Genomic DNA, 57,671 nt, shown 5'->3' on the forward strand with positions numbered 1-57,671 from the left:
TCGAAACGGGCCATTCAAAGCTCCTCCTCGAGGATCTTTGAATCACGATCCAGCCTCAAACGGAATCCCGTTTATGAGTACAGATCCTAGGGCCGGTTTTCCATCCGGCTCGTCCATCCCTTATCCGGGCGGTACGCGGCACGGCGAGACGCAAGGCCGGAAATCCCGTTCGGAGGCGCGCATGGACGAGAGGATCGATGCACAGGAAGCCGAGGCTGAAGCTTTACCGCTGCAGCATCTCAAGGAGGTGCCCGCCTGGCTTTATCTGCTCGGGGAGTTCGAAACGCTGTACCGATACGGGTCTGCAGGCGGCAGCGGCCTGATCCGCAGCCATCGCAAGCGCGTGCGCGACACGCTTTCGGCGATCGTGGCCGAAAACCCGCCGATCGTCGCACGCGAGGAGATGCGCAAGCCGGTCACGGCCTATCTTTCCCGCGCGCTCGACACCGGTGAGCGCGGCGCGATGCAGGGCATGTCGCAGGCGCTGCGCGAGGTACGCAACGATCTCACCTGGGAATACGGCTACGACCGCATGCCGAAGGCCTTGGCGCGCAAATACGCCTATTGCGAGGTGCTCGGTCCTTCCGGGCCCGTGCAGAGCGGCAAGCTGATCCTCGGCTTCGTGCTGTTCGCACCTGCCACGACCTATCCCCAGCACAGCCACCGCGGTATCGAGGAGAGCTATATCTCCGTCTCCGGCGCATGGTCGGAAAACGACGCCGCCGTTTATGCTCCGGGCTCGATGATCCTCAACAAGCCCGGCGACGAGCACCGGATAACCACCGGCGAGCGCGAACCCTGCCTGCTTGCCTACGCCTGGACCGGCAATGCGGAAAATCTCGCCGCCCCCGGCATGAAGCTGACACCGCCGCGCCGCCGGCGGACGGGGAATGCTGCGCCGTGAGCCGGCGGGGTTGCCGGCTGGTTCACGGCCGGCGACAACGCATCTTGCCCCAACGCTTGCGCGCCGACCCTTTCCCATCTCGCAGAGGATGGTGCTGACGTGCCGCCCGGGCCTCGGCCGCTTCCTTCATTGTCTCGCATTGCCGCCCGGGCTATAGCGGCACCCGGCCGTCGTCTCGGGCGGTTTACGCAAACTTTTGCCTTCGGAGCGCCGCCAGACCGTGCCGCTGATAGACCAGCCGCCCTTTGCAGACGAACTTCAGGCCGCCCTTGCCGCGCGGGGCGGCGAAGCCGTTTCCGTGCCGATGATCCAGCCGGCGGAGCCGTTCCTCGACACTGCCGGCGAGGACCTGCGCCGGCGCATCTTCATGACCGAGAGCGAGACCGGCGCGAGCCTTTGCCTGCGGCCGGAGTTCACCATTCCCGTCTGCCGCCGCCATATCGAGGCCGCCGCCGGCACGCCGCGGCGCTACGCCTATGGCGGTCCGGTCTTTCGCCAGCGCCGCGAGGGCCCGCGCGAGTTCTTCCAGGCGGGCATCGAGGATCTCGGCGACCCGGAAAGAGCGAAGGCGGATGCGCGCGTGATCGGCGATGCCGTCGCCGTGCTGGAAACGCTGCTCGGCGATGGGCTTTCGACGACGATCGGCGACCAGGCGGTCTTCGAGGCGGTCGTCGCCGCGCTCGGCCTGCCGCGCGGCTGGCAGAAGCGCCTCGTCCACGCCTTCGGCAATCCCGTCGCACTTGCCGCCATGCTCGAAAGCCTCGCCGATCCACAGCCGGCCGACGATCTCGCCGACGCGCGGGCGGCCGAACTCGTGGCGAGCGGCGAAGAGGCAGCGCTTGCCCGCCATGTCGGGGCGCGGATGGAGGAGACCGGTTATTCGCCCCATGCCGGCCGCACGCCGGAGGCGATCGCCCATCGGCTGATGGAAAAGACGGAGCTTGCCCGCACGCGGCTCGAACCCAGTGCGCTCGCCGTGCTGCAGGAGTTCCTTTCGTTCGACGTGCCGCTTGCCGGTGCGCCCTCGGAACTGGCGCGTTTCGCCGAGCGAACGGGTCTGGCGATCGGCGAAGCACTCAAGGACTTTTCGGCCCGCGTTGCAGCACTTGGGCATGCGCCGATTGCGGCTATGCACTACCGCGCAGCCTTCGGCCGGCCGCTCGACTATTATACCGGCCTCGTCTTCGAGGTGACGGACGAAGACGGCGCGGTGCTGGCCGGCGGCGGGCGCTACGACCGGTTGATGACGATGCTTGGGGCCGCCGAACCGATCCCCGCGGTCGGCTTCGCGCTGTGGCTCGACCGGATCGAGAGGGCGAGGGCGAAGCGATGAACGTGACCGTGGCGCTACCGTCGAAGGGCCGGATGAAGGAAGAGGCGCTCGCCATCTTCGAGCGTGCGGGCTTTCCGATCGCGCAAAGCGGGTCGGAGCGTTCCTATCGCGGCCGCGTCGAGGGGCGGGAAGACATCGAGATCGCCTTCCTTTCGGCCTCCGAGATCGCCCGCGAACTCGGCCGGGGCGGTGTCGATTTCGGCATCACGGGCGAAGACCTGATCCGCGAGGGGCTCGCCGACAGCGAAACCCGCGTGGCGATCGAAGCGCGGCTCGGCTTCGGCCGCGCGGACGTGGTGGTCGCGGTGCCGGACATCTGGCTCGACGTGACGACGATGGCCGACCTCGGCGACGTTGCGGCGGATTTCCGCGCCCGCACCGGCCGTCGGCTTGCCGTCGCCACGAAATACTGGCGGCTGACCCAGCAATTCCTGTCCGCCACGCACGGCATCCAGCTCTACCGTATCGTCGAAAGCCTTGGAGCCACCGAGGGCGCGCCGGCGGCCGGCCAGGCGGACATCATCGTCGACATCACCTCGACGGGTTCGACGCTGAAGGCCAATCACCTGCGCGTCCTGTCCGACGGCGTGGTACTGCGCTCCGAGGCGTGCCTGGTGCGCGCACGCTGCGATGGGCACGCGGAGGATGCGCGCGTCAAGGAGATCGCCGAGGCTGTCCGCGGCGCGGTTGCGCGCTGAGGTCTTCCTCCGGTGTTATCCTCTCATGAATCGGTAGATGGCCTCGCCACGCATACACCCTCCCCTCGATGGGGGAGGGTCGTCGCGCAAGCGGCGAATGGCTGATGGCCGCTTGCTTCGTGCCGGCGTCCCTTACGCCAGCGGATAGCTTCCGTTGCGCCCCGCGCCGAAGAAGCGGCCGACGGCGAAGCGGCCGGGGCCGAAGACGCCGAGGACGAGGAAGCCGCCGGCGATCGCCAGATCCTTCATGAACGCCTGCTGGTTCATCTGGACGAGCTGCGCCGTATCGCCGTGGCCGTAATGGCCGAGATAGCCGGCGGCTGCCGAAAAGACGGCGAGCGCGAAGGCTGCCGGGCGCGTCAGCACGCCGAGGAGCACGGCGAGCCCGCCGAGAAGTTCGAGCGCGATGACGAGCCAGATCGTGAGGGCAGGGGCCGGAATGCCGAGGCCCGCGAAATACTGCGTCACGCCGGAGACGGCGACGAGCTTGGAGAAGCCGGCGGGGATGAAGAGGACGGCAAGCAGAATGCGCCCGAGAAGCAGGATGGCGTTGTTCATGGTCGGGAACTCCGTTCGAATGGTCGGCGAGCCCTTCGCATGGAAACGCCCGCCCGGAAAAGCCGGACGGGCGTGGATGAAGCGTTCAACGTTCGGCGACAGTCGGCCGGCGGTGTTCAAAAATGGGCTGTCGCTACGCTGTCGGCGTCAGCGCGGCGAGATCATCTCTTCCGGCCGCACGATCCGGTCGTAGTCCTCCTCGGAAACCTTGCCGCTCTTTACTGCTTCCTCGCGCAGCGTGGTGCCGTTCTGATGGGCAGTCTTGGCGATCTTGGCGGCCGCGTCGTAGCCGATCGTCGGAGCCAGTGCGGTGACGAGCATCAACGAGCGCTCGGTCAACTGGCGGATGTTGTCCTCGTTCGCCGTGATGCCTTCGACGCAGTTGTCGGAGAAGGAGACCATGACGTCGGAAAGGAGCCGGATCGACTGCAGGACGTTGTAGGCGATCACCGGCTTGAAGACGTTGAGTTCGAACTGGCCCTGCGAGGCAGCCATGGCGACCGTCGTCTGGTTGCCGATCACCTGCGTTGCGACCATCGTCAGGGCTTCGGCCTGCGTCGGGTTCACCTTGCCGGGCATGATCGAGGAGCCCGGCTCGTTTTCCGGCAGCGAAAGCTCGCCGAGGCCGGAACGCGGACCGGAGCCGAGGAAGCGGATATCGTTGCCGATCTTGAAGAGGTCGGAGGCGAGTGCCGACAGCGCGCCGTGGAGGTTGGCGAGCGCGCCGTGCGAGGCGAGCGCCTCGAACTTGTTCTCCGCCGTGCGGAAGGGGAGCCCGGTGACCTTCGCGACTTCGCCGGCGAACGCCGTATCGAAGCCGATCGGGGCGTTGAGGCCGGTGCCGACCGCCGTCCCGCCCTGTGCCAGCGCGTAGACGTCCTCGACCGCGTGCTCGATGCGGCTGCGCCCGAGGGCAAGCGCCGCGGCGTAGCCGGAAAATTCCTGACCGAGGGTGAGCGGCGTCGCGTCCTGCGTATGCGTGCGGCCGATCTTGACGAGGTCCTTCCAGGCGGTCGCCTTGGCGTCGAGCGCCTTATGCAGATGGTCGATCGCCGGCATCAGCGCCTCCGCCACCTGAACGGCGGCAGCGATGTGCATGGCCGTCGGGAACGTGTCGTTCGACGACTGGCTCATATTGACGTGGTCGTTCGGGTGGACCGGCTTCTTCGAGCCCATCTCGCCGCCGAGGATCTCGATCGCGCGATTGGAGATCACCTCGTTGGCGTTCATGTTCGACTGCGTGCCGGAGCCCGTCTGCCAAACGACGAGCGGGAAATGATCGTCGAGCTTGCCGGAAACCACTTCGTCGGCGGCCTGCACGATCGCATCCGCGAGCTTTGCATCCAGCCTGCCGAGGTCGCGGTTGACGCTCGCGGCGGCCTTCTTGACGATGCCGAGCGCGTGGACGAGCGGGGCCGGCATCCGTTCCTCGCCGATCTTGAAGTTGCCGCGCGAGCGCTGGCTCTGCGCGCCCCAGTAGCGGTCGGCCGGAACCTCGATCGGTCCGAAGGTATCGGTTTCGGTGCGGGTCTCGCTCATCGTCGTCCTTTCAATGTGCCGGGTCAAAGGCGGTGCGCCAGCCCGTTCCTTCGATCGCCGTGGGAACCTTTCGGCCGCTGGATCGTGCCTTATGTCATCGCACGAAACGTCGCGCGGACCCGCGGACGTCCACCATTTCTCGAAAGGAGATTTCCCATGGCCGATCTCGGCGATTTTCCAATCACGAAACGCTGGCCGGCGTCAAATCCCGACGTCCTGCAGCTCTATTCCCTGCCGACGCCGAACGGTCAGAAGGTTTCTGTCATGCTGGAGGAGATCGGGCTCGCCTACGAGCCGCATCGCGTGTCGATCGCCGACGACGACCAGATGACGCCGGAATTCCTGTCGCTCAATCCGAACAACAAGATCCCCGCCATCATCGATCCGGACGGGCCGGGCGGCAAACCCTTCGGCCTCTTCGAGACCGGGGCGATCCTGCTCTATCTGGCCGAAAAGACCGGCAAATTGCTGCCTTCTGATCCTGCGCGCCGCATGGAGACCATCCAGTGGTTGATGTTCCAGATGGGCGGCATCGGACCGATGTTCGGGCAATTCGGCCATTTCTTCAAGATGGCCGCCGACAAGTGCAAGGATCCCTATCCGACCGAGCGCTACAAGGGCGAGACGCGCCGGCTTCTCGGCGTCATGGAACAGCGTCTCGACGGGCGCGAGTTCGTTATGGGCGATGACTACACGATCGCCGACATCGCGATCTTCCCGTGGGTGCGCGCGCTCGACACGGCCTATGGCGGTGCCGAGACGCTGGGATTGTCCGAGTTCACGAAGACGATGGACTGGCTGGAGCGCTGCGCCTCGCGACCGGCCTCGAAGAAGGGTCTCGATATCCCGGCGAAGGGATAAGCGCTCTTCGTCGCCGAAAGCGGAAGTCCGAAACGAAAAGGGCGCCGGCGGAGACCGCTGGCGCCCTTCGTCATTCGAAAGCAGTCTGGACGGGCCAGGCCGATTTCGGAAAGCCGGTAGGCTTTCCTACATCATGCCGCCCATGCCGCCCATTCCACCCATGCCGCCCATGCCGCCGCCAGCAGCAGCACCGGCGCCGTCGTCCTTCTGCGGAAGGTCGGCGATCATGGCTTCGGTGGTGACGAGCAGGCCTGCGACGGACGCCGCATCCTCGAGCGCGGTGCGCACGACCTTGACGGGATCGACGATGCCCATCTGGATCATGTCGCCGTACTCACCCGTGTAGGCGTTGTAGCCGAAGTTGTCGTCGTTCTTCTCGAGGATCTTGCCGACCACGATCGAGGCTTCCTCACCGGAGTTCTCGATGATCTGGCGGCAGGGACCCTGCAGTGCGCGGCGCACGATGTTGATGCCCGCGTCCTGGTCGGCGTTCTTGCCCTTGGTCGTGAGACCGTTGGAAGCGCGAAGCAGAGCCACGCCACCGCCGGGAACGATGCCTTCCTGCACGGCCGCGCGGGTCGCGTTGAGGGCGTCGTCGATGCGGTCCTTCTTTTCCTTCACCTCGATCTCGGTCGAGCCGCCGACGCGGATCACGGCAACACCGCCGGCGAGCTTCGCCAGGCGTTCCTGCAGCTTTTCCTTGTCGTAGTCGGAAGTGGTTTCTTCGATCTGGGCCTTGATCTGGTTCACGCGGCCGTCGATCTCTTCCTTCTTGCCGGCGCCGTCGACGATCGTCGTGTTCTCCTTGGTGATGGAGACCTTCTTCGCCTGGCCGAGCATGTCCACCGTGACGTTCTCGAGCTTGATGCCGACGTCCTCTGAGATGACCTGACCGCCGGTGAGGATCGCGATGTCCTCGAGCATGGCCTTGCGGCGATCGCCGAAGCCCGGTGCCTTGACGGCCGCGATCTTGAGACCGCCGCGCAGCTTGTTGACGACGAGCGTTGCGAGCGCCTCGCCCTCGACGTCCTCACCGATGATGAGAAGCGGCTTGTTCGACTGGACGACCGATTCGAGGATCGGCAGCATCGCCTGGAGGTTGGAGAGCTTCTTCTCGTGGAGAAGGATGTAGCAATCGTCGAGCTCGGCGACCATCTTCTCGGAGTTGGTCACGAAGTAGGGCGAAAGGTACCCGCGATCGAACTGCATGCCCTCGACCACTTCGAGCTCGGTCTCGGCGGTCTTGGCTTCCTCGACGGTGATGACACCCTCGTTGCCGACCTTCTGCATCGCCTCGGCAATGTCCTTGCCGACCTGCTCTTCGCCGTTGGCGGAGATGGTGCCGACCTGGGCGACTTCGTCGGAGGTCGAGATCTTCTTCGCGCGCTTGGCGAGCTCGGCGACGACGTCCTTGACGGCGCTGTCGATGCCGCGCTTCAGGTCCATCGGGTTCATGCCGGCGGCAACGGCCTTGTTGCCCTCGCGGATGATCGATGCGGCGAGAACCGTGGCGGTCGTCGTGCCGTCACCGGCGGTGTCGTTGGTCTTCGAGGCCACTTCGCGCACCATCTGGGCGCCCATGTTCTCGAACTTGTCCTCGAGCTCGATCTCCTTGGCGACCGAAACACCGTCCTTGGTGATGCGCGGCGCGCCGAAGGACTTGTCGATGACGACGTTGCGGCCCTTGGGGCCGAGCGTGACCTTGACCGCGTCGGCGAGGACGTCGACGCCGTGAAGCATCTTCTCGCGCGCGGAGCGGCCGAACTTGAGTTCCTTAGCAGCCATTCTCGATTGACTCCCGGGCCTTCGTCAGGCCCTTATCTCTCGTGGGTTTTTACGGACTGTCTGGTCGGCTGGATCAGCCGACGACGCCCATGATGTCGGATTCCTTCATGATGAGGAGATCCTCATCGCCGAGCTTGACCTCGGTGCCGGACCACTTGCCGAAGATCACGCGGTCGCCTTCCTTGACGTCCAGCGGAACGACCTTGCCGGTCTCGTCACGTGCGCCCGAACCGACGGCGACGATCTCGCCTTCCTGGGGCTTTTCCTTGGCGGTGTCGGGAATGATGATCCCGCCCTTGGTCTTTTCCTCGGATTCGACCCGGCGAACCACGACGCGGTCGTGAAGCGGGCGAAAATTCGTGCTTGCCATTGTCTTTACCCTTGATCGAATGACACGGGCGCCGCCTTGTCCGGCTGACGCTGAAGAAGCTGGCACTCATTGTCGTCGAGTGCTAACGGCGGCGAGATAAGGACTGTTCCGGAGCGAGTCAAGGTGAGGGACGCGTGATTTGCACTGCGCAGCCGGGGGAACGCCGGCCGGACGGTGGTGGTTCGGGCCGTGGTTTCGCAGCCCTTGCCGACCGTGCGACCCGGCCCTTGCCAACCGTGCGACGATAGGCGATGCGTCGCGCCGAAACGCCAGACCGGGCGCCGAGATCCAGCGAAGGACGAACCATGCCGATGCCGAAGCGCCTGCACCGCCTGAGCGAGGCGAGCGCGAACTACGACGTGATCCTGAGCGACGTGTGGGGCGTGGTCCACAACGGCGTCCGCGCCTACGGACCCGCCTGCGAAGCGCTTGCCGAAACAAGGCGCGCGGGAACGACCGTCGTGCTCATCACCAATTCGCCGAGGCGGGTGGAGCCGGTGCACGCACAGCTTCGCCAGATCGGCGTTCCCGACGAAGCCTTCGACCGGCTCGTGACCTCCGGCGACGTGACGCGCCATCTGATCGCCGAGGGGCCGCACAAGCTCTTCTTCATCGGCGCCGAACGCGACCATCACCTCTTCGAAGGGCTCGACGTTTCCCTCGTGGGAGAGGACGAGGCGGAAGGCGTGCTGTGCACCGGACCGTTCGACGACGAGAACGAGGGCGCCGAGGACTATCGCGCCATGCTGACCCGCTTCCGCGAGCGCGACCTTCCCTTCATCTGCGCCAATCCGGATCTGGTCGTCGAGCGCGGCGAGAGACTGGTGACGTGCGCCGGCGCGCTCACCAAGCTCTACGGCGAACTCGGCGGTCGCACGCTGATCGCCGGCAAGCCGTATCGGCCGATCTACGAGGAGGCGATGGCGACAGCGCGCGACGTGCGCGACGCCGTCGATCCCGCCGGCGTGCTCGCCATCGGCGACGGGCTGGCGACGGACGTGAAGGGGGCGCAGGATTTCGGCCTCGACGTGCTCTTCGTCGCCGCCGGCATCCATGCCCGCGAATATGGCGGCAACGACATTGATGCCGATCGCCTGTCGGCCTACCTCGATGCCGAGGGGGCCGCACCCCGTTACTGGATGCCGCGCCTCGTCTGATCGCGCCCGTTGGTCGCCTGAAAGGTAAACGCTGCTGGGAGACGTCATGCCATTCGAGCGGATCGTGCTGCCCGCGCCCGTGCCGCGAAGCCTCGCCGGCGCGGTCGTCGCGATCGGCAATTTCGACGGCGTTCATCGCGGCCATCGAAGCGTGCTCGAGGCGACGCTTGCGATGGCGCGCGAGCACGACCGGCCGGCCTGCGTTCTCACCTTCGAGCCGCACCCGCGCAGCTTCTTCCGGCCGGGCTCTCCCGTCTTCCGCCTGACGCCGCCGCTGATGCGCGCGCGCCTGCTCGAAGCCGAGGGGTTTTCCGCCGTCGTCGAGCAGCCCTTCACCGGAGACTTCGCGGCGTTATCGCCGGAAGCCTTCGTGGAAGGCGTGCTCGTCGAAACGCTGGGCGCCGCCCAGGTCGTCACCGGCTTCGACTTCCATTTCGGCAAGGGCCGCGCCGGCGGGCCGGCGTTCCTGATGGAGGCGGGCGAACGCATGGGGTTCGGCGTGACGCTGGTCGACGCCTATCGCGACGAGAACGCCGAGATCGTCTCGTCGAGCCGAATCCGCGCCATGCTCGCGGAAGGCGACGTCGCCGAAGCGGCAGGGCTCCTCGGCTACCGTTTCACGGTCGCGGCCGAGGTGGAGAAGGGCAAGCAGCTTGGTCGCACGCTCGGCTATCCGACCGCCAACATGGTCATGCCCGAGGCTTTCGGGCTTTCGCCCGGCATCTACGCCGTGCGCCTGCGACGCGCCGACGGCACGCTGCACGACGGCGTCGCGAGCTTCGGCTACCGCCCGACGGTGGACGAGGACGGCGCACCCCTTCTCGAGACCTACGTATTCGACTTCAAGGGCGATCTCTATGGCGAGACCTGCGCGGTTTCCTTCTTCGCGAGGTTGCGCGGGGAAGAGAAGTTCGACGGCCTCGAAACGCTGAAGGCGGCGATGCGAAACGACGAGGCCGAAGCGCGCGCAGCACTTTCCGGCGTGGGCCCGCTTTCCGCCCTCGACGCCAGGATCGCCTTTTGAGGCGGAAGCGACCTCGCCTCGCCACTGCCTTTTCAGGCGCGCCAAAAGGCTTTAAGGAACGCGACCGAGATGACGAATTACCGGCCGACGATCGATCCGCGAATTACCGGCCCGGCCCTTCGCACCGTCTGACGGTGGGCAGGAAGGGTCGGGAGCCTTGTCGCACGCGCCCGTGCGCGCCTTCGCGATCGTCGTTTCATCACGGCCCGGACGGCTCGACCCCGCACCCGGCCATCACCGAAAAGTCCGCTTGATCCCATGACCGAACCGACCGACACGGCCGAAACCATCGACTATTCCAAGACGCTCTTCCTGCCGAAGACCGACTTCCCCATGCGCGCCGGCCTGCCGAAGAAGGAGCCGGAACTCGTCGCTCGATGGCAGGAGATGGGGCTTTACGGGAAGCTGCGCGCGGACGCAGCCGGCCGACCGAAATACGTGCTGCACGACGGTCCGCCCTACGCCAACGGCAACATCCATATCGGCCATGCGCTGAACAAGATCCTGAAGGACGTCATCACGCGCTCCTTCCAGATGCGTGGGCGCGACTCGAACTACGTGCCCGGCTGGGACTGCCACGGCCTGCCGATCGAGTGGAAGATCGAGGAGCAGTACCGCGCCAAGGGCCTCGACAAGGACGCCGTGCCGATCAACGAGTTCCGCCAGGAATGCCGCGACTTCGCGACCCACTGGATCGGCGTGCAGACGGCGGAATTCCTACGCCTCGGCATCGAGGGCGACTTCGACCATCCCTATACGACGATGAACTTCCACGCCGAGGCACGCATCGCCGGCGAACTGATGAAGTTCGCCATGTCCGACCAGCTCTATCGCGGCTCGAAGCCCGTCATGTGGTCGGTCGTAGAACGCACGGCGCTCGCCGAGGCGGAGGTCGAGTACCACGACTACGAGAGCGACACGATCTGGGTGAAGTTTCCGGTTACGGCACCTGACGAGCTGGTAGATGCCGCCGTCGTCATCTGGACGACGACGCCCTGGACGATCCCCGGCAACCGCGCGATCTCGTTTTCGCCGCGCATCGCCTACGGCCTCTACGAGGTGACGGGCGCGGAGAACGATTTCGGCCCGCAGGCCGGTGAGACACTGATCTTCGCCGATGCGCTTGCGGAGGAATCGTTAGCCAAGGCGAAGCTTACCTTCGAACGGCTGCGCGACGTGAGCGCGGACGAACTCGCGACGATGGTCTGCGCCCATCCGCTGAAGGGATGGCGCCCCTCATCCGACCCTTCGGGCCACCTTCTCCCCGGCGGGGAGAAGGACGGGCATACGAGCCTCTCGCCCAGTGGAGGAGAGGGTGGCTCGCGTAGCGAGACGGGTGAGGGGGCGGTGCCTTACGGCTACCCCGTGCCGCTTCTGCCTGGCGACCACGTCACCGACGATGCCGGCACGGGCTTCGTCCACACGGCGCCGAGCCACGGGCGCGAGGATTTCGACGTCTGGATCGACAACGCACACGAACTCGAAGCGCGCGGTATCCCTTCCGCGATCCCGTTCCCCGTCGACGACGCCGGCTACTATACCAAGGACGCGCCGGGCTTCGGTCCCGATGCGGCCGAAGGGCCGGCTCGGGTGCTGGACGACAAGGGCAAGAAGGGCGACGCCAACAAGCGCGTGATCGCCGCACTCATCGAAGCGAACATGCTCTTCGCGCGCGGGCGTCTGAAGCACACCTATCCGCATTCCTGGCGCTCCAAGAAGCCGGTCATCTTCCGCAATACGCCGCAGTGGTTCGTGTTCATGGACAAGGATCTGAAGGGGTATGGGCTTGGCGAAAACCCCTCATCTGACCCTTCGGACCACCTTCTCCCCGGTGGGGAGAAGGACGGGCAGGGTGCTGGCCCCGCGGCCTCCTCGCCCCAACGGGGAGAGGGTGGCTCGCGTAGCGAGACGGGTGAGGGGGCAAACCTCTCCTCCGGCGCGATCGCCGGCGAAGACACCCTGCGCAACCGCGCGCTCAATGCCATCGACGCCACGCGCTTCGTTCCGGCGGCCGGCCAGAACCGCATTCGCGGCATGATCGCCGACCGGCCGGACTGGGTGCTCTCGCGCCAGCGTGCGTGGGGCGTGCCGATCGCGATCTTCGCCGACGAGGACGGGAACGTCCTGAAGGACGAGGCGGTAAACGCCCGGATCCTCGAAGCCTTCGAGGCGGAAGGCGCCGACGCGTGGTTCGACGAGGGCGCGAAGGAGCGCTTCCTCGGGTCCGACCATGACCCCGCGAAATGGCGCAAGGTCACCGACATTCTCGACGTCTGGTTCGATTCGGGCTCTACGCACACCTTCACGCTCGAGGACCGCCCGGATCTCAAATGGCCTGCGGACGTCTATCTCGAGGGCTCCGACCAGCACCGCGGCTGGTTCCATTCCTCGCTTCTCGAAGGCTGCGGCACGCGCGGCCGCGCGCCCTACGACACGGTCGTCACCCATGGGTTCACCATGGACGAGAAGGGCGAGAAGATGTCGAAGTCGAAGGGCAATACCGTTACGCCGCAAGAGGTCATGGCAGAGTCCGGTGCCGACATCCTGCGGCTGTGGGTGATGACGAGCGAGTTCGGCGAGGACCAGCGCCTCGGCAAGGCGATCATCAAGACCAACATCGATTCCTACCGCAAGCTCAGGAACACGGTGCGCTGGATGCTCGGCACGCTCGCCCATGACGAGGGCGAGACGGTGCCGTCCGCCGAAATGCCGGAACTCGAACGCTTCATGCTGCATCGGCTCGTCGAACTCGACGAACTGGTGCGCAAGGGCTACGACGATTTCGACTTCAAGCGCATCGCCCGCACGCTGACCGATTTCGCTAATATCGAGCTGTCGGCGTTCTATTTCGACGTGCGCAAGGACACGCTTTATTGCGATCCGCCGTCGAGCGAGCGCCGTAAGGCCTCCCTGCAGGTCGTGCGGACCATCTTCGACTGCCTTGTGACGTGGCTTGCGCCGATGCTGCCCTTTTCCATGGAAGAGGCATGGCTTTCGCGCGATCCGGACGCCGTTTCCGTGCATCTGGAACAGTTCCGCGACGTGCCGGGCGAATGGCGCGACGACGCGCTGGCGGCGAAATGGCGCAAGATCCGCACCGTGCGGCGCGTCGTCACCGGTGCCCTGGAAGTCGAGCGGCGTGAAAAGCGCATCGGCGCTTCGCTCGAGGCCTCGCCGATCGTCCACATCGCCGATCCGGAACTGCGGGCTGCGCTCGAAGGTCGCGACTTCGCGGAAATCTGCATCACCTCGGGCATCGAGATCGTCGAGGGCGAAGGGCCTGCGGACGCGTTCCGGCTCGAGGACGTCGGTGCCGTCTCCGTCGTTCCTCAACTCGCAACGGGGCGCAAATGCGCGCGATCCTGGCGCATTACCGACGATGTCGGCAGCGATCCGCGCTTTCCGGACGTCTCGGCGCGTGACGCCAGGGCGCTGCACGAACTGGAAGCGCTCGGCCGGCTTTGACGCAAAAGGCCGGTATCGTTTGCGATGCCGGCCACCATTCTGTAAGAGAAGACGCCAAGAAAACGCCCGAATCGTCGCGCACGAGCCGTCTTTCGTGAGGTCGGAATCGGGACCGGGGGAAGGTGACGGTGAAACCAGCACGCACGAAAGCAGCGAACGCGGCCGCCCTGATCGTGATCGCCGGAGCGCTCGCCGGATGTCTTGGCGATCCGACCTATGGAACAGGCAGGACCCAGAGCGCCCACCTGATCGACGATCTCGGCAACGTCGCGACGCTTCCTTCGCAGAAGATCGCCAAGGAAGACTACGAGCCGCGCGCCGGTCTCGTACAGCCGCCGAAGGGGCAGGCGACGACGCTGCCGCGCCCGCAGGAGGATATTGCTTCGAAGGACGATCCGAACTGGCCGCGCTCGCCGGAGGATGTCCGCGCGCAGATGCAGGCGGAGGTGGCTGCCGAAAGCGACACCAAGCACCTGAAGCTCGGCCAGACGCAGCGCACCTACGGCCAGGCACCCTCGAACGTCGACCGCACGGCGCAGACGCGCCAGTTCCGTCAGGCGGTCGCCCTCGAGCAGGGTGCCTATACCCAACGGCGTACGCTCACCGATCCGCCGGACGATCTCCGCCGGCCGGCCGCGAGCGCGCCCACGAACCAGCTCGGCGAATCCGAACTGAAGAAGGATCGCGAGCGCAAGGCTGCCGCCGAGCGGGCGAAGAAGGGCGGCTCCAGCTGGTGGCCGTTCTAGTGATCCCGCAGCCACGCGGCCTTTGCCGCATGCCGGCGCCGCCCGGTAGCCGCCTTTCGCGGTGGCGCATGAACGGTAACCGCGCGGAAGCCTGATGCCGGCCCTCGACGAGGAAAAGCTCAAGGAACACATTCGCGCGTTCGACCGGCGCATACGGCAGCGAAATGCCGTCGCGCTCGGCGCCTGCGCCGCACTCGTCCTCGTCTTCCTGCTGCGCGCGGCCGGCGTGCTTCCCGGTCTTTCCGCCATGGATGCGGCGGCGGTCGTCACGCGGATCGGCGACGGGCTCCTGGCACTCGCGGCCGCCTTCGTCGCCTGGCAGATCCGCCGCCTTGCCGAGCCGGTATCGAGCACGATGAAGGAGGCGGGGCTCCTGTCCTTCCATCTCGATCAGCTCCACCGCCAGTCGCTGGCGCTGAAGTCGTCCTTCCTGTGGTTCGCGACGCCCTTCCTGCCCGGCCTCGTGCTCGTCTTCGGCGGCCAGATGCTGGCACCCGGCACGAACCCGCTTTTCACCCTCGTCGGCGCCGCGGTCGCGCTCGGCGTGCTCTATGCGATGGTGGTGATGAACGTGCGTGCGGCGCGATCCTTCGATGCCGAACGCCGTTGGCTCGAGGAAATGGAACGCCAGTCGCTGTCGCGTTAGTGCATCCATCAGCGCCGAAGCGCGAAGAAGTGCCTGAGCAGGTCCGAGGATTCCCGTTCGCCGATCCCGCCATAGATTTCCGGCGCGTGATGACAGGTCGGGGCGGAATAAAACCGTACGCCGTTGACGACCGCGCCGCCCTTTTCGTCCTCCGCCGCGAAATAAAGACGTCGCAGGCGAGCGAAGGAGATGGCGGCCGCGCACATGGCGCAGGGTTCCAGCGTAACGTAGAGGTCCGCATCGATCAGGCGTTCGCTGCCGATCGACATGCAGGCTTCGCGGATCGCGACGATCTCGGCATGGCCCGTCGCGTCGTGATCGAGGCGCGTCCGGTTGCCGGCGCGCGCGAGCACGGTGCCCGCGCGAACGACGACGGCGCCGACGGGAACCTCGCCGCGATCGGCCGCGCCACGCGCCTCTTCGAGCGCGAGATCCATGAAGCTGCGTTCGCGTGGCATTCCCGTTTCCCGTTCTTTCTCTCTTAACCCGTCACTCGCGACCTGATAGGACGTCCGGCCAAAGGCAGGCAAATCGAACATGACGAAGAACGACGATTCCGGCCGCGGCAAACCGGCAAGCCGGGGGCGCGGCGGCGCTCCGGGGCGCCCGGGCGCCGGCGGCAAGCCACGCGGAAAACCATTCGCTTCCCGTCCGGCGGGCGGCAAGCCGCGTGCCGTGAAGCCCGCCGGCGAAGAGCGTGCGCAGCGCGGCGGCAAGGCCCATGCGCGCCCGCCGCGCAAGGACGGCGCGTCTGCGCGGAAACCCCGCGAGAGCGTGCCGGAGACGGTGGAGGCCGACGGGACACCCGTTCGGATCGCCAAGATGATGGCACGCGCCGGTGTGGCCTCGCGCCGCGATGCCGAGCGCATGATCGGCGAGGGTCGTGTCGCCGTCAACGGCGCGACGCTCGACAGCCCCGCGGTGACCGTCACGCGTTCTGACACCGTGACGCTGGACGGGGAAGCGATCGCGGCGGCCGAGCGCACCCGGCTCTGGCTCTACCACAAGCCGGCAGGCCTCGTGAGCACGAACAGCGATCCCGAAGGCCGGCCGACGGTCTTCGACCGGTTGCCGGCCGACCTGCCGCGCGTCCTCAGCGTCGGGCGCCTCGACATCGCCACGGAAGGGCTGCTGCTTCTGACGAACGACGGCGGGCTCGCCCGCGTGCTCGAACTGCCGAGCACGGGCTGGCTCCGGCGCTACCGCGTGCGCGCGCATGGCGATATCGACCAGCCGGCGCTCGACGCTTTGAAGGAAGGCATCGTCGTCAACGGCGTCATCTACGGCGCGATCGAGGCGGTGCTGGAGCGCAGGCAGGGCTCGAATGTCTGGCTTTCCATGGGCCTGCGCGAAGGCAAGAACCGCGAAATCAAGAACGTGCTCGGCGCGCTCGGCCTTGCCGTCAACCGCTTGATCCGCATCTCCTACGGCCCCTTCCAGCTCGCCGACCTCGCCCAGGGCGAGGCGCGCGAGATCCGCGGGCGGATGCTGCGCGACCAGCTCGGCCCGCGGCTGATCCGCGAGGCCGGGGCCGATTTCGACGCGCCGGTGCACGAACGCGAAGCCGACGGCCGGCTCGTCGAGCCGCAGAAGCCGTCGCGCCGCGCATCCGACGATGCCGGCAAGGCGGAACGTTCGGCACCGCCCGCACGGCGATCCGCGCGCGAAGACCGCGACGATCGCCGCGAAAAGGCGCGCGACCGCCTCGATACGCGTCCCGCGCGCGAGGAAAAGGGGCCGCCGAAGCGCAAGCTCGGCAATCGCAACCGCGCGTCCAATGTCTGGATGGCCCCCGGCGCGAGGCCCGTCGCCCCGAAGAAGGCGGCTGCTGCGGCGCAGGAAGAGGGTGCCATCGGCACGGGCAAGCGTTCTCCAGCGGCGGGACGGACGGGGAAGGCAGCACACGGCGCGGCGAAGCCGGAGCGTCCTTTCAAGGCCACGGGAAACCGGGACCGTAAACCAACGGCATCGACCGCGAAGCCTTCGCATCGGAGCCGCCCCGACGACGATCGTCGCCCGACGCATGCGGCGCCCGGCAAGGGGAAGGAAGCGCCGGAAGGTGCACGCGGCGAACGTCGCGCAGGCAGGGACGAAGCGACCGGAAAGGCCCCTTCGCATCGCCGCGACGGGGCAAAAGGTGCCGATCGCAAGGGGCCGGCGACCGGTCCGAACGGCAAGTCCGGCCGTCTGAAGGCTGCTGCGAGCAGAGGGGAACGCAAGCCGGAGAATGCTGCGGCGAAGCGGGACAAGCCGAAGGGCCGGGGCGGACGCGATGCGGATCGTCGGCGGTGAGTTTCGCGGCCGCGCGATCGCCGCGCCGCGCAGCCGCGACATCCGCCCGACGACCGACCGCACCCGCGAGAGCCTCTTTAACATCCTTTCCCATGCCTATGCGGAATCGATCGACGGAACCCGCATGCTGGAACTCTTCGCGGGAACCGGCGCGGTCGGCTTCGAGGCGCTTTCGCGCGGCGTTGCGAACGTGCTGTTCGTCGAGACGAGCGTCGAGGGGCGGGGGCTTCTCCGCTCGTCGATCGAGGCGTTCGGCCTGACCGGCCGCGCGCGCATCTTTCGTCGCGATGCGACCACGCTCGGCCCGGTCGGCACGATCGCCCCGTTCGATTTCGTCTTTGCCGATCCGCCCTATGCGACGGGTGCCGGCGAGGCAGCGCTCGACGCAGCGGCGAAGGGCGGATGGCTCGTCCCGGGCGCGCTCGCGGTTCTCGAAGAACGCGCCGATATCGAGCCGCACGTGCCCGAGGCGCTGACGCTGCTCGAAGCGCGCGCGTTCGGCGAAACGCGCATGCACTTCTATCGCTTCACGGGTTAAAGCCTTCCGTATAAACCTGAAAGGCTCTGGGCCCGAACGCATTCGCTGTTCATTCGATCTCGGCCGGCGTTCGGCGTGTTTCGCCGTCCTCCTCCGCCTTGCGCGGCTTCGTCAGCGGTTGCGGCGTGAGCGGTTTTGCCGGCGTGGCAGGGCGATTGAAGATCATGCCGCGTCCGGCGTTGATCCCTTCGCTCGCCTGGAGGATCAGCCGTTCCTCGTCGCGTCGGCGGATATCATCGCCGATCGCTTCGGCCGTGGCGCCGTCGAGGCCCAGTTCTTCGAGCGTGCGGCGGCCGAACAGAAGGCCTGATTCGAACGTCTCGCGCAGTTCGTAGGCAACGCGGCGTTCGCGAAGCGCCAGCGTATGGACCCGGTCGTAGGAGCGCGCGAAGATGCGGGCGGAGGGATACTCCGTCTGCACGAGGTCGACGATGCGATCGGTGATTTCCTTCTTCTGGGTGCAGATCGCGACGACGCGGGCCCGGCCGATACCGGCCGCCTCGAGCACGTCCTTGCGCGTGCCGTCGCCGAAATAGATGCGAAAGCCGAAGCGCATCGCCTGGCGCACGCGATCGGCCGAATGGTCGATCACCGTCACGCTGGACCCGCCGGCAAGCAGGATCTGACAGGCGATCTGTCCGAAGCGCGAGAAGCCGATCATCAAGACGTCGGAACCCGCACCGTCGAAATCCTCGTCGAGGCGTTCGCCTTCCTCTTCCTTGAGCAGGCGCTCGGCGAGCGCGGCCGTCAGCGGCGTCAGCGCCATGGTGAGGGTCACGATCGCGATCAGCAGCGAGGCCGTCGCCATGGGAAAGATGCCGGCGCTCGCCGCCGAGGTGAAGAGGACGAAACCGAATTCGCCGCCCTGCGGCAGAAGGCCGGCGATGCGCACCGCATCGTTGTGGCCGGCGCCGAAGAGGCGGCACACGCCATAGATCGTCAGCGCCTTCACGGCCATAACTACGGGTACGGCGGCCACCAGCAGCATCCAGTTGCGGGCGATCACGGTCAGGTCGAGCGAGAGGCCGACGCCCATGAAGAAGAGGCCGAGAAGGATGCCGCGGAACGGCTCGATGTCGGCTTCAAGTTCGTGGCGATAGGCCGATTCGGCGAGCATGACCCCGGCAAGGAAGGCGCCCATCGCCATCGATAGCCCTGCGAGCTGCATCAGGCTCGCAGCCCCGAGCACCACGAGCAGGGCGGCGGCGATCATCGCTTCGCGCGCACCGGTTCGCGCGATGATCGAAAACAGGGGATTGAGCAGGTAGCGCCCTGCGAGCACCAGCGCCACGACCGCCGCGACGGCGATGGCGAAGGCCGTCATCGGGCTCGTCGATGCCGGTTCGAACGGCGCGAGAAGCGGGATCACCGCCAGCAGCGGCACGATGGCAAGGTCCTGCAGCAGAAGGATCGAAAAGGCGATCCGCCCGTGCGGGGCGTTGGCTTCGTTGGCATCCTGCAGAAGCTGCAGCGCGAAGGCCGTCGACGACAGCGCGAGGCCGAAGCCGACGACGATGGCCGCGCGCGTGCCGGAACCGGCAAGCACGGCGCAGCCGGCAAGTGCCACGCCGCCGAGTAGCACCTGCGCGGTGCCGAGACCGAAGATCGCCCGTCGCATCTGCCACAGCCGGGAGGGCTTGAGCTCCAGGCCAATGACGAAGAGCAGGAAGACGACGCCGAGCTCGGCGAATTCGAGGATCTCGCGCCCGTGGCCGATAATGCGCAGCACCGGGCCGATGACGATGCCGGCGGCCAGATAGCCGAGCACGGTCGCAAGCCCCAGCCGCTTGAAGAGCGGCGCGGCGATGACGGCGCCGGTCAGCAGCAGAAGCGCTTCGGCATAAAGGTTCGGCGAGCCCGATGTCATTGCTTCCCCGTCTCCGAACGGCGGGACGCTTGGTCGCGTTCGCCGATTACCGGGCCTTTCGCCTTGATGGCAACGCGCCTGAACAATAGATGTGAGCGCAACGAAAGGCTACCGTCATGACCGAAGCCATCAATACCGACATGCTCTCGAAGCGTGCCGAGGAAGTCGTCGATCTCGCATTGAAGGCCGGCGCCGACCAGGCTGACGCGGTCGTCATGCGCGGGCGCTCGCGCGGCGTCTCCGTGCGGCTCGGCAAGGTGGAGGAGACCGAATCTTCCGAAGGCGACGATTTCTCGCTGCGCGTCTTCGTCGGCAGCCGGGTGGCGAGCGTATCGGCCAATATCGGCTTCGACGCCGCCTCGCTTGCCGAGCGCGCGGTCGCCATGGCGAAGGTTTCGCCGGAAGACCCCTTCGCCACCCTTGCCGATCGCGAGAAGCTCGCGACGTCGCTGCCGGACCTCGATCTCTTCGACCCGAGCGAGATCGACGCCGATCGCCTTACGGAGGCCGCGCTTGCCGCGGAGCAGGCGGCTCTCGACGTGAAGGGCGTGACGAACTCCACCGGCGCCTCGGCCTCGGCCGGAATGGGCGGCATGGTGCTCGTCACCTCGCACGGCTTTTCCGGCACCTACATGGCAACGCGTTTCTCCCGCTCGGCGAGCGTCATCGCCGGCGAGGGCACGAAGATGGAGCGCGACTACGATTTCGACAGTCGCGTCTATTTCGACGATCTCGATTCGCCCGAAGCGATCGGCCGGTCGGCCGGCGAACGCACGGTGCGCCGGCTGAACCCGCGTCAGGCGGAGACCGGATCGAACCTGACCGTCGTGCTCGATCCGCGCGTAGCGCGCGGTTTCGTCGGCCATCTCGCAGGCGCCATCAACGGCCAGGCCGTCGTGCGCAAGACGAGTTTCCTGCGCGACCGGATGGGCGAACGGGTCCTCTCGCCGGGCCTGAACGTGGTGGACGATCCGCTGGTCAGGCGTGGCTCCGCCTCGCGACCCTTCGACGGCGAGGGTGTCGCCGGGGAACGCCTTGCCATGGTCGAGGACGGCGTCCTCAAGCACTGGTTCCTGTCGACAGGCGTCGCCCGCGAGCTCGGCCACGAGACGAACGGGCGCGCGAGGCGCGGCGGGTCCAGCGTCTCGCCGGGCTCGACCAACCTTTCGCTCGAACCGGGCGATAAGACGCCGGAAACGCTGATCCGCGAAATCGGAACCGGCTTCTACGTGACCGAAGTCATCGGTCAGGGCGTCGACATGGTCAGCGGCGAATACAGCCGCGGCGCATCCGGGTTCTGGATCGAGAACGGCGAACTCTCCTATCCGGTCTCGGAGGTGACGATCGCCTCCAACCTGAAGGAGATGTTCTGCCGGGTGACGCCCGCTGACGACATCGACCGGAAATTCTCGGTGGCCTCGCCGACGCTCGCCATCGAGGGCATGACGCTTGCCGGACGCTGAGCACCTGTCTCCCGATTTCGATCTCGACGCCGACCTCGCCCTGCTGCGCGCGACGGCCGAAGAGGCCGGCGAGATCGCGCTCGCCTATTTTCGCCAGGATCCGCACGTCTGGTACAAGAACGGCGACCGCTCGCCCGTCAGCGAGGCGGACATGGCCGTCGATCGTCTGGTGCGCGAGCGCCTGTCCGCCGCCCGTCCGGACTATGGATGGCTTTCCGAGGAAAGCGGAAGGCCGGCAGAACGGCGCGGTCGCGAAACGCTTTTCGTCGTCGACCCGATCGACGGCACGCGCGGCTTTCTTTCCGGCGAGACGGCTTGGTGCGTCAGCCTCGCCGTCGTCCACGCGGGGCGCCCGGTTGCCGGCGTGCTCGTCGTGCCGGCGCGCGACGAAGTCTTCGCAGCCCACACGCGGACGCCGGCGACGCTGAACGACGTCGCGATCTCGGTCGGCGCGGGTAAGGACGACGTGCTTTCGATCGCCTCGCCTCGCCGCCTCGTGGACCGCCTTCCCGACGCCTTGAAGGACGTGGTGACGACCGTCGGCTTCATTCCCTCGCTCGCCTATCGCATCGCCATGGTCGCCGATGGCCGCCTCGACGGCACGCTGGTGCGCGAGAAGGCGAACGACTGGGACATCGCCGCGGCAGCCGTCATCCTCGAACGGGCGGGCGGGGCTCTCGTGGAAGCCGACGGTACGCCCGTGCGTTGTGGTGGCGACCCATCCGCGCACGGCATTCTGCTCGCAGGCGGGCCGCGCGTCCTGCCGCGTCTGGTGGAAGGCATGGGCGGCGCGCCACGCCATTGACCTTTGCCGGCGATTGCAGCAAACCGCGGCCAATTCTCAATCGTCTTACGCAATGGAGTCGACGGCATGGCCGAAGGACAGTCCAAGAAGCAATTGCTGCATCTCGTTTTCGGCGGGCATCTCGACGATCCGGACGAGGTGCATTTCGACAATCTCGCCGAGCTCGATATCGTTGGTATGTACCCGGACTACGCCTCCGCCCTTGCCGCCTGGAAGGACAAGGCGCAGAAAACCGTGGACGATGCGCAGATGCGCTATTTCATCGTCCATCTCCACCGGCTTTTCGACCCGGAGACCGGCGAAAAGCGCATGGGCTGAACCGGTGAGCGAGCGCCGGCCGGCCGCCCGGAGCGCCGAGCCCGCGGCCCCGAAGCACCGGCGCGGGCCGCTGCGCCGGTTCTTCAAGGCGCTCCTGCGGTCGGATGCCTTCCAGACCGTCGCCGCACGACTGCTCCATACGGCGATGGTGGCGACCTATCGCACCAATCGCCCGGTTGCCGGCTCGGTCGACATGCTGGCCCATATCGAGGGGCACAAGCCCGTCATCATCGCGCTGTGGCACGGCCAGCAGATGCTGGTGCAGTTCACGCGCCCACTGGGCGAACCGGTGGCGGGCCTCGTCTCGAAAAGCGCGGACGCGGAAATCAACGCGCGCGTCCTGGAACTGTCCGGCAACGAGGTCGTGCGCGGTTCCGGCGGGCGCGAGCGCACCCAGGCGGCACGCAAGGGCGGCATCCGCGCGTTGATCGCCCTGCGTGAAGCGCTGAAACGCGGACGCCACGTGGTGATGATCGCCGATATCTCGAAGGGAAGTCCGCGTCAGGCGGGGGAGGGCATCGTGCGCCTGGCGAAGATTTCCGGCCGGCCGATCGTTCCTCTCGCGCTGGCGACGAGCCGCCATCATGTGGTCGCACGGGCATGGGATCGCATGACGATCAACCTGCCGTTCGGCCATCGGTGCCTGCGGCTCGGCGAACCGATCTACGTGCCGGCGGACGCCGACGAGGCCGCGCTTGCCGGATTTCGAAAGAAAGTGACGGACGACCTGAACCGCGTGACAGAGGAAGCCTACAGCCGGGTCGGGAGAACGCCGTGAGGATCGGCTGGACGCGCCTTGCGCTCGGTGGCTACCGCCTTCTCGGGCGGGTGGCGACACCGCTTGCCCTCGTCCATCTCGCCCGGCGCGCACGGCTCGGCAAGGAGGAGCGCAGCCGGCGCGGCGAACGCTTCGGCAGGGCCGGCGTTGCCCGCCCCGACGGTCCGCTCGTGTGGTTTCATGCGGCAAGCGTGGGAGAGACGAACGCGGTCGCACCGCTCGTCGAGGCGGTCCACCGTCGCGGGATCGCGGTACTCCTGACGACGGGCACCGTGACCTCGGCCCAAATCGCGGCGGAACGCCTTTCGGGCCGAGCAATCCACCAATACGTGCCGCTCGATCTCGCGCCGGCCGTCACCCGGTTTCTCGGTCACTGGCAGCCCGACCTCGCCGTCTTCGTCGAGTCGGAAATCTGGCCGACGACGATCCGCGAACTCGGCGCGCGCAAGACGCCGCATATCCTCGTCAACGGCCGCCTTTCCGACCGTTCCTTCGCAAGCTGGCACAGGCGGCACGCGCTCGCCGAAGCGCTTTTCGGCACCTTCGCCCACGTCGCCGCCCAGTCCGAGCTCGATGCGGAGCGCTTCGAAAGGCTCGGCGCACCGAGCGTGAGCGTCACCGGCAACATCAAGATCGACGGCGCCGCGCCGCCCTGCGACACGGAAAAGCTCGACGCGCTGCGCAAGGCGATCGGCGAGCGTGCGACATGGGCGGCAATCTCCACCTTCGAGGGCGAGGAGGAAATCGCCGCCGGCGTCCACGCATCGGTGAAGGAAAAGCGCGCGGATATGCTGACGATCGTCGTGCCGCGCCATCCCGAGCGCGGCGATGCGATCGCACGCATGCTCGGGGCGCGCGGGCTTTCGGTCGTCCGCCATTCGCGCGGGGAAAGGCCGAAGCCCGAGACCGACATCCTGCTCGGCGACACCATCGGCGAGATGGGCCTTTACCTGCGACTGACCGGGATCGCCTTCGTCGGCCGGTCGATCGCGGAAAAGGGCGGCCAGAACCCGATCGAGCCGGCAGTGCTCGGCTGTGCGGTGCTGACGGGACGCAATGTGCAGAACTTCCGCGAAACCTACCGCGCGCTCGTCGAGGCGGGCGGGGCGAAGATCGTGCGCGACGAAGCGATGCTCGCCGAAGGCGTCGCCTATCTTCTCGCAAACCCTGCCGAACGCACGGCGATGGCCCGTGCCGGCCGGGTGTCCGTCGATACCATGCGCGGCGCGTTGCAGCGCACGCTCTCCGTGCTCGAACCGCATCTCGCGCCGCTGGCGGTCAAGGCGCGGCTCGCCCCGGCGCAAGCCGACGACGATGCCGTCGAAGCGCGGGGTTAGGCGCCGTGGCGCGTACCCCGCCACCGTTCTGGTGGCGCGAAGGAAGCTGGCAGGCGGGAGCGCTCGCCCCCTTCGGCGGGCTCGTGGGCGCGATCGCCGCGCGGCGCATGGATCATGCTCCCCGCGTTCCAGCCGGTGCGCCGGTGCTATGCGTCGGCAATTTCACGGTCGGTGGTGCCGGCAAGACGCCGACTGCGCTCGCTCTCGCCGGCCGTGCCCGTGAACGCGGCCTTGCACCGGGCTTCCTGTCTCGCGGCTATGCACGCGCGAGCGACGGAACGCTCGTCGTCGATCCGGCGGTGCATACCGCAGCGGACGTCGGAGACGAACCGCTGCTTCTCGCTCGCGACGCACCGACCGTCGTCGCGACGGACCGTGTCGAAGGCGCACGAAAGCTTCTCGGCGAGGGTGTCGACTTCATCGTCATGGACGACGGTTTCCAGAGCGCGCGGCTCGGCTTCGATGCCGGCATTCTCGTCGTCGATGCGACGCGGGGTCTCGGCAACGGCAGGGTGCTGCCCGCCGGCCCCCTTCGCGCGCCACTCGAACGCCAGCTCGTTCACGCCGACGCCCTGATCCTCGTCGGCGAAGGGAATGCCGCGGACGGCATCGCCGCGCGCGCGAAAGCGAGCGGCCGCGCCGTTCACCGTGCGCATCTCGTTCCACGCGACGACGGATCGCTCGCCGGGTGCCGCGTACTCGCCTTCGCCGCGATCGGCGATCCGGAAAAGTTCTTCCGCACGGTGGTTTCGCTCGGCGCGGATCTCTGCGCGCGCCACGGACTGCGCGATCATCAGGCGATCGACGAGAGAAAGGCCGCCGACCTTCTCGCCGAGGCCGAGCGCCTTGGCGCCATGCCCGTCACCACGGCAAAGGACGCCGTGCGCCTCGCGGGAGCCAAGGGAGCTGCCGGCGAACTCCTGCGTGCCGCTCGCGTCGTCGAGGTCGATATGGTCTTCGATCGCGCGGATGCCGCGGACGCGATGATCGACACGGCGCTTGCCGCCTTCGCCGCGCGCGAAGGACCCGCATAGCGCCGGTTCACTCGGAGGCGGGAACCGTGCCGGCCTCCTGTTCGGCCTTCAGTGCGGCATGGACGTCGACATAGGCTTCCTGGCGGGCCACGCTCCAATACCGCAACTCGTCGAGCGGAATGGTTTCGCCGGTCACGGCGCAAACCACGTGGGTGCCGGGCGCGATGACCTGAAAGTCGCCGTCGAGGTAGCGCACCTTCGCCTTGCGCGAACCGGGGCCTTCGAAGCGGTTCATGGTGGTCTCCATGCTGCGTGTCTGCGCGACCTATCGCACAGTGCGCCGCGGGAGAACAGACGAGGGCACGTTTTTCCGCCGCCGTCGAAAGCCCACCCGTGTCAGCGACGGCCGAAAAGCCGTTCGATGTCGTCGAGGCGAAGCTCGATATAGGTCGGCCGGCCGTGGTTGCACTGACCGGAACCGGGCGTCGCCTCCATCTGCCGCAACAGCGCGTCCATCTCCGCGCCGGCGAGCCGCCGGCCCGAGCGGACCGATCCGTGGCAAGCCATCGTCGCGGCGACGTAGTCGAGCCGTGCGGCAAGGCTCGACGCATCGCGCCATTCGGCGATTTCCTCGGCAAGCTGGCGGACGATACCGGCAGCGTCCACCTCGCCGAGCATCGACGGCGTTTCCCTGACGGCGATCGCGCCGGGGCCGAAGCGTTCGATCGAAAGGCCGAGCCTGTGCAGCGTCTCGGCATGCTCCATCAGCCGGTCGCAGTCCTCTTCCGGCAGGTCGACGATCTCGGGAATGAGCAGCGCCTGCGCGGGAACGGGTCCGGCGTGCAACGCGGCCTTCATCGCCTGGTAGACGAGCCGTTCGTGCGCGGCATGCTGATCGACGATGACGAGCCCGTCTTGCGTCTGTGCGACGATGTAGTTCTCGTGAAGCTGCGCGCGTGCGGCACCGAGCGGATGGTCTTCGCCGTTCGTCGTGTCCAGCGGCGATGCCGTCTCGGTGCGAGCGCTCGGCACCGAAACCGGGTCGAAGGCGGCTTGGCCTTCCTCGAAGAAGCCGCCGACGGCATGCGCGACCGTTTCGAGCGGGCGTTGCGGCGAAGTCGCCAGGGCATCGACGAAATTGGATGCGGCGGGCGCTTGCGCGGTGGATCCGTTCGTCCACCTGCCTGGCCGCTCGCTTGCACCGCGCATACCGAAGCCCGGCCGAAAGGCGCGCAAAGCTTCCTCCGCGCCGGCGCTGCTCGCCCGGTCGCCCTCGCGGGCGAGCGCCTGGCGGATGGCGCCGACGACGAGGCCGCGCACGAGACCCGGATCCCGGAAGCGCACATCCGCCTTGGCCGGATGCACGTTGACGTCGACGAGTGCCGGATCGAGCCCGATATCGAGAACCGCGACGGGATAGCGCCCCCGCGCCATCGTGTCGGAATAGGCGCCGCGCAAGGCAGATGCGATCAGCTTGTCCTGCACCGGCCGTCCGTTGACGAAGGCGAACTGGTGCAGGGTGTTCGCCCGGTTGAACGTCGGCAGCCCGCAATGGCCCGAAAGCCGCACGCCCTCCCGTTCGGCATCGAGCGCGATCGCGTTTTCCAGGAATTCGCGTCCGAGGATCTGGGCGAGGCGGGCGGAGGCGTCGTGCTCGCAGGCGGGAAGATCGAGCGTCGTGCGGTCGCTGCCCGAAAGCGTAAAGCGTATGTGCGGGAAGGCGAGCGCCATGCGCTTGACCACTTCGGTGATCGCACCGGCTTCCGCACGCTCGCCCTTCATGAATTTGAGCCGCGCCGGGGTGGCGAAGAAGATGTCGCGCACCTCCACGATCGTACCGGGATTGCATGCCGCCGGCCGCACCGGCTCGACGGCACCGCCGGTAACCCGCACCTCGTGACCTTCGCCGCCCGCGACCCGGCTCTTCAAAGAAAGTCTCGCGACCGAGCCGATCGAAGGCAGGGCTTCGCCGCGAAAGCCGAGCGAGCGGATATCGGCGAGGTCGCCGCCGAGCTTGGAGGTGCAGTGGCGCATTACCGAAAGCGCGAGGTCTTCGCCACCCATGCCGCCGCCGTCGTCGGTGACCCGAAGCATCGTCTTGCCGCCGCCCGCCGTTGCGATCTCGATCGTGCGCGCACCGGCGTCGATGGCGTTTTCGACGAGTTCCTTCACGGCGCTGGCGGGGCGTTCGATGACTTCGCCGGCGGCAATCTGGTTGACGAGGGTATCGGGCAGCAATCGGATGGGCATCATGCCGATCATAAGGATTCGCAAGTCGAGCGGAAGCGCCGCGTTCGAACATGCTTCGTTTTCACACCACAAAATGCTCGATCGGAATCGGAAAGCGCCGGTTGCTATGGAATCTTTAAGACTTTGACCACATCGTGAGGCGGTGAACGGCATTTTCTTGTAAGAAGGACCGAAGGCGGAATGTCCTCCGGGGCGGATTATCACGACTGTGAGGAAAACGATCTTGCCACGTTGGCATTCGTGGATCCGCTGACCGGATTGGGGAACCAGCGGCGGCTGCGCGATCGCATCGTCAACCTCGCCGCCGAACGGGCCGACGATCCGGCGCCGTTCACAATGGGCATCGCCAATCTCGACAGTTTCAAGCCGATCAACGACGTGTTCGGCCAGAGCGCGGGCAACGCCATCCTGTGCCAGGTCGCGCATCGGCTGCGCGCCTGCCTACCGGATGGCGCTTCCGTCGTACGGCTAGAGGGCGACGAGTTCGCCTTCCTGCTGCCGCTCGTCTTCGAGAAGAAGGGCGCCGAACGCATCGGGCGGATGTTCAAGGAGGTGCTTTCGGCACCCTACGATCTCGGCGACCGGAACGTGCGCCTTTCCGCTTCCTTCGGTTTTGCGGTCTATCCCTTCGCCGGCGAGACCTTTGCCGAACTGATGAAGAGCGCCGACACCGCGCTCTATCGCTCGAAGCGACGCGGGCGGGGCGGCATCACCGTGTATTCCGAAGAGATCGCCAACGAGATGAAGCGCGCCACGCAGATCGAGCAGGCGCTGCGCCGGGCGATCATCGCCGACGACGTCGAGGTGCACTTCCAGCCGATCGTTGACCTTTCGAACGAGCGCGTTCTCGGCTTCGAGGCGCTTGCCCGCTGGTACGACAACGAGCTCGGCACCGTGCCGCCCGCCGTCTTCATTCCGCTTGCCGAGGAACGCGCCTTCATCGAGCCGCTGACGGAGTTGCTCCTGAGAAAGGCCGCGCGCGCGGCGCTCACATGGCCGAAGGACATTTTCCTTTCATTCAACCTTTCCTCCGCCCAGCTCATGGACCCCTCGACGGCGTTCGGCATCCTCGCCATCGTCGATCGCGTCGGCTTCGATCCGCGCCGGCTCGAACTTGAGATCACCGAGACGGCGATGATGAGCGACCCGGAGACGGCACGCGGCATCCTCGAAGAGCTGAGGGCAGCCGGCGCGCGCATCTCGCTCGACGATTTCGGCACCGGACAGTCGAGCCTCGGCCGCCTGCGCGACTTCGACTTCGACAAGGTCAAGATCGACCGCGCCTTCGTTTCCGAGATCGCCTGGAACCGGCCGAGCGAACACATCATCCGGGCGATCCTGACGATGTGCGAGGGGCTCGACCTCGGCGTCGTCGCGGAAGGCATCGAGGAGGCCGACCAGTCCGGCAAGCTCGTCAAGCTCGGCTGCGCGCAAGGGCAGGGTTACTATTACGGCCGACCGATGAGCGCCGAACAGGCGTACAAGCTCGTTTGCAGCGGGCGCGGCAAGCGCGAACCCGATACGCTCGACGCCTGATCGCCACGCGCGTGCCGACTGGCAGGCGTCAGAGCCGCATGATCGGGTCGAGGCGGCCTTCGACGGAAATATCCGGCATGAAGACGTGGCCCGCCAACGGGTCCTTCGAGCGAGCGCTCTCGTCCATGCCCTCGAAGGCGCTCGTCACGATCAGCCGGTCTGCATCGGCGCCCACGAAAGCGGGGCAGGTCGCCTGACCCGCCGGTATGTCGACCGTGCGCGAAAGGCTGCCGTCCGGGGCGTAGACGGCGACGATGCCGGCGCCGAAACGTGCGTTCCACAGGTTGCCGTGCGCGTCGACGACCGCCCCGTCCGCATTGCCGGGGGCGCTGTCGTGCGGGGCGAAGACCTGCGGCTCGCCGGTCGGGCGCCCCGTCTGCGGGTCGAGATCGACGCGCATGATGTCGCCGATGCGCGTATCCGTGAAGTATCCGGTCGCGCCGTCGGCGGAAAAGCAGATCGCGTTTGGAATCGAGATGCGCGTGAAGAGGCGCGTCAGCTTTCCCTCGAACACGTGATAGATCGAGCCGGCACCGTCCTCGGCATGCTTGCCCATGGTGCTCGTCCACAGTGCCCCGCACGGGTGGACGCGCGAATCGTTGGAGCGGGTCGCGTCGGTATCGGACTCGATCTCCATGTAGCGGGACATCGTCCCGCTCTTCTTCTGCCGTACGCACAGACCGTCCTCGGAAACGATCACGTGGCGTTCGCCGTCGATGCGGGCAAGCGCGCTCGCCATCATCGGAAGCGCATGGGTGGTCAGCCGGTCTTCGCCGATCCGGTATTCGACGAGGGTGCGGTCGAGAATATCGAGCCACCAGGCGGTGTCGCCGTCGGGCTCGTAGATCGCGCCTTCGGCAAGTTCGTAGGCCGTGCCGCCGATATCCCTGCCGGCAAAGTCCTGCGGTGCGCTGGTCATGCTCGTCTCCCCGGATCCCGCACCAGTGGCGCGGGCGTTCGATCGTCCCTTACGCGCACCGGTTCTTCCTCGCTTCAGCGTTATGACGCCGCAAAAGCGCGGTTGCAATCCGGGCCCATGTCACTTCGCGGGACACGAAGTCGTACGCCCGCCTCGAACGGACGAGGCGGGCGTGAACGAACGCGGATCAGGCCGAGGCGGCGGTGCGGCGATTCGGCCGGTTGCGCCGGGGCCTGCGTGCGGGCTTTGCGTCCTTGCCGCCGGGACGTGCGGAACGGTCTCCGTTCGCCTCGCGACGCGGGGCGTTCGGCTTCGCCTTGCCGGGGCCCGAAGGCTTGCGCGAGCGGTTGCCGTTGCCGTTGCCGTTGCCGCGCTTGCGCGACGGTGCGGGCGCATGGGCCGGCGCCTCGCCGGATGCCACGGTAACGGCGATGCCCGTCTGGCGTTCGATGCCGCGCAGCAGGCCCACCTCTTCCGGCGTGCAGAAGGCGATCGCCTGGCCGGTGGCGCCGGCGCGCGCGGTGCGGCCGATGCGGTGGACATAGGCGTCCGGCACGTCCGGCAGGTCGTAGTTGTAGACGTGGCTGACCCCCGGCACGTCGATGCCGCGGGCGGCGACGTCGGTCGCCACGAGCACGCGGATATCGCCGTCGCGGAACGCCTTCAGCGCACGGTCGCGCTGGTTCTGGCTCTTGTTGCCGTGGATCGAGGCAGCCTCGAACCCGTCACCACGCAGGCTCTTCATCAGCTTTTCCGCGCCGTGCTTCGTACGCGAGAAGACAAGGGCCAGGCCATTGGGGTTGTCGGCGAGCGACCGGCTCAGGAGCGCGGTCTTGGCATTGCGGTCGGCAACGAAATGTACGTGCTGCTCGACCTTGTCGGCCGTGCGCCCGGGCGGAGTGACGGAAACCGTCTTCGGGTTCGTCAGGAAGGCGTCGGCGAGATCGGCGATCTGCTTGGGCATCGTCGCGGAAAAGAGCAGCGTCTGGCGCTTGGCCGGCACAAGCTTGGCGATCTTGCGCAGATCGTGGATGAAGCCGATGTCGAGCATCTGGTCGGCCTCGTCGAGGACGAGACGGCGCGTCGCGTCGAGCGACAGTGCCTTGCGGTCGAGAAGATCGATCAGCCGGCCGGGCGTCGCGACGAGCACGTCGACGCCGCGAAACAGCATCTTCGCCTGCATGTTGATCGACGCGCCGCCGACGACGGTGCCGACGAAGAGCGGCGAGCGCTTGGAGAAGGATTTCAGATTGGTGGCGATCTGGTTCACGAGCTCGCGCGTGGGTGCCAGGATCAGCGCGCGTACCTTCTTCGGCTCGGGCTTTTGCGCCTCGGCGAGAAGGTCCTCGACGAGCGGCAGGCCGAAGGCGGCCGTCTTGCCGGTGCCCGTCTGGGCGAGGCCGACGATGTCGTGGCCTGCGAGCACCAGCGGGATCGCCTGGCTCTGGATCGGCGTCGGTTCCGTGTAGCCGAGTCCGGCGAGCGTCTTGAGGGTCTGGGCGGAAAGGCCCAGCGTATCGAAAGCGGTCAAATCATTGCCTTTCGGGGTCACCGGACGACACGCGCACACGCCTCATGGCGCAGGCGGGCGATCGGCCGGCGTCAAGAACCCCGCGTGAAATGGGAACTTGGATTGGAAAACGAACTTTCCGAGCGCGTCGGGCAGCGGAAGCGGCCCACGTCATCATGTCGCGCTCTGGTCTTCCTCGAAGGGTCGGCGAAGGGCCGAATACGGGGCGCGCTCACGCGGCGGCCGGGAAGATGAAAGCACGCCACATGTCGTTCTTCGCGGTTGCGAAGTCAAGCGGAATGTCGACGGCGCGGTGACGATTACCGCCGGCTGATGCGCACCACGATGAGGGCTGCGAGCGAAAGCAGCAGGATCGCACCCGCTTCGAAGAGGATGTTTTCCGGCGCCATCTCCTTGCCCTGCAGGATGATGAGGCGGGCAAGCGCGGTGATGCCGATGAAGATCGGATAGACGAAGACGGAGCGCTGGCCGGAGTAGAAGACCGCCACCATGCCGACGACTTCGGTGTAGAGGAACATGAGCAGGATGTCGGCGAGCGTCACCGTGCCGTTCTCGAAGACGCCGGCGACCTCGAAGGCGGCACCCGCCAGCGTCAGCAGTGCGACGACGCCGAGCAGCAGGCGTTCCAGCACGTGGAAGCTGCCGATGACGAGCTTGCGTTCCGCCATCCCGGGTTCGGGCTTGTAGATGTCGCCCGTAGCTGCCTTCTGGTGATCGCCCTCGTGGCGATCGCCCTCGCGATGCGGATCCATGTGCGAAGGCTAAGGCGAAATATTCGAAAGACGAAATGAATTCGTCATGCGGGCGATTTCGATCGGGAAGGCGGCGCCTTCGCACGATCGTCGGACCACACGAAGGATGCTCGCCTTACCCGCGATCGAGCCGGGTCGAATCACGGCCGGTGGGCCCGCTCGACCGCTGCGATTCGCTCTTTGCTACTCCACCACGCGCACCGCGCCCTGATCGGCGCTCGTGGCGAAGGCGGCGTAGGCACGAAGAGCCTTGGAGACCTTGCGGCGGCGCTGTTCGGTCGGCTTCCAGCCGTCGCGGTCCTTCTCGGCCCGCCGCCGGGCAAGCTCGCCCTCGTCCACCGAAAGCGCGATCGTGCGGTTCGGGATGTCGATTGCGATCGTATCGCCTTCCTCGACGAGGCCGATGACGCCGCCCTGGGCTGCCTCCGGCGAGACGTGGCCGATCGAAAGGCCGGACGTTCCACCGGAAAAGCGGCCATCGGTGACGAGCGCGCAGGCTTTTCCGAGGCCCTTCGATTTCAGGTAGCTCGTCGGATAGAGCATCTCCTGCATGCCGGGCCCGCCCTTCGGCCCTTCGTAGCGGATGACGACGACGTCGCCCTCGTTGATCTTGCCCGTCAGGATGGCGCTGGCGGCAGTATCCTGGCTTTCGAAGACGCGGGCCGGGCCGGAGAAGCGCAGGATCGATTCGTCGACGCCGGCCGTCTTCACCACGCAGCCGTCGGCCGCGAGGTTGCCTTTGAGCACGGCAAGCCCGCCATCGGCGGAAAAGGCGTGGGCGATGTCGCGGATGACGCCCTTTTCGCGGTCGGTATCGAGACTTTCCCAGCGCGATTCCTGGCTGAAGGCGATCTGCGTCGGCTTGCCTCCGGGCCCCGCGGAATAGAACTTGCGCACGTTTTCGCTCGTGCTCTGCTTGACGTCCCATTGCGCGAGCGCATGGCCGAGCGTCTCGGAATGCACGGTCGGCTGCTCGGCGTGCAGGAGGCCCGCGCGGTCGAGTTCGCCGAGGATCGCCATGATGCCGCCGGCACGGTGGACGTCCTCCATGTGCACGTCGTCCTTGGACGGGGCGACCTTGCAAAGGCACGGCACCTTTCGCGACAGCGCGTTGATGTCGTCGAGGTCGAAGTCGATCTCCCCTTCCTTCGCGGCGGCGAGGATGTGCAGCACGGTGTTGGTCGACCCGCCCATGGCGATGTCGAGCGCCATGGCGTTCTCGAAGGATTTCCGGTTCGCGATGGTGCGCGGCAGGACGTTTTCGTCCTCCTGCTCGTAGTAGCGGCGTGCGATGTCGACGGCGAGATGGCCGGCCTCGACGAAGAGGCGGCGCCGGTCGGCGTGGGTTGCGAGCGTCGAGCCGTTGCCGGGCAGCGACAGGCCGAGCGCTTCCGTCAGGCAGTTCATCGAGTTCGCCGTGAACATGCCCGAGCACGAGCCGCAGGTCGGGCAGGCGGAGCGCTCCATCGTCGCGACGTCCTCGTCGGAGATGCGTTCGTCGCCGGCCGCCACCATCGCGTCGACGAGGTCGATCGCGCGTTCCTTGCCCTGAAGCTCGACCTTGCCGGCTTCCATCGGTCCGCCCGAGACGAAGACGGCCGGAATGTTGAGGCGCATGGCGGCCATCAGCATGCCGGGGGTGATCTTGTCGCAATTGGAAATGCACACCATCGCGTCGGCGCAGTGCGCATTGACCATGTATTCGACGGAATCGGCGATGATCTCGCGCGAAGGCAGCGAATAGAGCATGCCGTCGTGGCCCATCGCGATGCCGTCGTCGACGGCGATCGTGTTGAATTCCTTCGCCACGCCACCGGCCTTTTCCACTTCCCTGGCGACGAGCTGGCCGAGGTCCTTGAGGTGCACGTGGCCGGGCACGAACTGCGTGAAGGAGTTGACGACCGCGATGATCGGCTTGCCGAAATCGTCGTCCTTCATGCCGGTGGCGCGCCAGAGGCCGCGCGCGCCGGCCATGTTGCGTCCGTGCGTGGTGGTGCGAGAGCGATAGGGTGGCATGAGCTTGAGATCCTTCCGCCGGCTGCGCGCTCGTTCGAGTGGCGGGCCGGTTCGACGGGCGATGGTTCCTCCAGGCGCGGCCGAATGCCTTCGGCATCCAGCGCGCAGGGGTCTATTTGGACCCTGATAACGAAAAACGGAAGCCCCGTCACGACCGATCCTTGCCGTTCGGCCGCTCGTATGCGAGCGAAAATTGCGCGAGTTGGTTCCCGACCGTCCCCAATGCGTTTCCGTATGCGTCGAAAACGCGTTAAACCATCCGGCCGGAAACGACTTTCGTCCGGCCGAGGATTCGTTATGATCCGGCCAGCTTTCGGCTTTCTCCGGGAGGCGAAACGAGTGGAACGGACACGCCGGCGATCGTCGTCGGCGGCAAAAACAGGGAGATATCGAATATGATGTCACGGACAAGGACCGCGCTCTTCGCAGGGGCGGCGCTGATGGCGTTCGCCGGCGCAGCCAATGCGGCCGATACGGTCAAGATCGGCGTGCTCGGCGGCATTACCGGCCCGATCGAGAGCCTCGCCCAGCCGATCGTCGACGGCTCCAAGGCCGCGATGAAGGAGATCAACAGCGACGGCGGCCTCTGGGATTCCGGCGCCAAGCTTCAGGCGGACGTCGGCGACACGACCTGTTCGGACGCCACCAAGGCCGCCGATGCGGGCGACCGCGCGGTCAACGTCGACAAGGTCGTCGCCATCATGGGCGCCATGTGTTCGGGCGCGACCATCGCGGTCGCCAACAACGCGGCGATCCCCGGCGGCGTGGCGATGATCTCGCCGGCCTCCACGTCTCCGGCGCTGACGGACCTCAAGGACAAGAACCTCGTCTTCCGTACGGTGACGTCGGACGCCTATCAGGGTCAGGTGCTCGCCCGGATGGTGAAGGACAAGGGCGTCAATTCGGTTGCCGTGACCTACGTCAACAACGACTACGGCAAGGGCTTCGCCGAAGCCTTCCAGACCGCCTTCAAGAAGGACGGCGGCGAAGTGACGGCCATGCAGGCGCACGAGGACAACAAGGCCGACTACCGCTCGGAGATCGGCAACCTCTCCGCTTCCGGCGCCGACGCGCTCGTCGTGCTCGCCTATGCCGACGGTTCCGGCCAGACCATCCTGCGCCAGGCGCTCGAAGGCGGCGACTTCCAGAAGTTCTTCGGCGGCGACGGCATGGTAGCCGCTTCGCTCACGAAGAACGTGCCCGGCATCGAGGGCAAGCTGACGATGACGAAGCCGAGCGCTTCCGACACGCCCGGCAAGAGCGCCTATGAAAGTGCCATGAAGAAGGCCGGCGTCGACGCGGACGGCACCTTCGTCGCCAACGCCTACGACGCGACCTACATCCTCGCCATGGCTCTCGAAAAGGCCGGCAGCGCCGATCGCGCCAAGGTCGCCGCGGCCATTCCCGAGGTCGCCAAGGGCCCCGGCGAGAAGATCATGCCGGGCGAGTGGGCAAAGGCCAAGAAGCTCATCGATGCCGGCAAGGACGTGAACTACGAAGGCGCCACCGGCCCGATCGACTTCGACCAGAACGGCGACGTTCCGGGCGTCTACGACGAGGTCGTGCTCGCCGACGGCAAGGTCAAGGACAACGGTCAGATCAAGATGGACGGATCGGCGAACGGCTCGTCTTCCAGCGACAGCCAGTCCAGCAACTAATTCGCCGGACCCATCGATCGAGACGAACGCGCCCGGCCATCACCGGGCGCGTTTTTCGTTGCAGGAGGCGGGGATGAACGCACCGGACGGAGAAGATCGCCTGATCGCCCTTCGTCGGCGAAACCGCCGCGTCGCGTCCGTCGCGATCGCGGGCGTCTGCGCCATGGGCCTCGCCGCCTTCGCCTCGCCGATCTTCTATCGCGGCCTGATCGGCGCGATCGGCCATCCGGGTGCGCTGAAGCGCTCGCAGGTGACGCGCACGCTCGATGCAACGGATACCGGCGATGAAGCGGGCCGCCCGATCCGGGTCGCGTTCGACACGAACCTCGCCGGCGGAACCGGTCTCACCTTTTCCGCCGAGCGCTCGGAAGCGGCAACCACGCTCGACCGGGTGACGACCGAGCGCTTCCGCCTGTCGAACGAGACGACGCATCCGATCCGCATCCGCGCCGTCTTCGACGTCTCCCCCGCCTGGGCCGCTCCCTATTTCTTCCGCGCACCGACAAGCTTTCCAGACACCGGCGTGGTGAAGCCCGGCGCGTCGGTGACGATCCCCTTCCGCTTCTTCGTCGATCCGCGGATCCTGAAGGCGGACGGCGCCACGAAGGGCCTGCCGCGCCTGACACTCTCCTACGCCGTCTTCGCCCTGCCGACGGGGAAGGGAAACGCACCGGATTTCACGGACGCCCTCCGGCAGGCCGACGGAGGCGAGGCGGCGTTCGTCAACGATGCGGCTGCGGACTGAAGTGTCTACGTTCTGCCTGTCAGCCATCCGCGATTGTGCACGAACCCCGATCCGCGCGGAAGATTCCGGTTGCGTTTGTCCGCGTTTGCGCTTCAATCGCAGTATGAGCGCGCGTTCCGTCGTGAAGCGGTAAACCGAACCGTGCTTGATCTTGCTCTCGTGTTGCTTGCCGTTCGCCTTGCAGGGCCCGGATTGCAATCACATTCGGCTCGGTCCTCCAGGCGAATGCTGGCATCGTCCCGTCGAATTGTTGGCGGCGGTTCGCCGCTTGATCAGGAGGAAGGTGTTATGACGAATGATGCTGTTGCGCCTGCCATTCAAGCGCATAACGAGCGTCCTGCATCGATCTGGAATTCCGCAGGCGCAGGCTACGAGGGGATCAGTCGCGGTATCGCCGATTCCATCGAGCATGCCGTGCTTCGACTGAACCCCGAGCAAGACGAGCGGGTGCTCGATATCGCGACGGGTACCGGATGGGCCGCCCGGCTGGTCGCCAGGCGCGGGGCACGCGTGGTCGGTATCGATCTCGGAGCCGAACTGATCGAAGCAGCCGAAGAACGGGCCAGGACGGAAGGCCTCGACATCACCTACGACGTCGGGGACGCCGAAGCCTTGCCTTTCGGCGACGGCACGTTCGATGCAGCGATCTCGACTTGCGGCATCATGTTCGCGACGCGGCCGGAAGCCGCGGCATCGGAGCTCGCTCGCGTAATTCGTCGCGGCGGACGCGTGGTGCTGACGACGTGGCGGCCGGACAGCAACGTCTTCGAGATGTTCAAGGTGATGAAGGCCTACATGCCCACTGCGCCCGATCCGGCACCGCCCTCGCCGTTCGAATGGGGACGGGAGGAGCGAGTCAGCGAGCTTCTCGGCGAGGCTTTCGACCTGACGTTCGAGGATGGCGTCTCATTCTACCGTGAGCCGGACGGCGAGGCGGCATGGGCGATGTTCTCGCAGAATTACGGACCGACCAAGGCGCTTGCCGGCTCGCTCGACACCGGCCGTCGCGATGAACTGCACAACGATTTCGTCGCGTTCCATGATCGCTTCCGCACCGAGCTCGGCATTTCGGTGCCGCGTACCTATCTGCTGACATACGGGGTGCGAAACTGATGGAACGGCAGCGACCCCGGTAACGCACGGTCGCCGGTGGGTTCGAACAAGCGCCACCAGTTAATGATGCCGGATGCGGGTCGCGTTCGGCATTCTCCGTTTTCTCAATGCCGCGCCTCCGGCTCCGGCAAAATCCCTCGTGGGGCGTATCTTAGCACCAGCGTGATCGTCAGGCCGACGACGAAGACGCGCATCTGGAGGGCGCGGCTGTCGAGGTCGGAGGGTGGGTTCCAGCCGGTCCATGCATGGGCGTAGGCGGCGCCGGTATGGAAGAGCCACAGTGCGATCGGTTCGGAGATCGTCCAGGCGATGTAGACGAAGATGGCGCCGAAGATCGCGCCGCGGTTGTTGCCGGCGCCGCCGAGGATCATCATCACCCAGATCAGGAAGGTGTGGTTGAGATCGATGAAGCCGGACGGGTCGTAGATCTGCGCGAAATGGATCAGCATCGCGCCGCCGATGCCCATGACGACGCAGCCGAGCACGAAGATCTCGCGCCGCCTGGCCGTCACGTCCTTGCCCATGGCGGCGGCCGCGTCTTCCCGGTCGCGGATCGCACGCATCATGCGGCCCCAGGGTGCGTAATAGGCGCGCTGGAGGGCAAGGTAGACGAGCGCCATGACGATGACGACGACGATCAGATACATGCCGCGCGCGAAGGCGAAGTCGCCGTTCGCCGGCGTCGGGACCGGCCAGGGCAGCGGCGAGACGGTGAGCGTGCCGCGCGTCAGCCAGTCGGCGTTCTTGAGGAAGGTCTTGATGATCTGGGCGATGCCGAGTGTCGCGATCGCCAGGTAGTCGGAGCGCAGGCCGAGGCAAACCCTGCCGACGAACCATGCGACGAGCCCGGCGACGAGGCCCGCGACGAGCCAGCCGAGGATGACCGGCAGGCCGAGGCCGCCCACCCAGCCCGCCTGGCTCTCGATCACGTCGGCCATGTGCGTCATGTGCCACGAGATGACGACGAAGGAGGCGATCAGCACGGCCGTGACGAGAAGGCCTTTCAGCCGGCGATGGAAGCCGATGCGCTCGGCCCGGTTGGCGAGCCAGATCGCAGCCCCGCAGATCGCCAGCTTGACGACGAACATGGCGACGAGCGCAGGACCCGGTGAATTCCAGAAGTCCGGGTTCGTCGGGTAGGAGACGAGCATGGAGGTCGCCGCGCCCGTGGCGAGGAAGCCCATGACGCCGACATTGAAGAGCCCGGCATAGCCCCACTGGATCGTCAGCCCGAGGGTCAACACCGCGTAGCAGGCGGCTTCCACCATCACGCGCAGCGAATAGACGCTGCCCTGCGAGAGGAAGACGGCAAGCACGATCAGCGCGAGCACCGCGAAGGCAGCGAGATCGCGGACGGGAACGAGCGGGCGGGCTGGCGTGGCGGTGGTTTCGGCCATCTTAAAGAACCTTCCCCTTGAAGATGCCGGTCGGCCGGTAGATCAGCACGATGATGAGGATCACGAAGGGGATCATCAGCTTGTACTCCGTCGGCACGATCGCGAGGCTCGATGGAAAGTCGACGCCGAACATCGGTTCGAGCGGGCGCAGAAGGATCGACCAGTTGAAGACGGCGAAGGATTCGCAAAGTCCGACGAGAAAGCCGCCGGCGATCGCGCCATAGGGCTGGCCGATGCCGCCGACGATGGTCGCAGCGAAGATCGGCAGCAGGATGTTGAACGAAAGGTCCGGCTTCAGCGCCACGTCCATCGAAAGCAGCGTGCCGGCCGCGCAGGCGAGCGCACCGCCGATGATCCACGTCGCCCACACGACATGGCGGATGTCGATGCCGGTGATGCTGGCGAGGTCCGGATTGTCGGAAACGGCGCGCATCGCCTTGCCGAGCCGCGTGCGGGTCAGGAAATAGTGCAGGGCGAAGACGGTGACGGCCGTAAAGACGAAGAGAATGATCTGCGGCTCGGTCAGCACGATCGGCCGCGTCGCGTCCGGCAGGTGGAACTGGAAGATCGCCTTCGGGGAACCGATGTACATCGAGCGCGCGCTGACCCCGCCGAAGACACGCAGCACGCCCTGCAGCATCAGCGTCACGCCGACGGAGGCCATGACCATGACGACGGGCCGCGCGCCGGCGTCCCTCAGCGGCTTGTAGAAGAGCTTGTCGAAGAGGATCGCGATCAGTGCCGTCGCCGCCATCGCCGGGAACATGCCGAAGAAGGCGAGCGCGATCGGGCTGTGGATACCCATCGATTGCAGGAGGACGGCGAAGATCAGCGAGAGGAAGGCGCCCATCGTCATCATGTCGCCATGGGCGAAATGGGCAAACCGCAGGATGCCGAAGATCAGCGTCACGCCGATGGCGCCGAGCGCGTAGATCGCGCCGATGATGAGGCCCGACAGGATCGCGTTGTCGAAGAAGAAGACGAGTGCGTTCACGAATGCCCCTTGCACGGTGCCGCGGCGATGCGCTTCAGCCTCCGAGGAAGCTGCGCGCGACCTCCGGATTGTCGAGCAGGTTCTGCCCGGTGTCGGTGTAGGAGTTCTGGCCGCCGGCGAGCACGAAGCCCTTGTGGGCAATGGCGAGCGCCTGCTTGGCGTTCTGCTCGACCATGGCGACCGTCACGCCGGTGCGGTTGATGGCGATGACACGGTCGAAGATGACCGACATGAACATCGGCGAAAGGCCGGCCGTCGGCTCGTCGAGCAGGATGAGCTTCGGCTCGATCATCAGCGCGCGTCCGAAGGCGACCATCTGGCGCTGCCCGCCGGAAAGCTCGCCGGCCGGCTGGCGGCGCTTGTCCTTCATGTCGGGAAAGATCTCGTAGACGTGGTCGAGCACGTGCGAGACGTCGTCGCGGCGCGTATAGGCGCCCATCTCGAGGTTTTCCTCGACGGTGAGGCTCGCGAATACGTTGTTTTCCTGCGGCACGTAAGCGATGCGGTGGCCGGCCAGTTTTTCGGAACGGATGCCGGTGATGTCGGTTCCGTCGAAGGTGATGGAGCCACCGGTCACCGTCAGCATGCCGAAGATCGCCTTCAGCATGGTCGACTTGCCGGCCCCGTTCGGGCCGACGATGACGCCGATCTCGCCCTCGTCGAGCGCCATGTCGACGTCGCGCAGGATGGTCATCTGGCCGTAGCCGGCGGTCAGCCCGTCGATCGAAAGCAGGCTCATGCGCTGACGTGCCCCGCGTCGCCGGCCTCGGTCTCGACCGTCGCGTTGCCCGTCGGCGAGCCGCCGAAATAGGCCTCGATCACGGCCGGGTTGTTCTGGATGTCGGTGATGTGACCCTTCGTCATCACGGTGCCGGCCGCCATGACGATGACTGGATCGCAAAGCCTGGCGATCAGATCCATGTCGTGCTCGATGACGAAGAAGGTATAGCCGCGCTCGGTGTTCAGCCGCTCGATGTTGGCGGCGAGGTCGTTGAGAAGCGTCCGGTTCACGCCGGCGGCGATCTCGTCGAGGAGCACCACGCGCGCGTTCGTCATCATGGTGCGGCCGAGTTCGAGCAACTTCTTCTGCCCACCGGAAAGGTTGCCGGCACGCTCGTTCCTCAGATGCGTGATCTTGAGGAAGTCGAGCACCTCGTCGGCCTCGCGATGGATCTCGGCCTCCTCGCGGGCGACGCGACCGGGGCGCAGCCAGGCCGAGAACAGGCTCTCGCCGTGCTGGTGCTCCGGCACCATCATCAGGTTTTCCGTGACGCTCATATGCGAGAATTCGTGGGCGATCTGGAAGGTCCTGAGCACGCCGCGCGAAAAGAGCGAATGGGCCGGAAGCCCGGTCACGTCCTCGCCGTCGACGCGGATCGTACCCGACGTCGGCGCGAGATTGCCGGCGACCATGTTGAACAGCGTCGACTTGCCGGCGCCGTTCGGCCCGATCAGACCCGTGACGGAACCTTCCTCGACGGAAAGCGTGCAGTCGTCGACCGCGTGAAAGCCGCCGAAGCGTTTCGACACGCTTTCGACTTCGATGATGGCGCTCATCCAGTTCCCCCGGCGGCTCGTGAAGGCGGTCGCCGTTGTTCGCTCGATTTAAACCGGTTCAGCCGCGCTTTTGCAAACGCGGCGTAAAAAGACGGCATCGCTTAGCATCGGCGCCGGCGTCTGTGAAGCGTGCCGTACTCGATCGCCGATCGCCGGTTTGCGGGCGTCCCGCGCATGGGCAGCCTGTGCCGTCCGCGATGGTTAACGTTTTTTCAAGCGCACCTGCCGCATCGTGTCGATTGGGGAAAAGGGGCGCAGAGTGTCGGAAGTGCGGGAAATCGACGAGAGGGACGACGCCTATCGGGCGGCGAAAGCCGAGCTCGAGGCAAGCGAAGAGCCCGGCTACATCAAGGATGGGGCGTTGCGTTACTGTCTGGCAAATGCCGCCTACGCCGCGTTCTGCGGCGTGGACGCGGCGACGATGCCGGGCATGCACGACGACGAGCTCTTAGCCGGCGGCGACGGCGGCGAACGCGACGAGAAGGAACGACGAAGCCTGGTCTTCGGTCGCGAGGAAACCGCCGTGATCGACGCCGGGGGACCGCAGGCCGACCGTCTGCGCTGCCGGATCCGACGCGAGAAGACCGCCGACGGCATGCCCTTCATCGTCGGCCGGCTGCAATCGATGGCTTCTTCGCCGGCACCGGAGGTGCATGCCGAGCCCGTCGGTCCGGTGAGCGCGTGCGAGAACGATTACCGCGACCTCGATCTCGTCGACGCGATCGAGGCCTACGACGAGCCGCTTTGCGTTCTCGATGCGGCGGGCGAACGGCTGGCGTGCAACGCGGCCTATCGCGACGCATCGGATGGTGCGGCGACGTCCGCCGGCGAGACGCGACGCTTCACCTCGAACGAACTCATGGCCGCCGTGCTCGAATCGGTGGATGTCGGGATCGTCATCTACGATGCCGACGACGTGCTGCAATTCGTCAACGCGCGGATGCGCAGCATGTTCGAAGGTCCGACGCAGCATCTTCGCCGCGGCGCGACGCTTCGCCAGATGCTCGAGTCTCTCTACGACGCCGACCCACTTCATGCCGGCACCGCTGCGGATACCGGTGCGCGCGAGGAATGGATCGCCGAGCGCATGCGGCTCAGCCACCGCCGCCGTTACGAAAAGGTGGAGCAACTGGCCGACGGGCGCTGGATCAAGGCGGCGATCCAGAGGCTCGACGACGGCGCGATGATCGGCCTGCGCATGGACGTCTCCGATGTCTTCATGGCCGAACGGGAACAGGCGCAGAGCCAGGAAGAGGCGCAGCTGTACAAGGCCGTTCTCGACGAACTGCCGAATTCGACCTACGCCAAGGACGAGGATTTCCGGATCGTCTTCGCCAACCGCGCCTATGCCGAACTGACCGGCCGTCCGCTCGAAACGGTGATCGGCAACACGGATCTCGGCATCTTCGGCGAGGAGGAAGGCCGGCCGCTGCTCGCCGAAGACCAGCGCGTCTTCGATTCGGGCGAGGTTTCCCAGCAGCAGGAGACGATCACCCACGCCTCGGGCCGGGAGATTCCGCTGGTGACGCGCAAGGCGCGCGTGCGCCTTGCCAACGGGCGGGCATGCATGATCGGCACGAGCGTCGATATCTCGGCGCAGGTCGAACGCGAGAGTGAGCTTCGTGAAGCGCGCCGCCAGGCCGATCTCAGCCGTGCCGATCTCGAGAGCGTCGTCGACGGGCTGGCGATGAGCGTCGTCGTCGTCGGCGCAGACGAGAGTATCGAGGCGATCAATTCGGCCTATTTCGAAATGTGGGCGCATTCGCCGGACGAAAGGCTGACGGGCAGTCACGTGCGCTGCCTCCTCGATGCCCATCGCCGCAAGCGCATCTACCACGCCGACGGCTACGATTTCGACGACGATGCCGAGTGGGAGGCCTACGTCGCGCGGCGGATGGACGAACTGCGCGCCGGCGCGTGCGAACCGCGCGAAATGTCGCTCGCGGACGGACGCACGCTGATCTTCTCGATCCGCGAGCTTTCCCAGGGACGCCGCCTGATCTGCCATTTCGACATTACCGAACAGAAGGAACAGGCACGCCGCATCGCGCAGGCACGCGCCGAGGTCGAGCGCACGTCGAGCCTCATGCGCAAGGCGACCTCGGCGATGGCGCAGGGGCTGTGCATCCACGACGAGGAGATCCAGTTCGTCAATCGGGCGTTCTTCGATATGTCCGGCTACGAGATCGACCATTTCTCGCCCGGCGATTCCTGGGAAGCCATGATCCGCTCGCTTGCCGAGCAGGGGGCCTACGGCGCCGGTGAGGATGCGCGGCACGTGCTCGACGGAATCCTCACCGACAAGGCGATGCGGTGTTCGCGAACGATCGAGCGGCGTGGCAAGGACGGCCGCTGGCTGCGCATCGATACCGTGACCGACGACGACGACCTCGACGGCGCGATGATCACGACGACGACCGACGTTACCGCGGCCAAGCGACGGGAGGGCGATCTGGAGACCGCGCTCGAGCGTGCCGAATCGGCCGACAAGGCGAAGTCGGAATTCCTCGCCAACATGAGCCACGAAATCCGCACGCCCATGAACGGCGTGCTCGGCATGGCGGAATTGCTCGCCCGCACCCAGCTCGATACGCGCCAGCGCACCTTCACCGACGTCATCGTCAAATCCGGCAACGCGCTTCTGACGATCATCAACGACATTCTCGACTTCTCGAAGATCGATGCCGGGCAGATGGCTCTCGACACCGCGCCCTTCGATCTCGCCGAAGCCATCGAGGACGTGGCGACGCTCGTCTCCTCGCGGGTGGCGGAAAAGGACATCGAGCTCATCGTGCACACCGCGCCCGATCTGCCGGAACGGCTCGTCGGCGATGTCGGGCGCATACGCCAGATCGTGACGAACCTGCTCGGCAACGCCGTGAAGTTCACCGAGAAGGGCCATGTGCTCGTCGACGTAGCCGCGAAGATCAGGAACGACACCGCCGCCATCGCCATCCTCGTGCAGGATACCGGGATCGGAATTCCGCCGGAAAAGCTCGACGGCATCTTCGAAAAGTTCAGCCAGGTCGACACGTCCTCGACGCGAAGGCACGAGGGGAGCGGGCTCGGACTTTCCATCGCAGGCGGTCTCGTCGAGATGATGGGCGGGCGCATCGACGTCGAAAGCGAGCACGGCAAGGGCTCGACCTTCATCGTGCGCGTCGACCTGCCCGTCGACCGGGCGGTGGCGAAGCCGCGGCCGATACCCGTCGATGTCGGCGGCGCGCGCATCCTCGTGATTGACGACAACGCGGTCAATCGCGGCATCCTGATGGAACAGATGCGCGGATGGGGCTTCGACGCGTGCGCGGCGGCCGACGGGCCGGAGGGGCTCGCCGTCATGGAAGCGGCAAGCCGGCTCGGCACGAAAGTCGACGCGGTGATCCTCGACTACCACATGCCGGGGATGAACGGCGCCGAGGTCGCGCGCAAGCTGAGAGCGCAGACGGGCTGGAATTCGACCCGCATCCTCATGCTGACCTCCGTCGACTTGGCAGAGGTCGAATACCGCAACTGCGAACTGCGCGTCGATGCGCGCCTGATGAAGCCGGCACGCTCGGCCCTCCTGCTTTCGACCCTCGTGGAAATGCTCCAGACCCGACGTGCAGCCGATGCGGACCCGGCCCCTTCCGCTGCCGCCACCGAAGGCAAGGCATCGGCCCCGGGCAAGGATGCCGATCGGCGGGAAGGACCGGCCCATCCGGAAGAGGCGGCGCTCGCCAGGACCGCACCGGCCGACGGCGCATCCCTCGAGCCGAAAATCGCGCGCAGCCGCCAGGTCCTCGTCGCCGAGGACAACGAGGTCAACCAGATCGTCTTCAGCCAGATCCTCGACGGGCTCGATCTCGAATACCGGATCGTGCACAACGGGAAGGAAGCACTGGATGCCTTCTTGAAGCAGGCACCGGCAATGATCCTGATGGATGTCTCCATGCCGGTGATGAACGGCTACGAGGCGACCCGGGCCATCCGTGCGCGGGAAGGCGAAAGCGGCGCACGTACGCCGATCGTCGGTGTCACCGCGCATGCGCTCGAAGGCGATCGCGCCGAGTGTCTCGAAGCCGGAATGGACGATTACCTCTCCAAGCCGATCAGCCCCGAAAAGCTCGGCCAGAAGATCCGCGACTGGCTGCCGGACGAGCCGCTGAGCCGATCGGCCTGAGACCGCGTCGGCGCGAGCGTGCTACGGCACGCCCGCAACGCCAGCTGTCCGATCGGACGGAGTACGGTGGGATCGATTGTCTCCGTCGTCGATCATGTCGTTGTTCCGTCATCCGAATTATTTATCCGGACGTCTTCGATGGGAGAAAATCGCGCATGCGCTATGCGATCTATTTCACGCCGCCGGCCCACCACCCGTTGACGCGGCTCGCCTCGCGCTGGCTCGGCCGTAGCGCCTTCACCGACAATGTGCTGGAACCGCCTGCGGTCGCCGGTCTGTCGCCGGACGACATCGCGCACTACACCGCCGCTCCGCGGCGCTACGGTTTCCATGGCACGCTCAAGGCACCGTTCGCGCTCGACGCCGGCGTGAGCGAGGGCGACATGATGCGCGCGCTGATGGCCTTTTGCGCCGGTCGCCGGCCGATCGCGCCCGCCGGCCTGCGCATCGCCGAGATCGGCCCGTTCTTCGCGCTGGTGCCATCCGCGCCCGAACCCGAACTGAACGCGCTCGCCGACGGGATCGTACGCGATCTCGATGGGCTGCGTGCACCGCTTTCCGATGCAGAGATCGAACGGCGCAACCCCGAGCGCCTGTCGCGCACCGAACTCGCCAACCTGCATCGCTGGGGCTATCCGCACGTCTTCGACGCGTTCCGCTTCCACATGACGCTGACCGGCGCCGTCGAGCCTTCCGAACGCGAAGCGGTCCGCACCGCGCTCGATGCGGTGTTCGAACCGGTCTTGCGCGAACCGATGGCAATCGACACCATTGCGCTCTTCGTCGAAACGACACCGGGCGCGCCGTTCATCGTGCATTCGCTGCATCCGCTGGGCGCGGCCGCCGTAAGGAAAACGGCCTGATTCAATGACGTCTTCGCTGCGCGAAAACATTCTTTCCAACGCCCGAATCGTGCTCGATGGCGAGGTGACCACCGGCTCGCTGCGCATCGTCGACGGCGTGATCGCCGACATCGCCACCAACAGCGCGCTGCCGAACGCCGAGGATATGCAGGGCGACCATCTGGTGCCCGGCCTCGTCGAACTGCATACCGACCACATGGAAGGTCATTTCGCGCCGCGCATCGGCGTGCGGTGGAACCCGGCGGCAGCCGTGCTCGCCCACGACGCGCAGCTTGCGACTTCCGGCGTGACGACGGTCTTCGATGCGATCCGCGTCGGCATGGAGGATCATGCGGAGGTGGGCCTCGAAGACATGACGCTGCTGGCCGACGCGGTGCGCGAGGCGAACGCCGCACGACGGCTGCGCGCCCAGCACTTCATCCACCTGCGCTGCGAGGTTTCCACCGCCGACTGCCTGCCGGGCTTCGAACGCCTCGCCGGCCGTAAAGAGGTTCTGCTCGCCTCGATGATGGACCATGCGCCCGGGCAGCGACAGTTCACCGATCTCGAGGCCTTCCGCGCCTTCCACCTTTCGCGCACCAGCAAGTCCGAGGCGGCGTTCGACGCCTTCTGTGCCGAGCGGATCGCCGAATCGGAAGCGAATGCCGAGCCGAACCGCGCCGCGATCGCCGCGGCGGCCGAGCGCTACGCGATCACGCTCGCCAGCCACGACGATGCGACACCCGACCACGTGCGCGAATCGCTGGGCTACGGTGTGCGCATCGCCGAATTCCCGACGACGATCGAGGCGGCCCGCACGGCGCACGAGGCCGGCATGGGCGTGATGATGGGCGCGCCGAACCTCGTGCGCGGCGGATCGCATTCGGGCAACGTCGCCGCGCGCGATCTCGCCGAAGCCGGTCTGCTGGATATTCTATCGTCCGACTATATCCCGTTCAGCCTCATCTACGCCGTCTTCCAGATCGCCCGCTTCGCGGACGGCATTTCGCTGCCGCAGGCGGTTTCATGGGTCACCTCGGCGCCGGCGAAGGCCGTGGGGCTCACCGACCGGGGTCGCATCGCGCCCGGCCAGCGGGCCGATCTCGTGCGCGTGCGTGCGGACGAGGACGTGCCGGTGGTGCGCACGGTCTGGCGCGAGGGGCAGCGCGTGGCGTGATGGTTTCGGGCTTCGTCGAGCGCGTGACGGAAGGGAGCGGGTCGCCGATCGGCCCCGGCGTCCTGGTCGCCGTCGTCGGTGCGAGCGGGGTCGGCAAGGACACGCTTCTGGCGATGGCTCGACCGGCCTTCGGCAAGGCCGAAGACGTGCTCTTCGTGCGCCGCACGATCACCAGGCCACCGGATCCGGATGGCGAGAACCACGAAGCCGTTTCGTCAACCGCCTTCGAAACGCGGCGCGTGGCCGGAGAATTCGCGCTCGCCTGGCAGGCGCACGGGCTGAGCTACGGCCTGCCGGTCGCACTCGACCGTCACGTCGCGCGCGGCAACGTCGCGGTCGCCAACGGCTCGCGCGCCGCCCTGCCGCTGATGGTCGCGCGGTATCGCAACCTGATGGTGGTTCACGTCACCGCACGACCGGAGATCCTCGCCGGCCGTCTCGCGGCGCGCGGGCGGGAGAGCGAGGCGGCGATCCTCGCGCGGCTCGGACGCGCCGATGCGGCATCGTTCGAGGCCGTCGGCGAAGCGTTCGTCATCGACAATTCGGGCGATCCGCATGACGCGGCGGAGGCGCTCGTGGGTGTCATTCGCAAGGCGATCGCGCGCAGCACCGTTTCGAACGTCGTGTAAGGCGAGCTGGCCTCGACATTTGAATCCGCGATGCTACCGTCGCCGCGAAACGAATGGCCGACGGAAGCAGCATGATATCCATCGACACGCCCCGCGATCTCGTCGGCTATGGCCGCACGCCACCCGATCCACGCTGGCCCGGTGGCGCACGCATCGCCGTCCAGTTCGTCGTCAACTACGAGGAAGGCGGCGAAAGCTCGATCCTCGAAGGCGACGCAGCATCGGAATCGCTGCTTTCGGAAATCGTCGGCGCTCAAGCCTGGCCCGGTCAGCGCAACCTCAACATCGAATCGCTCTACGAATACGGGTCCCGTGTCGGCTTCTGGCGGTTGTGGCGGCTCTTCACCGAACGCGGCATGCCGGTCACCGTCTACGGCGTGGCGCTGGCGCTGGCGCGCAATCCGGAAGCCGTGGCGGCCATGAAGGAAGCGGATTGGGAGATCGCCAGCCACGGCCTGCGGTGGCTGGAATACAAGGACTTTTCCGAGGAAGACGAGCGCCGTCACATCGCCGAATGCGTGCGCCTGCACACAGAGGCGACCGGCGAGCGTCCGCTCGGCATCTATCAGGGCAAGCCTTCGGACAACACGCTGAAGCTCGTGATTGAGGAGGGCGGGTTCGTCTATTCCGCCGATTCCTACGCCGACGAGCTGCCCTACTGGGTCGAGGGACCACAGGGACCGTTCCTGATCGTGCCCTACACGCTCGACGCCAACGACATGCGATTCGCCACACCGCAGGGGTTCAATTCGGGCGACCAGTTCTTCGCTTACCTCAAGGACAGTTTCGACACGCTCTACGCCGAAGGCGAAGCGGGGCAGGCAAAAATGCTTTCGGTCGGCCTGCATTGCCGGCTCGTCGGGCGGCCGGGACGTGCGGCGGCGCTCGGACGCTTCCTTGATTACGTCGCGAGCCATGAGAAAGTCTGGATCGCGCGGCGCATCGACATCGCGCGGCACTGGCAGGTCACCCATCCACCGAAGGTGGCGGTATGAGCGGGCGAAGCGCTTTCGTCGAACGGTTCGGCGGCGTCTTCGAACATTCGCCCTGGATTGCCGAACGTGCCGAGATGGCCGGCGGCTTGCCCGAGCCCTGGACCGCGGATCGCGTGCACGCGGCTCTGGTCGCCGCCTTCCGCGACGCACCGGCCGAGCGGCGCCTCGGCGTGCTGCGAGCTCATCCGGACCTCGCCGGCAAGCTCGCCGCCGCCGAACTGACGGACGATTCGCGCGCCGAACAGGCGTCCGCCGGCCTCGACCGCCTGACGCACGACGAGCATCGCCGCTTCACCGAGCTGAATACCGCCTATACCGAGCGTTTCGGCTTTCCCTTCATCATCGCCGTGAAGGGCCGCACGAAGGGCGGAATCCTCGGAGCGTTCGAGACGCGGATCGGGAACGATACCGAAACGGAGTTCGCGACGGCGTGCGGCGAGGTCGAGCGAATCGCATGGCTGCGGCTCGCCGCGGTGCTGCCGGCCGGCGGCGAACCGGTGACGGTAGAGTGGCTGACTGCCGAAGCGTTCGCCCCCTTCGGCACGGTGATGATGCTCGATGGAGCGGAACGTCGCCTGATCAACGAAGGAACCACCGAACGCTTCCACGCGCTGGCGACGACCGATGTCGAGGCCGAAGGCGGGCGCACGATCCTCAGCGTCTTTCGCGGCCGGGCGCGCGCGTTTCCCTATGCGGTGACGATGATGGAGCGCCATCCGCTCGGCAGCCAGGCCTTCTGGCCGCTTTCCGGCCGGCGATGGCTCGTCGTCGTCGCGCCGGACGAAGAAGGTGCGCCGGGTGCGCCGCGCGCGTTCCTTGCGAGTGCCGAGCAGGGCGTGCAGGTGGCACGCGGCGTCTGGCACCATCCGCTGATGGCACTGGACGAGACGAGCGATTTTCTCGTGGCCGACCGGGAAGGGCTAGGCGACAACCTTGTCGAGAGAACCTATGACGTCCCTTACGTGATCGACAAGCCGACGCCGTAGCGCGTGTCGAAGGAGAGCGAGATGGCCGAAGGCGGCTTCCTGACCACCCACGTCCTCGATACCGCGACCGGCCGGCCGGCCGCTGGTCTGGTGATCGATCTCGCACGGCTGGACGGCGACAATTGCGAAAAACTGACAAGCGTCACGACGAACGCCGACGGTCGCGCCGGCGCGCCGATCCTGCAGGGGGACGCCTTTACGGTCGGCACCTACGAACTGGCCTTCCACGCCGGCGACTACCTGCGCGCAAGCGGTGCACCGGTCACCGAACCGGCGTTCCTCGACGTCGTGCCCATCCGCTTCGCGATCGCGGATCCGGCCGCGCATTATCACGTGCCGCTGTTGCTCTCGCCTTACGGCTACACGACCTATCGGGGCAGTTGACGGTCAACCTGACGGTTCGGTCTCACCGATGCCGTTCAGATGCAAGTCTGGATGACCGGGAAAGCGGACGACCAGATCGAGCTCGCCACCGAGGCCTTCGACATATCCGCGAAGGGTCGATAGCAGGAGGTCGCTGCGCTTCTCCAGCTTCGCGATGCTTACCTGGTTGACGTGCAGTTCTTCGGCGAGGCGCGCCTGCGTCATCGTCCGCGCCTTTCGCAATTCCTTCAGTGTCAGATAGGCCTGCCGGATGCGTTCGCTTTCCGCTTCGATGCGTTTGCGTCGCTCAGCCGGCAGTGCAGCTAGCTTTTCTTCAAGCGTGATTTTCATTCATCCTCTCCGAGCGCGGCGAGATGGTTGGCAAAACGCTGGTCGGCCTTGCGAATGAAGCGCTTGTAGAACCTCTTCTGGTCCTTGCCACCTTTATCGCCAGCTACGAGGAGGATTGCCTTCCTGTCGGGATCAAAGGCAAATGCCAGTCTCCAAACGCCGCCATCGGCATCAAAACGCATTTCTTTCATGTTGGCGAACGAGGAACCCTTCAGCGTATCGACATACGGCCTGCCGAGGTCCGGCCCCTCGTGAGCCAGTAGATGGAGGCGTGAGTAAAGACCGTTCTGGACTGGCTCGGATAGCATTTCGAACTCGACGTCGAATTCAGGATCGAAAAGAACAGTCCACAAAATATAGCCTCAAGTCTATAATTTTACAATCCCGACTTCACCGCTTCGCCCGCGACATAGACCTCCGCAATCGCACGGTCGTCACCGAGCGTCTGCAGGAGGAACAGCTCTTCCACCAGCGTCTCGACCCGTTCCGCCTTGATCGCCATCGCCGGCATTGCGCTCGCATCGAGGACGACGAGGTCGGCGTCGCTGCCGGGCTCCAGCGTGCCGATATGCTCGGCGAGCGAAAGTGCCCGGGCGTTGCCGAGGGTAATGCGGTAGAACGCGTCGAGTGGGGTCATGCGTTGACCCTGCAGCTGCAGCACCTTGTAGCCTTCGTCGAGCGTACGAAGCATCGAATAGTTCGTGCCGCCGCCGACATCGGTGGCGATCGCCGTGCGCACACCGTGGCCGGCGAGCCTGGCGTTGTCGAAAAGGCCGGAGCCGAGGAATAGGTTGGACGTCGGGCAGAAGACGGCGACCGAGCCGCTTTCGGCGAGCACGCCGGCTTCGCGATCGGAAAGGTGGATGCAGTGGCCGAGGAGGCTCTTCGGACCCAGCAGGCCAGAGCGGGCGTAGACGTCCGTATAGTCGATCGCTTCCGGGTAGAGTTCGCGCGTGAAGGCGATCTCGCCGTGGTTTTCCGCAAGGTGCGTCTGGACGTGAAGCTCGGGATGCTCCGCGGTGAGCGCACCCGCCAGTTCAAGTTCTGCGGGCGACGAGGTGATGGCGAAGCGTGGCGTGATCGCGACGTGGTTTCGGCCGGTGCCGTGCCAGTCGGCGATGACGGCCTTCGTGTCGTCGTAGGCGGCCTGCGGCGTGTCGGTGAGCGGGCCGGGCGCGTTGCGGTCCATCATGACCTTGCCGGCGACCATGCGCAGGTTCCGGAGCGTCGCTTCGGCGAAGAATGCGTCCGCGGAAGCCTTGTGCACGGAGCAATAGGCGGCGGCCGTCGTTGTGCCGTGGCGGATCAGTTCGTCGAAGAAGTGCGTCGCGACGCGGGCGGCATGGTCGGGATCGGCGAAGCGCTGCTCCTCGACGAAGGTGTAGGTGTTCAGCCATTCAAGAAGGTTCGCGGCGTAGGAGCCGATCACCTGCATTTGCGGGAAGTGAATGTGCGGATCGACGAAGCCGGGCATGATGAGGTGCGGCCGGTGATCGATCTCGATCGCGTCGGAAGGGGCGGCGGCGCGGACCGCGTCCCAGGTGCCGGCCTGGCGAATCAGGCCGTCCTCGACCCAGATGCCGCCATCGTTCTCGTAGCGATAGCTTGCCGTATCGTCGATCGCTTCGGGGCGATCGTTGAAGGTCAGGAACCGGCCGTGCAGAAGGGTCGAAGGCATCGGCTCAGTTCCTGCCGGTCGCGCTGTCGTACCAGGCGACGAAGAGGCGGCGCTCTTCCGGTGTTACGTGGGTAAGGTTCGCCGGCGGCATGGCGTGGCTGCGGCCGGCCTGAATGTAGATCTGGCTCGCGTGCTTGGCGATCTCGGCGTCGGTTTCCAGATGCACGCCCTTCGGCGCGCGATGGATGCCCTGCCAGACCGGTTCGTTCGCGTGGCACATGGAACAGCGCGTCTTCACGGTCTCGGCAACCTTCTCGAAGTGCGGATCCCGCGCGAACTTCTCGAAGGCCGGCGCGACGCTCGCATCCTGCCTCTCTTCGTCGCCGGAAAGGTTCGGCGAGGTGGAGAGCCAGGCGATGACGATAAAGATGATGAGCGTCGCGAGCCAGGTCCAGGTCGGCCGGCCCTTCCTCGCATGGGTGGAATTGAACCAGTGCCGGATCGTCACGCCCATCAGGAAGACGAGCGACGCGATGATCCAGTTGTAGCGCGTGGCGAAGGCCAGCGGCTCGTGGTTCGAAAGCATCAGGAAGATGACGGGCAGCGTCAGGTAGTTGTTGTGCAGCGAGCGCTGCTTGGCCTCGAGCCCGAGCTTCGCCGCCGGCGTGCGGCCTGCCTTGAGGTCGGCGACAACGATCTTCTGGTTCGGGATGATGATGCGGAAGACGTTCGCCACCATGATCGTCGCGATGAAGGCGCCAAGATGAAGAAGCGCCGCGCGGCCGGTGAAGACTTGCGTGTAGCCCCAGGCCATAGCGACGAGCATGACGTAGAGCACGAGCATCAGCCCGGTCGTGCTCTTGCCGATCGGCGACTTGCAGAGGAAATCGTAGATCAGCCAGCCGATCAGAAGCGAGGCGAGCGAAATGAGGATTGCGACCGGTGCCGAGACGTTAAGCACGGCTTGGTCGATCAGGAAGAGGCTCGCATGGCCGTAATAAAGCAGGCAGAGCAGCGCGAAGCCGGAAAGCCAGGTGGAGTAGGCCTCCCATTTGAACCAGGTCAGGTGCTCCGGCATCGCGTTGGGCGCGATCATGTATTTCTGGATATGATAGAAGCCGCCGCCGTGGACCTGCCATTCCTCGCCGGTAACGCCGTGCGGCAGGCCGTTACGCTTTACGAGGCCAAGATCGAGCGCGATGAAATAGAAGGACGAGCCGATCCAGGCGATGGCGGTGATGATGTGCAGCCAGCGCACGGCGAACATCGCCCATTCGGACGCGATGGCGTAATCATCCATGGCTCGATCCCCGTCTCGTTCACGCAACGGGGCCGGGAAGCGGACGCGTTGCACGATGTTTCACCATGCTAAAGGATTGTGCGCAAGACCTCGGCGGCGACGAGTGCCGCGATGACTTCCGGACGCTTGTCGTGCACCTCGGCACCGCCGATGGGGCAGACGAGGTTTGCGCGTTCCTCCGTGGTGCCGTCAGCCTCGCGCGCGTGCCAGCGTTCGAAGGTGGCGCGCTTCGTCGCCGAGCCGATCATGCCGACATAGGCCGCATCGCGGCGTTTCAGCGCGGCGGCTACAAGCAGGAAATCGAGCGCGTGGTCGTGGGTGAGCACGATGAAGGCCGAACCGGCGGGCGCGGCTTCGACGTGCGTTTCTGGCATGGCGGTGCAGTGGGCTTCGACGCTTTCCGGGAGGTCGGTTAGCGCATCCGCGCGTGTTTCGACGACGACGAGGCGCACGGGCAAGGCTGAAAAGGCGTGCGCCAAAGCACGGCCGACATGGCCCGCGCCGAAGACGATTACCTGCGGCTGTGCCGCCTCTTCCTCCACGACCGTTTTGCCGAGCCGCTCCAGCGCGTCGGCGTCCATCGTCTCGAAGGCTAGGTCGACGTTGCCGCCGCAGCACTGGCCGAGTTCGGGGCCGAGCGGGATTGCCATCGCGGGCGCCGCTCCACCGGTCAGCAACTGACGGGCATGATCGATCGCGAGGAATTCCAGCCGGCCACCGCCGATCGTGCCGAAGGTCGCGTCGTGGCCGACGAGCATCCATGCGCCGGTTTCCCGGGGTGTCGATCCTCGGGCACGCGCGACGGTGATTCTAGCCAGCGGCTCATGTTCCGCTGCGAACCGTTCGAGCCGAAACCGCGCTCGGCTCATGCGGCGGCGCGCCGCGCGTTCAAGCGACCACGCGCGGTGAACGACTCAGGATTGGACATGGCTCGCCTCATTTTCGGTCGTCTCGCGAGCCGAAGCCTTCAGCCGCTCCACCGCCATCAGCACGCGCTCGGGCGTTGCCGGTGCATCGAGGCGCGGGCATTCGCGGTAGTCCGCGACGGAGGCGACGGCGTGCGAGATCGCTTCGAAGACGGAGACGGCGAGCATGAAGGGCGGTTCGCCGACGGCCTTCGAGCGGCGCACCGTCGCTTCGCGGTTCTTCGACCAGTCGGCGAGCGTGACGTTGAAGATCTTCGGTCGGTCGGAGGCGAGCGGGATCTTGTAGGTCGAGGGCGCGTGCGTGCGCAGCCGGCCCTTGTCGTCCCACCACAGTTCCTCGGTCGTCAACCAGCCCATGCCCTGCACGAAGCCGCCCTCGATCTGGCCGCGGTCGAGGGCCGGGTTCAGCGAATGGCCGCAATCGTGCAGGATGTCGGTGCGCTCGACATGATATTCGCCGGTCAGCGTGTCGATCGCGACTTCCGAGCACGATGCGCCATAGGCGAAGTAGAAGAACGGTCGGCCCTTGCCGGCGTCGCGGTCCCAGTGGATCTTCGGTGTCTTGTAGAAGCCGGTCGCCGAGAGTTGCACGCGCGCGACATAGGCCTCCTGCACGAGTTCGGCGAAGGCGACGCGCTGGTTGCCGATGCGCACGACGTTCGGCAGGAACTCGATCTGGTGCTCCGGCACCTCGTAGAAATCGGACGCGAAATCCATCAGGCGCTGACGGATCGTCTCGGCTGCGGCCTGCGCTGCCATGCCGTTCAGGTCCGCGCCGGAGGAGGCGGCCGTCGCCGATGTGTTCGGCACCTTGCCGGTCGTCGTCGCGGTGATCTTCACGTGATCGAGGTCGATCTGGAAGGTCTCGGCGACGACCTGCGCGACCTTGGTGTTGAGCCCCTGGCCCATCTCCGTGCCGCCGTGGTTCAGGTGCACCGAACCGTCCGTATAGACATGGACAAGGGCGCCCGCCTGGTTGAAGTGCGTGGCGGTGAAGGAAATGCCGAACTTCACCGGCGTCAGCGCGATGCCCCGCTTGATGACCCGGCTCGTCCGGTTGAATTCAACGATTTCCGCGCGGCGGGCCTGATAGTCCGAGGACGCTTCCAGCTCGTCGGTAATGCGGTCGAGAATGTTGTCCTCGACGGTCTGGTAGTAGGGTGTGACGTCGCGGCCCGAGCCGGTCTCGCCGTAGAAATTGGCGCGGCGCACCTCCAGCGTGTCCTTGCCGAGCGCGTAGGCGATCTCCTCGATCACGCGCTCGCCGCCGACGAGCCCCTGCGGCCCGCCGAAGCCGCGGAATGCCGTGTTCGAGACGGTGTTGGTGAAGAGCGGTGCGGAGACGGCCGTCACCGCCGGATAGTAATAGGCGTTGTCGCAGTGGAAGAGCGCGCGGTCGGTGACCGGGCCGGAGAGGTCTGCGGAGTAGCCGCAGCGGGCCACATAGGTGAAGTCGACGCCCTCGATCCGGCCGGTCTCGTCGAAGCCGACTTCGTAGTCGCAAAGGAAATCGTGGCGCTTGCCGGTGGCGATCATGTCGTCGTCGCGGTCGGGCCGGATCTTGACGGCACGGCGGAAGCGGCGCGCGGCGATCGCGGTGACGACGGCGAAGAGATTCCCTTGAGTCTCCTTGCCGCCGAAGGCGCCGCCCATGCGCCGCACCTGGATGGTGACGGCGTTCGAGGGCACGTCGAGCGCCTGGGCGACCATGTGCTGCACCTCGCTCGGGTGCTGGGTCGAGGACCAGACGGTCATGTCGCGATCTTCGCCCGGGATCGCAAAGGCGATCTGCCCTTCGAGGTAGAAATGGTCCTGTCCACCGATCCGCATCGTACCGGAAAGCCGGTTGGCCGCGCCCTCGATCGCGGCCTCGGAATCGCCGCGCGAGAGCGTCATGCCGTCGGTGACGAGACGCGGATCCTCGCCGGCGTCGAGCACGTCGATGACGGGCGTTTCCTCGGCGTAGTCGATTTTCGCGAGCTTCGCCGCCTTGCGCGCTGCGCCGCGCGTTTCGGCGACGACGGCGAAAAGTGGCTGACCGTGGAAGTCGACGCGATCGCGCGGGAAGATCGGCTCGTCGCCCTTGCCCGTCGGCGAGACGTCGTTGAGGCCGGGCACGTCGTCGGCCGTCAGCACGCCGACGACGCCGGGGGCGGTGCGGACCGGATCGAGATCGACGGAAAGGATGCGCCCGCAGGCGATGGTCGAAAGCCCGAGGCAGGCGTGCAGCGTGCCGATCGGCTCCATCATGTCGTCGGTGTAATCGGCCGTGCCGGCAACGTGCTTGTGCGCGGAATCGTGTTGCCGTGGCGTGTGCGTGCCGCCTTCGATCGCTTCCTTCAGCGGAAGATCGTCGTTGCGCTTGTCCATCACGCTTCCTCCAGCGCCGGACGGTG

At 66.4% G+C, this 57,671-nt stretch carries 49 protein-coding genes and 4 pseudogenes (1 of these 53 running past the window's edge); 30 read left to right on the forward strand and 23 right to left on the reverse strand.

The window, feature by feature from the left end:
• Positions 1-181: 181 nt before the first annotated feature.
• The 3 genes from FJU11_RS14070 to hisG all read left to right on the forward strand — a co-directional run bounded on the left by FJU11_RS14070 (position 182) and on the right by hisG (position 2,935).
• Positions 182-904: a dimethylsulfonioproprionate lyase family protein gene (locus FJU11_RS14070; protein ID WP_141167708.1), complete on the forward strand. Its 723-nt coding sequence runs from the start codon at positions 182-184 to the stop codon at positions 902-904.
• Between the two features lie 220 nt (positions 905-1,124).
• Positions 1,125-2,237 (forward strand): ATP phosphoribosyltransferase regulatory subunit, encoded by a 1,113-nt coding sequence (locus FJU11_RS14075; protein ID WP_141167709.1) that lies wholly within the window; start codon positions 1,125-1,127, stop codon positions 2,235-2,237.
• A complete protein-coding gene (gene hisG, locus FJU11_RS14080) occupies positions 2,234-2,935 on the forward strand; it encodes an ATP phosphoribosyltransferase (protein WP_141167710.1) in 702 nt (233 codons plus the stop codon). The genes FJU11_RS14075 and hisG overlap by 4 nt, the downstream gene beginning before the upstream one ends.
• 132 nt (positions 2,936-3,067) lie before the next feature.
• On the opposite strand, the gene FJU11_RS14085 is transcribed toward hisG, so the two are convergent.
• Complete coding sequence (locus FJU11_RS14085; protein ID WP_141167711.1) at positions 3,068-3,493, reverse strand: DoxX family protein; 426 nt, start codon at positions 3,491-3,493, stop codon at positions 3,068-3,070.
• A 147-nt stretch (positions 3,494-3,640) separates the two neighbouring features.
• A complete protein-coding gene (gene fumC / locus FJU11_RS14090; RefSeq protein ID WP_141167712.1) occupies positions 3,641-5,032 on the reverse strand; it encodes a class II fumarate hydratase in 1,392 nt (463 codons plus the stop codon).
• Positions 5,033-5,188: 156 nt separating this feature from the next.
• Between fumC and FJU11_RS14095 the strand changes: the two genes are divergently transcribed.
• A complete protein-coding gene (locus FJU11_RS14095) occupies positions 5,189-5,893 on the forward strand; it encodes a glutathione binding-like protein (protein ID WP_141167713.1) in 705 nt (234 codons plus the stop codon).
• Positions 5,894-6,019: 126 nt separating this feature from the next.
• Here FJU11_RS14095 and groL read toward each other — a convergent pair whose 3' ends face one another.
• Together groL and groES are read right to left on the reverse strand one after the other, a co-directional pair.
• Positions 6,020-7,678: a chaperonin GroEL gene (gene groL / locus FJU11_RS14100; RefSeq protein WP_141167714.1), complete on the reverse strand. Its 1,659-nt coding sequence runs from the start codon at positions 7,676-7,678 to the stop codon at positions 6,020-6,022.
• Positions 7,679-7,751: 73 nt separating this feature from the next.
• Entirely contained in the window at positions 7,752-8,048 is a 297-nt protein-coding gene (gene groES, locus FJU11_RS14105; protein ID WP_141167715.1) for a co-chaperone GroES, read from the reverse strand.
• A 311-nt stretch (positions 8,049-8,359) separates the two neighbouring features.
• Here groES and FJU11_RS14110 point away from each other — a divergent pair, with 311 nt between their 5' ends.
• The 6 genes and pseudogenes from FJU11_RS14110 (at position 8,360) to FJU11_RS14130 (ending at position 15,086) form a co-directional block, all read left to right on the forward strand.
• Complete coding sequence (locus FJU11_RS14110) at positions 8,360-9,205, forward strand: TIGR01459 family HAD-type hydrolase (protein ID WP_141167757.1); 846 nt, start codon at positions 8,360-8,362, stop codon at positions 9,203-9,205.
• A 46-nt stretch (positions 9,206-9,251) separates the two neighbouring features.
• On the forward strand, positions 9,252-10,229 hold the full coding sequence (locus FJU11_RS14115) for a bifunctional riboflavin kinase/FAD synthetase (protein ID WP_141167716.1): 978 nt from the start codon (positions 9,252-9,254) through the stop codon (positions 10,227-10,229).
• A gap of 258 nt (positions 10,230-10,487) precedes the next feature.
• A pseudogene (locus FJU11_RS18790) lies at positions 10,488-12,002 on the forward strand (class I tRNA ligase family protein); the annotation flags it as partial.
• 183 nt (positions 12,003-12,185) lie between these two features.
• Positions 12,186-13,694, forward strand: a pseudogene (locus tag FJU11_RS18795) (class I tRNA ligase family protein); the annotation flags it as partial.
• A gap of 128 nt (positions 13,695-13,822) precedes the next feature.
• Positions 13,823-14,440, forward strand: coding sequence for a hypothetical protein (locus FJU11_RS14125; RefSeq protein ID WP_141167718.1), 618 nt, complete (start codon positions 13,823-13,825; stop codon positions 14,438-14,440).
• Between the two features lie 94 nt (positions 14,441-14,534).
• Complete coding sequence (locus FJU11_RS14130; RefSeq protein ID WP_141167719.1) at positions 14,535-15,086, forward strand: hypothetical protein; 552 nt, start codon at positions 14,535-14,537, stop codon at positions 15,084-15,086.
• Positions 15,087-15,094: 8 nt separating this feature from the next.
• Here FJU11_RS14130 and FJU11_RS14135 read toward each other — a convergent pair whose 3' ends face one another.
• Positions 15,095-15,544, reverse strand: a complete 450-nt coding sequence (locus tag FJU11_RS14135) for a nucleoside deaminase (RefSeq protein WP_235891037.1) — start codon at positions 15,542-15,544, stop codon at positions 15,095-15,097.
• 79 nt (positions 15,545-15,623) lie between these two features.
• Here FJU11_RS14135 and FJU11_RS14140 point away from each other — a divergent pair, with 79 nt between their 5' ends.
• Both FJU11_RS14140 and rsmD read left to right on the forward strand, forming a co-directional pair.
• Positions 15,624-17,378, forward strand: coding sequence for a pseudouridine synthase (locus FJU11_RS14140; protein WP_141167720.1), 1,755 nt, complete (start codon positions 15,624-15,626; stop codon positions 17,376-17,378).
• Complete coding sequence (gene rsmD, locus FJU11_RS14145) at positions 17,359-17,916, forward strand: 16S rRNA (guanine(966)-N(2))-methyltransferase RsmD (RefSeq protein ID WP_141167721.1); 558 nt, start codon at positions 17,359-17,361, stop codon at positions 17,914-17,916. The genes FJU11_RS14140 and rsmD overlap by 20 nt, the downstream gene beginning before the upstream one ends.
• Before the next feature lie 49 nt (positions 17,917-17,965).
• Here the strand turns inward: rsmD and FJU11_RS14150 are convergent, their stop codons facing one another.
• Positions 17,966-19,783, reverse strand: coding sequence for a monovalent cation:proton antiporter-2 (CPA2) family protein (locus tag FJU11_RS14150; RefSeq protein WP_141167722.1), 1,818 nt, complete (start codon positions 19,781-19,783; stop codon positions 17,966-17,968).
• A gap of 116 nt (positions 19,784-19,899) precedes the next feature.
• Between FJU11_RS14150 and FJU11_RS14155 the strand changes: the two genes are divergently transcribed.
• The 6 genes from FJU11_RS14155 to lpxK all read left to right on the forward strand — a co-directional run bounded on the left by FJU11_RS14155 (position 19,900) and on the right by lpxK (position 25,518).
• Positions 19,900-21,246 carry a TldD/PmbA family protein gene (locus FJU11_RS14155; protein ID WP_141167723.1) on the forward strand — a complete coding sequence of 449 codons (1,347 nt, stop codon included), beginning with the start codon at positions 19,900-19,902 and terminating at the stop codon, positions 21,244-21,246.
• Positions 21,233-22,051 carry a 3'(2'),5'-bisphosphate nucleotidase CysQ gene (locus FJU11_RS14160; protein WP_235891038.1) on the forward strand — a complete coding sequence of 273 codons (819 nt, stop codon included), beginning with the start codon at positions 21,233-21,235 and terminating at the stop codon, positions 22,049-22,051. Before FJU11_RS14155 ends, FJU11_RS14160 begins: the two co-directional genes overlap by 14 nt.
• 66 nt (positions 22,052-22,117) lie before the next feature.
• Positions 22,118-22,369, forward strand: a complete 252-nt coding sequence (locus FJU11_RS14165) for a DUF4170 domain-containing protein (RefSeq protein WP_141167724.1) — start codon at positions 22,118-22,120, stop codon at positions 22,367-22,369.
• 4 nt (positions 22,370-22,373) lie between these two features.
• Positions 22,374-23,147 (forward strand): lysophospholipid acyltransferase family protein, encoded by a 774-nt coding sequence (locus FJU11_RS18635; RefSeq protein ID WP_235891039.1) that lies wholly within the window; start codon positions 22,374-22,376, stop codon positions 23,145-23,147.
• Positions 23,144-24,484, forward strand: coding sequence for a lipid IV(A) 3-deoxy-D-manno-octulosonic acid transferase (waaA, locus tag FJU11_RS14175; protein WP_268935219.1), 1,341 nt, complete (start codon positions 23,144-23,146; stop codon positions 24,482-24,484). Before FJU11_RS18635 ends, waaA begins: the two co-directional genes overlap by 4 nt.
• 5 nt (positions 24,485-24,489) lie before the next feature.
• Positions 24,490-25,518: a tetraacyldisaccharide 4'-kinase gene (gene lpxK / locus FJU11_RS14180; protein ID WP_141167727.1), complete on the forward strand. Its 1,029-nt coding sequence runs from the start codon at positions 24,490-24,492 to the stop codon at positions 25,516-25,518.
• A 7-nt stretch (positions 25,519-25,525) separates the two neighbouring features.
• On the opposite strand, the gene FJU11_RS14185 is transcribed toward lpxK, so the two are convergent.
• Both FJU11_RS14185 and mutL read right to left on the reverse strand, forming a co-directional pair.
• Positions 25,526-25,753, reverse strand: a complete 228-nt coding sequence (locus FJU11_RS14185; RefSeq protein ID WP_141167728.1) for a DUF2093 domain-containing protein — start codon at positions 25,751-25,753, stop codon at positions 25,526-25,528.
• Positions 25,754-25,854: 101 nt separating this feature from the next.
• Positions 25,855-27,708, reverse strand: a complete 1,854-nt coding sequence (mutL, locus tag FJU11_RS14190) for a DNA mismatch repair endonuclease MutL (RefSeq protein WP_141167729.1) — start codon at positions 27,706-27,708, stop codon at positions 25,855-25,857.
• Between the two features lie 180 nt (positions 27,709-27,888).
• Here mutL and FJU11_RS14195 point away from each other — a divergent pair, with 180 nt between their 5' ends.
• A complete protein-coding gene (locus FJU11_RS14195) occupies positions 27,889-29,244 on the forward strand; it encodes a putative bifunctional diguanylate cyclase/phosphodiesterase (RefSeq protein WP_141167730.1) in 1,356 nt (451 codons plus the stop codon).
• A gap of 28 nt (positions 29,245-29,272) precedes the next feature.
• Here FJU11_RS14195 and FJU11_RS14200 read toward each other — a convergent pair whose 3' ends face one another.
• From FJU11_RS14200 to ilvD, 4 genes are all read right to left on the reverse strand, one after another.
• Positions 29,273-30,163, reverse strand: a complete 891-nt coding sequence (locus tag FJU11_RS14200) for an SMP-30/gluconolactonase/LRE family protein (protein WP_141167731.1) — start codon at positions 30,161-30,163, stop codon at positions 29,273-29,275.
• Positions 30,164-30,350: 187 nt separating this feature from the next.
• Entirely contained in the window at positions 30,351-31,694 is a 1,344-nt protein-coding gene (locus FJU11_RS14205; RefSeq protein ID WP_141167732.1) for a DEAD/DEAH box helicase, read from the reverse strand.
• A 299-nt stretch (positions 31,695-31,993) separates the two neighbouring features.
• Complete coding sequence (locus FJU11_RS14210) at positions 31,994-32,446, reverse strand: phosphate-starvation-inducible protein PsiE (protein WP_141167733.1); 453 nt, start codon at positions 32,444-32,446, stop codon at positions 31,994-31,996.
• 183 nt (positions 32,447-32,629) lie between these two features.
• Positions 32,630-34,462 (reverse strand): dihydroxy-acid dehydratase, encoded by a 1,833-nt coding sequence (ilvD, locus tag FJU11_RS14215; RefSeq protein WP_141167734.1) that lies wholly within the window; start codon positions 34,460-34,462, stop codon positions 32,630-32,632.
• A gap of 395 nt (positions 34,463-34,857) precedes the next feature.
• Here ilvD and FJU11_RS14220 point away from each other — a divergent pair, with 395 nt between their 5' ends.
• The 3 genes from FJU11_RS14220 to FJU11_RS14230 all read left to right on the forward strand — a co-directional run bounded on the left by FJU11_RS14220 (position 34,858) and on the right by FJU11_RS14230 (position 37,978).
• Positions 34,858-36,120, forward strand: a complete 1,263-nt coding sequence (locus FJU11_RS14220; protein WP_141167735.1) for an ABC transporter substrate-binding protein — start codon at positions 34,858-34,860, stop codon at positions 36,118-36,120.
• A 73-nt stretch (positions 36,121-36,193) separates the two neighbouring features.
• Positions 36,194-36,865, forward strand: a complete 672-nt coding sequence (locus FJU11_RS14225; protein WP_141167736.1) for a cytochrome c oxidase assembly protein — start codon at positions 36,194-36,196, stop codon at positions 36,863-36,865.
• A gap of 288 nt (positions 36,866-37,153) precedes the next feature.
• Entirely contained in the window at positions 37,154-37,978 is an 825-nt protein-coding gene (locus FJU11_RS14230; protein ID WP_141167737.1) for a methyltransferase domain-containing protein, read from the forward strand.
• Between the two features lie 104 nt (positions 37,979-38,082).
• On the opposite strand, the gene FJU11_RS14235 is transcribed toward FJU11_RS14230, so the two are convergent.
• The 4 genes from FJU11_RS14235 to FJU11_RS14250 are packed head-to-tail and all read right to left on the reverse strand — an operon-like array spanning position 38,083 to position 41,917.
• Positions 38,083-39,375 (reverse strand): branched-chain amino acid ABC transporter permease, encoded by a 1,293-nt coding sequence (locus FJU11_RS14235; RefSeq protein ID WP_141167738.1) that lies wholly within the window; start codon positions 39,373-39,375, stop codon positions 38,083-38,085.
• Between the two features lies 1 nt (position 39,376).
• Positions 39,377-40,369, reverse strand: a complete 993-nt coding sequence (locus FJU11_RS14240; RefSeq protein ID WP_141167739.1) for a branched-chain amino acid ABC transporter permease — start codon at positions 40,367-40,369, stop codon at positions 39,377-39,379.
• A gap of 34 nt (positions 40,370-40,403) precedes the next feature.
• On the reverse strand, positions 40,404-41,108 hold the full coding sequence (locus FJU11_RS14245; protein WP_141167740.1) for an ABC transporter ATP-binding protein: 705 nt from the start codon (positions 41,106-41,108) through the stop codon (positions 40,404-40,406).
• A complete protein-coding gene (locus FJU11_RS14250; protein WP_216629287.1) occupies positions 41,105-41,917 on the reverse strand; it encodes an ABC transporter ATP-binding protein in 813 nt (270 codons plus the stop codon). Before FJU11_RS14250 ends, FJU11_RS14245 begins: the two co-directional genes overlap by 4 nt.
• A 268-nt stretch (positions 41,918-42,185) precedes the next feature.
• On the opposite strand from FJU11_RS14250, the gene FJU11_RS14255 reads away from it, so the two are divergent.
• The 8 genes and pseudogenes from FJU11_RS14255 to uraH all read left to right on the forward strand — a co-directional run bounded on the left by FJU11_RS14255 (position 42,186) and on the right by uraH (position 51,101).
• Positions 42,186-46,088: a response regulator gene (locus tag FJU11_RS14255; protein ID WP_141167742.1), complete on the forward strand. Its 3,903-nt coding sequence runs from the start codon at positions 42,186-42,188 to the stop codon at positions 46,086-46,088.
• A gap of 155 nt (positions 46,089-46,243) precedes the next feature.
• Complete coding sequence (locus FJU11_RS14260; RefSeq protein ID WP_141167743.1) at positions 46,244-46,951, forward strand: DUF1045 domain-containing protein; 708 nt, start codon at positions 46,244-46,246, stop codon at positions 46,949-46,951.
• Positions 46,952-46,955: 4 nt separating this feature from the next.
• Positions 46,956-48,107: an alpha-D-ribose 1-methylphosphonate 5-triphosphate diphosphatase gene (locus tag FJU11_RS14265; RefSeq protein ID WP_141167744.1), complete on the forward strand. Its 1,152-nt coding sequence runs from the start codon at positions 46,956-46,958 to the stop codon at positions 48,105-48,107.
• Complete coding sequence (gene phnN / locus FJU11_RS14270) at positions 48,107-48,736, forward strand: phosphonate metabolism protein/1,5-bisphosphokinase (PRPP-forming) PhnN (RefSeq protein ID WP_141167760.1); 630 nt, start codon at positions 48,107-48,109, stop codon at positions 48,734-48,736. The genes FJU11_RS14265 and phnN overlap by 1 nt, the downstream gene beginning before the upstream one ends.
• Positions 48,737-48,816: 80 nt before the next feature.
• Positions 48,817-49,812 (forward strand): annotated as a pseudogene (gene puuE, locus FJU11_RS14275) (allantoinase PuuE); the annotation flags it as partial.
• Positions 49,788-50,213 (forward strand): annotated as a pseudogene (gene uraD, locus FJU11_RS18365) (2-oxo-4-hydroxy-4-carboxy-5-ureidoimidazoline decarboxylase); the annotation flags it as partial. The pseudogenes puuE and uraD, both read left to right, overlap by 25 nt.
• Positions 50,205-50,717 (forward strand): ureidoglycolate lyase, encoded by a 513-nt coding sequence (locus FJU11_RS14280; protein WP_268935220.1) that lies wholly within the window; start codon positions 50,205-50,207, stop codon positions 50,715-50,717. The pseudogene uraD and the gene FJU11_RS14280, both read left to right, overlap by 9 nt.
• 21 nt (positions 50,718-50,738) lie before the next feature.
• Entirely contained in the window at positions 50,739-51,101 is a 363-nt protein-coding gene (gene uraH, locus FJU11_RS14285) for a hydroxyisourate hydrolase (RefSeq protein ID WP_141167746.1), read from the forward strand.
• 3 nt (positions 51,102-51,104) lie between these two features.
• Here uraH and FJU11_RS14290 read toward each other — a convergent pair whose 3' ends face one another.
• From FJU11_RS14290 to xdhA, 7 genes are all read right to left on the reverse strand, one after another.
• Positions 51,105-51,431, reverse strand: a complete 327-nt coding sequence (locus FJU11_RS14290; RefSeq protein WP_141167747.1) for a helix-turn-helix domain-containing protein — start codon at positions 51,429-51,431, stop codon at positions 51,105-51,107.
• A complete protein-coding gene (locus FJU11_RS14295) occupies positions 51,428-51,784 on the reverse strand; it encodes a type II toxin-antitoxin system RelE/ParE family toxin (protein WP_407946726.1) in 357 nt (118 codons plus the stop codon). The genes FJU11_RS14290 and FJU11_RS14295 overlap by 4 nt, the downstream gene beginning before the upstream one ends.
• 23 nt (positions 51,785-51,807) lie before the next feature.
• Positions 51,808-53,109, reverse strand: coding sequence for a guanine deaminase (gene guaD, locus FJU11_RS14300; RefSeq protein ID WP_141167748.1), 1,302 nt, complete (start codon positions 53,107-53,109; stop codon positions 51,808-51,810).
• A gap of 4 nt (positions 53,110-53,113) precedes the next feature.
• Positions 53,114-54,349, reverse strand: a complete 1,236-nt coding sequence (locus tag FJU11_RS14305) for a urate hydroxylase PuuD (RefSeq protein ID WP_141167749.1) — start codon at positions 54,347-54,349, stop codon at positions 53,114-53,116.
• 68 nt (positions 54,350-54,417) lie between these two features.
• Positions 54,418-55,218, reverse strand: a complete 801-nt coding sequence (gene xdhC, locus FJU11_RS14310) for a xanthine dehydrogenase accessory protein XdhC (RefSeq protein WP_141167750.1) — start codon at positions 55,216-55,218, stop codon at positions 54,418-54,420.
• Between the two features lie 45 nt (positions 55,219-55,263).
• Positions 55,264-57,645: a xanthine dehydrogenase molybdopterin binding subunit gene (gene xdhB, locus FJU11_RS14315; protein ID WP_141167751.1), complete on the reverse strand. Its 2,382-nt coding sequence runs from the start codon at positions 57,643-57,645 to the stop codon at positions 55,264-55,266.
• On the reverse strand, positions 57,645-57,671 hold the 3' portion of the coding sequence (xdhA, locus tag FJU11_RS14320) for a xanthine dehydrogenase small subunit (RefSeq protein ID WP_141167752.1). Its footprint extends 1,464 nt past the window's final position; only the last 27 of its 1,491 coding nucleotides appear in the window; the start codon falls outside the window, past its right edge; it ends in the stop codon at positions 57,645-57,647. The genes xdhB and xdhA overlap by 1 nt, the downstream gene beginning before the upstream one ends.

The organism is Pararhizobium mangrovi (genome assembly GCF_006516965.1).
In the GTDB taxonomy this organism is placed as follows: Bacteria; Pseudomonadota; Alphaproteobacteria; order Rhizobiales; family Rhizobiaceae; genus Pararhizobium_B; species Pararhizobium_B mangrovi.

Coding starts and splice junctions, on each gene's coding strand:
- phnN (WP_141167760.1), top strand. CDS start 48,107: ATGGTTTCGGGCTTCGTCGAGCGCGTGACGGAAGGGAGCGGGTCGCCG.
- uraH (WP_141167746.1), top strand. CDS start 50,739: ATGGCCGAAGGCGGCTTCCTGACCACCCACGTCCTCGATACCGCGACC.
- FJU11_RS14070 (WP_141167708.1), top strand. CDS start 182: ATGGACGAGAGGATCGATGCACAGGAAGCCGAGGCTGAAGCTTTACCG.
- FJU11_RS14135 (WP_235891037.1), bottom strand. CDS start 15,544: ATGCCACGCGAACGCAGCTTCATGGATCTCGCGCTCGAAGAGGCGCGT.
- FJU11_RS14095 (WP_141167713.1), top strand. CDS start 5,189: ATGGCCGATCTCGGCGATTTTCCAATCACGAAACGCTGGCCGGCGTCA.
- groES (WP_141167715.1), bottom strand. CDS start 8,048: ATGGCAAGCACGAATTTTCGCCCGCTTCACGACCGCGTCGTGGTTCGC.
- xdhC (WP_141167750.1), bottom strand. CDS start 55,218: ATGAGCCGAGCGCGGTTTCGGCTCGAACGGTTCGCAGCGGAACATGAG.
- ilvD (WP_141167734.1), bottom strand. CDS start 34,462: ATGCCACCCTATCGCTCTCGCACCACCACGCACGGACGCAACATGGCC.
- FJU11_RS14220 (WP_141167735.1), top strand. CDS start 34,858: ATGATGTCACGGACAAGGACCGCGCTCTTCGCAGGGGCGGCGCTGATG.
- FJU11_RS14110 (WP_141167757.1), top strand. CDS start 8,360: ATGCCGAAGCGCCTGCACCGCCTGAGCGAGGCGAGCGCGAACTACGAC.
- FJU11_RS14230 (WP_141167737.1), top strand. CDS start 37,154: ATGACGAATGATGCTGTTGCGCCTGCCATTCAAGCGCATAACGAGCGT.
- mutL (WP_141167729.1), bottom strand. CDS start 27,708: ATGCCCATCCGATTGCTGCCCGATACCCTCGTCAACCAGATTGCCGCC.
- FJU11_RS14155 (WP_141167723.1), top strand. CDS start 19,900: ATGACCGAAGCCATCAATACCGACATGCTCTCGAAGCGTGCCGAGGAA.
- rsmD (WP_141167721.1), top strand. CDS start 17,359: ATGCGGATCGTCGGCGGTGAGTTTCGCGGCCGCGCGATCGCCGCGCCG.
- FJU11_RS14210 (WP_141167733.1), bottom strand. CDS start 32,446: ATGGATCCGCATCGCGAGGGCGATCGCCACGAGGGCGATCACCAGAAG.
- FJU11_RS14085 (WP_141167711.1), bottom strand. CDS start 3,493: ATGAACAACGCCATCCTGCTTCTCGGGCGCATTCTGCTTGCCGTCCTC.
- FJU11_RS14195 (WP_141167730.1), top strand. CDS start 27,889: ATGTCCTCCGGGGCGGATTATCACGACTGTGAGGAAAACGATCTTGCC.
- FJU11_RS14115 (WP_141167716.1), top strand. CDS start 9,252: ATGCCATTCGAGCGGATCGTGCTGCCCGCGCCCGTGCCGCGAAGCCTC.
- fumC (WP_141167712.1), bottom strand. CDS start 5,032: ATGAGCGAGACCCGCACCGAAACCGATACCTTCGGACCGATCGAGGTT.
- hisG (WP_141167710.1), top strand. CDS start 2,234: ATGAACGTGACCGTGGCGCTACCGTCGAAGGGCCGGATGAAGGAAGAG.
- FJU11_RS14140 (WP_141167720.1), top strand. CDS start 15,624: ATGACGAAGAACGACGATTCCGGCCGCGGCAAACCGGCAAGCCGGGGG.
- FJU11_RS14185 (WP_141167728.1), bottom strand. CDS start 25,753: ATGAACCGCTTCGAAGGCCCCGGTTCGCGCAAGGCGAAGGTGCGCTAC.
- guaD (WP_141167748.1), bottom strand. CDS start 53,109: ATGCCTTCGACCCTTCTGCACGGCCGGTTCCTGACCTTCAACGATCGC.
- groL (WP_141167714.1), bottom strand. CDS start 7,678: ATGGCTGCTAAGGAACTCAAGTTCGGCCGCTCCGCGCGCGAGAAGATG.
- xdhB (WP_141167751.1), bottom strand. CDS start 57,645: ATGGACAAGCGCAACGACGATCTTCCGCTGAAGGAAGCGATCGAAGGC.
- FJU11_RS14265 (WP_141167744.1), top strand. CDS start 46,956: ATGACGTCTTCGCTGCGCGAAAACATTCTTTCCAACGCCCGAATCGTG.
- FJU11_RS14290 (WP_141167747.1), bottom strand. CDS start 51,431: ATGAAAATCACGCTTGAAGAAAAGCTAGCTGCACTGCCGGCTGAGCGA.
- FJU11_RS14305 (WP_141167749.1), bottom strand. CDS start 54,349: ATGGATGATTACGCCATCGCGTCCGAATGGGCGATGTTCGCCGTGCGC.
- FJU11_RS14235 (WP_141167738.1), bottom strand. CDS start 39,375: ATGGCCGAAACCACCGCCACGCCAGCCCGCCCGCTCGTTCCCGTCCGC.
- FJU11_RS14245 (WP_141167740.1), bottom strand. CDS start 41,108: ATGAGCCTGCTTTCGATCGACGGGCTGACCGCCGGCTACGGCCAGATG.
- FJU11_RS14150 (WP_141167722.1), bottom strand. CDS start 19,783: ATGACATCGGGCTCGCCGAACCTTTATGCCGAAGCGCTTCTGCTGCTG.
- FJU11_RS14225 (WP_141167736.1), top strand. CDS start 36,194: ATGAACGCACCGGACGGAGAAGATCGCCTGATCGCCCTTCGTCGGCGA.
- FJU11_RS14165 (WP_141167724.1), top strand. CDS start 22,118: ATGGCCGAAGGACAGTCCAAGAAGCAATTGCTGCATCTCGTTTTCGGC.
- FJU11_RS14200 (WP_141167731.1), bottom strand. CDS start 30,163: ATGACCAGCGCACCGCAGGACTTTGCCGGCAGGGATATCGGCGGCACG.
- FJU11_RS14260 (WP_141167743.1), top strand. CDS start 46,244: ATGCGCTATGCGATCTATTTCACGCCGCCGGCCCACCACCCGTTGACG.
- FJU11_RS14130 (WP_141167719.1), top strand. CDS start 14,535: ATGCCGGCCCTCGACGAGGAAAAGCTCAAGGAACACATTCGCGCGTTC.